Source organism: Nonomuraea sp. NPDC052265, assembly GCF_044547985.1.
GTDB lineage: Bacteria > Actinomycetota > Actinomycetes > Streptosporangiales > Streptosporangiaceae > Nonomuraea.
This window is the reverse complement of sequence record NZ_JBIUBJ010000002.1, coordinates 337,451-395,121: the sequence shown is the minus strand read 5'-3', so window position 1 is coordinate 395,121 and position 57,671 is coordinate 337,451. Positions and strand designations below refer to the sequence as shown.

48 protein-coding genes, 1 other RNA gene and 1 pseudogene (2 of these 50 running past the window's edge) are annotated in these 57,671 nt (G+C 72.3%); 32 read left to right on the top strand and 18 right to left on the bottom strand.

The features are described 5' to 3' along the window. Positions 1-1,007, top strand: the final stretch of a protein-coding gene (sepH, locus tag ACIHAD_RS06925) for a septation protein SepH (RefSeq protein ID WP_397353402.1). It extends 1,711 nt beyond the left edge of the window; 1,007 of the gene's 2,718 nt are visible here — the last part of the coding sequence; its start codon lies off the left edge, out of view; it ends in the stop codon at positions 1,005-1,007. A 221-nt stretch (positions 1,008-1,228) separates the two neighbouring features. On the opposite strand, the gene ACIHAD_RS06920 is transcribed toward sepH, so the two are convergent. After that, positions 1,229-2,734, bottom strand: a complete 1,506-nt coding sequence (locus ACIHAD_RS06920) for a PH domain-containing protein (protein WP_397353400.1) — start codon at positions 2,732-2,734, stop codon at positions 1,229-1,231. A 44-nt stretch (positions 2,735-2,778) separates the two neighbouring features. Continuing rightward, positions 2,779-3,300: a PH domain-containing protein gene (locus ACIHAD_RS06915; protein WP_397353399.1), complete on the bottom strand. Its 522-nt coding sequence runs from the start codon at positions 3,298-3,300 to the stop codon at positions 2,779-2,781. A gap of 607 nt (positions 3,301-3,907) precedes the next feature. Between ACIHAD_RS06915 and ACIHAD_RS06910 the strand changes: the two genes are divergently transcribed. The 4 genes from ACIHAD_RS06910 (at position 3,908) to ACIHAD_RS06895 (ending at position 9,427) form a co-directional block, all read left to right on the top strand. Further along, the gene (locus tag ACIHAD_RS06910; RefSeq protein WP_397353398.1) at positions 3,908-4,477 is read left to right on the top strand and encodes a YbhB/YbcL family Raf kinase inhibitor-like protein; all 570 of its coding nucleotides are present in this window, start codon (positions 3,908-3,910) and stop codon (positions 4,475-4,477) included. 199 nt (positions 4,478-4,676) lie between these two features. Beyond that, a complete protein-coding gene (locus ACIHAD_RS06905; RefSeq protein ID WP_397353396.1) occupies positions 4,677-6,110 on the top strand; it encodes a hypothetical protein in 1,434 nt (477 codons plus the stop codon). A gap of 80 nt (positions 6,111-6,190) precedes the next feature. Next, the gene (locus ACIHAD_RS06900; protein WP_397353395.1) at positions 6,191-8,377 is read left to right on the top strand and encodes a SulP family inorganic anion transporter; all 2,187 of its coding nucleotides are present in this window, start codon (positions 6,191-6,193) and stop codon (positions 8,375-8,377) included. A gap of 33 nt (positions 8,378-8,410) precedes the next feature. Next, a complete protein-coding gene (locus ACIHAD_RS06895; RefSeq protein WP_397353394.1) occupies positions 8,411-9,427 on the top strand; it encodes an NAD-dependent epimerase/dehydratase family protein in 1,017 nt (338 codons plus the stop codon). A 285-nt stretch (positions 9,428-9,712) separates the two neighbouring features. On the opposite strand, the gene ACIHAD_RS06890 is transcribed toward ACIHAD_RS06895, so the two are convergent. The 5 genes from ACIHAD_RS06890 to ACIHAD_RS06870 form a co-directional block, all read right to left on the bottom strand. Further along, positions 9,713-9,949, bottom strand: a complete 237-nt coding sequence (locus ACIHAD_RS06890; RefSeq protein WP_397353393.1) for a hypothetical protein — start codon at positions 9,947-9,949, stop codon at positions 9,713-9,715. Between the two features lie 69 nt (positions 9,950-10,018). Then, positions 10,019-10,409, bottom strand: an RNA gene (rnpB, locus tag ACIHAD_RS06885) — RNase P RNA component class A. Positions 10,410-10,553: 144 nt separating this feature from the next. Continuing rightward, on the bottom strand, positions 10,554-11,792 hold the full coding sequence (locus ACIHAD_RS06880; RefSeq protein ID WP_397353392.1) for a bifunctional RNase H/acid phosphatase: 1,239 nt from the start codon (positions 11,790-11,792) through the stop codon (positions 10,554-10,556). Beyond that, positions 11,789-12,529: a zinc ribbon domain-containing protein gene (locus tag ACIHAD_RS06875; RefSeq protein WP_397353391.1), complete on the bottom strand. Its 741-nt coding sequence runs from the start codon at positions 12,527-12,529 to the stop codon at positions 11,789-11,791. Before ACIHAD_RS06875 ends, ACIHAD_RS06880 begins: the two co-directional genes overlap by 4 nt. Before the next feature lie 2 nt (positions 12,530-12,531). Beyond that, positions 12,532-13,332 carry a Nif3-like dinuclear metal center hexameric protein gene (locus ACIHAD_RS06870; protein ID WP_397353390.1) on the bottom strand — a complete coding sequence of 267 codons (801 nt, stop codon included), beginning with the start codon at positions 13,330-13,332 and terminating at the stop codon, positions 12,532-12,534. Positions 13,333-13,460: 128 nt separating this feature from the next. Here ACIHAD_RS06870 and ACIHAD_RS06865 point away from each other — a divergent pair, with 128 nt between their 5' ends. The 10 genes and pseudogenes from ACIHAD_RS06865 (at position 13,461) to ACIHAD_RS06820 (ending at position 24,063) form a co-directional block, all read left to right on the top strand. Next, complete coding sequence (locus ACIHAD_RS06865; RefSeq protein WP_397353389.1) at positions 13,461-14,924, top strand: flavin-containing monooxygenase; 1,464 nt, start codon at positions 13,461-13,463, stop codon at positions 14,922-14,924. Positions 14,925-14,998: 74 nt separating this feature from the next. Further along, positions 14,999-16,027, top strand: a complete 1,029-nt coding sequence (locus ACIHAD_RS06860) for a dipeptidase (protein WP_397353388.1) — start codon at positions 14,999-15,001, stop codon at positions 16,025-16,027. Next, on the top strand, positions 16,024-17,085 hold the full coding sequence (locus ACIHAD_RS06855; RefSeq protein ID WP_397353387.1) for a M20 family metallopeptidase: 1,062 nt from the start codon (positions 16,024-16,026) through the stop codon (positions 17,083-17,085). Before ACIHAD_RS06860 ends, ACIHAD_RS06855 begins: the two co-directional genes overlap by 4 nt. 178 nt (positions 17,086-17,263) lie before the next feature. Then, complete coding sequence (locus ACIHAD_RS06850; protein WP_397353386.1) at positions 17,264-17,677, top strand: SSI family serine proteinase inhibitor; 414 nt, start codon at positions 17,264-17,266, stop codon at positions 17,675-17,677. A 75-nt stretch (positions 17,678-17,752) separates the two neighbouring features. Next, positions 17,753-18,541 (top strand): GNAT family N-acetyltransferase, encoded by a 789-nt coding sequence (locus tag ACIHAD_RS06845; RefSeq protein WP_397353385.1) that lies wholly within the window; start codon positions 17,753-17,755, stop codon positions 18,539-18,541. A gap of 61 nt (positions 18,542-18,602) precedes the next feature. Continuing rightward, entirely contained in the window at positions 18,603-20,039 is a 1,437-nt protein-coding gene (locus tag ACIHAD_RS06840) for an Nramp family divalent metal transporter (protein WP_397353384.1), read from the top strand. Between the two features lie 47 nt (positions 20,040-20,086). Beyond that, positions 20,087-21,025 (top strand): annotated as a pseudogene (locus tag ACIHAD_RS06835) (zinc-binding dehydrogenase); the annotation flags it as partial. Positions 21,026-21,037: 12 nt separating this feature from the next. Further along, the gene (locus ACIHAD_RS06830) at positions 21,038-21,931 is read left to right on the top strand and encodes an NADP-dependent oxidoreductase (RefSeq protein WP_397353867.1); all 894 of its coding nucleotides are present in this window, start codon (positions 21,038-21,040) and stop codon (positions 21,929-21,931) included. Positions 21,932-21,947: 16 nt separating this feature from the next. Beyond that, positions 21,948-22,907, top strand: coding sequence for a helix-turn-helix transcriptional regulator (locus ACIHAD_RS06825; RefSeq protein ID WP_397353383.1), 960 nt, complete (start codon positions 21,948-21,950; stop codon positions 22,905-22,907). A 34-nt stretch (positions 22,908-22,941) separates the two neighbouring features. Next, a complete protein-coding gene (locus ACIHAD_RS06820) occupies positions 22,942-24,063 on the top strand; it encodes a C45 family autoproteolytic acyltransferase/hydolase (protein WP_397353382.1) in 1,122 nt (373 codons plus the stop codon). Here the strand turns inward: ACIHAD_RS06820 and ACIHAD_RS06815 are convergent. From ACIHAD_RS06815 to ACIHAD_RS06805, 3 genes are read right to left on the bottom strand one after another with little or no spacing between them, the layout of a single operon-like run. Then, a complete protein-coding gene (locus ACIHAD_RS06815) occupies positions 24,024-25,532 on the bottom strand; it encodes an AMP-binding protein (protein ID WP_397353380.1) in 1,509 nt (502 codons plus the stop codon). The two genes, ACIHAD_RS06820 and ACIHAD_RS06815, sit on opposite strands and share 40 nt — an antisense overlap. After that, positions 25,533-26,564, bottom strand: a complete 1,032-nt coding sequence (locus ACIHAD_RS06810; RefSeq protein WP_397353379.1) for an acyl-CoA dehydrogenase family protein — start codon at positions 26,562-26,564, stop codon at positions 25,533-25,535. It lies immediately after the preceding gene. Next, positions 26,561-27,727, bottom strand: a complete 1,167-nt coding sequence (locus ACIHAD_RS06805) for an acyl-CoA dehydrogenase family protein (RefSeq protein ID WP_397353378.1) — start codon at positions 27,725-27,727, stop codon at positions 26,561-26,563. Before ACIHAD_RS06805 ends, ACIHAD_RS06810 begins: the two co-directional genes overlap by 4 nt. Before the next feature lie 131 nt (positions 27,728-27,858). Here ACIHAD_RS06805 and ACIHAD_RS06800 point away from each other — a divergent pair, with 131 nt between their 5' ends. From ACIHAD_RS06800 to ACIHAD_RS06785, 4 genes are all read left to right on the top strand, one after another. After that, positions 27,859-29,241 carry a sensor histidine kinase gene (locus ACIHAD_RS06800; RefSeq protein ID WP_397353377.1) on the top strand — a complete coding sequence of 461 codons (1,383 nt, stop codon included), beginning with the start codon at positions 27,859-27,861 and terminating at the stop codon, positions 29,239-29,241. Between the two features lie 11 nt (positions 29,242-29,252). Beyond that, complete coding sequence (locus ACIHAD_RS06795; protein WP_397353376.1) at positions 29,253-29,852, top strand: TetR/AcrR family transcriptional regulator; 600 nt, start codon at positions 29,253-29,255, stop codon at positions 29,850-29,852. Between the two features lie 69 nt (positions 29,853-29,921). Continuing rightward, complete coding sequence (locus ACIHAD_RS06790; RefSeq protein ID WP_397353375.1) at positions 29,922-30,920, top strand: diiron oxygenase; 999 nt, start codon at positions 29,922-29,924, stop codon at positions 30,918-30,920. Then, positions 30,917-31,714, top strand: a complete 798-nt coding sequence (locus ACIHAD_RS06785) for an SDR family NAD(P)-dependent oxidoreductase (RefSeq protein WP_397353866.1) — start codon at positions 30,917-30,919, stop codon at positions 31,712-31,714. The genes ACIHAD_RS06790 and ACIHAD_RS06785 overlap by 4 nt, the downstream gene beginning before the upstream one ends. A gap of 62 nt (positions 31,715-31,776) precedes the next feature. Here ACIHAD_RS06785 and ACIHAD_RS06780 read toward each other — a convergent pair whose 3' ends face one another. Beyond that, entirely contained in the window at positions 31,777-31,956 is a 180-nt protein-coding gene (locus ACIHAD_RS06780; protein WP_397353374.1) for a hypothetical protein, read from the bottom strand. A gap of 51 nt (positions 31,957-32,007) precedes the next feature. Between ACIHAD_RS06780 and ACIHAD_RS06775 the strand changes: the two genes are divergently transcribed. Both ACIHAD_RS06775 and ACIHAD_RS06770 read left to right on the top strand, forming a co-directional pair. Next, entirely contained in the window at positions 32,008-32,595 is a 588-nt protein-coding gene (locus ACIHAD_RS06775; protein ID WP_397353373.1) for a copper resistance protein CopC, read from the top strand. Beyond that, a complete protein-coding gene (locus tag ACIHAD_RS06770) occupies positions 32,592-33,626 on the top strand; it encodes a CopD family protein (RefSeq protein ID WP_397353372.1) in 1,035 nt (344 codons plus the stop codon). Before ACIHAD_RS06775 ends, ACIHAD_RS06770 begins: the two co-directional genes overlap by 4 nt. Here ACIHAD_RS06770 and ACIHAD_RS06765 read toward each other — a convergent pair. Both ACIHAD_RS06765 and ACIHAD_RS06760 read right to left on the bottom strand, forming a co-directional pair. Continuing rightward, a complete protein-coding gene (locus ACIHAD_RS06765) occupies positions 33,584-34,768 on the bottom strand; it encodes a hypothetical protein (protein ID WP_397353371.1) in 1,185 nt (394 codons plus the stop codon). The two genes, ACIHAD_RS06770 and ACIHAD_RS06765, sit on opposite strands and share 43 nt — an antisense overlap. A 43-nt stretch (positions 34,769-34,811) precedes the next feature. Continuing rightward, positions 34,812-36,167 carry a cytochrome P450 gene (locus ACIHAD_RS06760; protein ID WP_397353370.1) on the bottom strand — a complete coding sequence of 452 codons (1,356 nt, stop codon included), beginning with the start codon at positions 36,165-36,167 and terminating at the stop codon, positions 34,812-34,814. A gap of 52 nt (positions 36,168-36,219) precedes the next feature. Between ACIHAD_RS06760 and ACIHAD_RS06755 the strand changes: the two genes are divergently transcribed. The 3 genes from ACIHAD_RS06755 to ACIHAD_RS06745 all read left to right on the top strand — a co-directional run bounded on the left by ACIHAD_RS06755 (position 36,220) and on the right by ACIHAD_RS06745 (position 40,190). After that, positions 36,220-36,627, top strand: a complete 408-nt coding sequence (locus ACIHAD_RS06755) for a PaaI family thioesterase (RefSeq protein ID WP_397353369.1) — start codon at positions 36,220-36,222, stop codon at positions 36,625-36,627. Between the two features lie 87 nt (positions 36,628-36,714). Beyond that, complete coding sequence (locus ACIHAD_RS06750) at positions 36,715-39,345, top strand: CocE/NonD family hydrolase (protein ID WP_397353368.1); 2,631 nt, start codon at positions 36,715-36,717, stop codon at positions 39,343-39,345. Beyond that, on the top strand, positions 39,342-40,190 hold the full coding sequence (locus tag ACIHAD_RS06745; protein WP_397353367.1) for an ABC transporter permease: 849 nt from the start codon (positions 39,342-39,344) through the stop codon (positions 40,188-40,190). The genes ACIHAD_RS06750 and ACIHAD_RS06745 overlap by 4 nt, the downstream gene beginning before the upstream one ends. On the opposite strand, the gene ACIHAD_RS06740 is transcribed toward ACIHAD_RS06745, so the two are convergent. After that, positions 40,183-40,659: a VOC family protein gene (locus tag ACIHAD_RS06740; protein WP_397353366.1), complete on the bottom strand. Its 477-nt coding sequence runs from the start codon at positions 40,657-40,659 to the stop codon at positions 40,183-40,185. The two genes, ACIHAD_RS06745 and ACIHAD_RS06740, sit on opposite strands and share 8 nt — an antisense overlap. Positions 40,660-41,332: 673 nt before the next feature. On the opposite strand from ACIHAD_RS06740, the gene ACIHAD_RS06735 reads away from it, so the two are divergent. Next, complete coding sequence (locus tag ACIHAD_RS06735) at positions 41,333-43,453, top strand: ATP-binding protein (protein WP_397353365.1); 2,121 nt, start codon at positions 41,333-41,335, stop codon at positions 43,451-43,453. A 10-nt stretch (positions 43,454-43,463) separates the two neighbouring features. On the opposite strand, the gene ACIHAD_RS06730 is transcribed toward ACIHAD_RS06735, so the two are convergent. Then, positions 43,464-44,384, bottom strand: a complete 921-nt coding sequence (locus tag ACIHAD_RS06730; protein WP_397353364.1) for a hypothetical protein — start codon at positions 44,382-44,384, stop codon at positions 43,464-43,466. Positions 44,385-44,994: 610 nt separating this feature from the next. Here ACIHAD_RS06730 and ACIHAD_RS06725 point away from each other — a divergent pair. Beyond that, positions 44,995-45,894, top strand: coding sequence for a proteasome assembly chaperone family protein (locus ACIHAD_RS06725; protein ID WP_397353363.1), 900 nt, complete (start codon positions 44,995-44,997; stop codon positions 45,892-45,894). A gap of 35 nt (positions 45,895-45,929) precedes the next feature. After that, complete coding sequence (locus ACIHAD_RS06720) at positions 45,930-46,970, top strand: Gfo/Idh/MocA family oxidoreductase (RefSeq protein WP_397353362.1); 1,041 nt, start codon at positions 45,930-45,932, stop codon at positions 46,968-46,970. A 9-nt stretch (positions 46,971-46,979) separates the two neighbouring features. On the opposite strand, the gene ACIHAD_RS06715 is transcribed toward ACIHAD_RS06720, so the two are convergent. Next, a complete protein-coding gene (locus tag ACIHAD_RS06715) occupies positions 46,980-47,762 on the bottom strand; it encodes a tyrosine-protein phosphatase (RefSeq protein WP_397353361.1) in 783 nt (260 codons plus the stop codon). Between the two features lie 73 nt (positions 47,763-47,835). Between ACIHAD_RS06715 and ACIHAD_RS06710 the strand changes: the two genes are divergently transcribed. Continuing rightward, entirely contained in the window at positions 47,836-48,876 is a 1,041-nt protein-coding gene (locus ACIHAD_RS06710; protein WP_397353360.1) for a hypothetical protein, read from the top strand. 231 nt (positions 48,877-49,107) lie between these two features. Here ACIHAD_RS06710 and ACIHAD_RS06705 read toward each other — a convergent pair whose 3' ends face one another. Next, complete coding sequence (locus ACIHAD_RS06705) at positions 49,108-51,219, bottom strand: M6 family metalloprotease domain-containing protein (RefSeq protein ID WP_397353359.1); 2,112 nt, start codon at positions 51,217-51,219, stop codon at positions 49,108-49,110. 110 nt (positions 51,220-51,329) lie between these two features. On the opposite strand from ACIHAD_RS06705, the gene ACIHAD_RS06700 reads away from it, so the two are divergent. After that, complete coding sequence (locus ACIHAD_RS06700) at positions 51,330-52,484, top strand: PucR family transcriptional regulator (protein WP_397353358.1); 1,155 nt, start codon at positions 51,330-51,332, stop codon at positions 52,482-52,484. A 125-nt stretch (positions 52,485-52,609) separates the two neighbouring features. Here the strand turns inward: ACIHAD_RS06700 and ACIHAD_RS06695 are convergent, their stop codons facing one another. Beyond that, complete coding sequence (locus ACIHAD_RS06695) at positions 52,610-53,029, bottom strand: MarR family winged helix-turn-helix transcriptional regulator (protein ID WP_397353357.1); 420 nt, start codon at positions 53,027-53,029, stop codon at positions 52,610-52,612. A 71-nt stretch (positions 53,030-53,100) separates the two neighbouring features. Here ACIHAD_RS06695 and ACIHAD_RS06690 point away from each other — a divergent pair, with 71 nt between their 5' ends. The 3 genes from ACIHAD_RS06690 to ACIHAD_RS06680 all read left to right on the top strand — a co-directional run. Then, positions 53,101-54,834 (top strand): ABC transporter ATP-binding protein, encoded by a 1,734-nt coding sequence (locus ACIHAD_RS06690; RefSeq protein WP_397353356.1) that lies wholly within the window; start codon positions 53,101-53,103, stop codon positions 54,832-54,834. A 119-nt stretch (positions 54,835-54,953) separates the two neighbouring features. After that, the gene (locus tag ACIHAD_RS06685) at positions 54,954-56,204 is read left to right on the top strand and encodes an MFS transporter (protein WP_397353355.1); all 1,251 of its coding nucleotides are present in this window, start codon (positions 54,954-54,956) and stop codon (positions 56,202-56,204) included. A 26-nt stretch (positions 56,205-56,230) separates the two neighbouring features. Continuing rightward, positions 56,231-57,671: the 5' portion of a gamma-glutamyltransferase family protein gene (locus ACIHAD_RS06680; protein ID WP_397353354.1), read on the top strand. The gene runs 98 nt beyond the window's last position; only the first 1,441 of its 1,539 coding nucleotides appear in the window; it begins with the start codon at positions 56,231-56,233; its stop codon lies off the right edge, out of view.

Here is a 57,671-nt window from a genome sequence, read left to right as displayed (position 1 = left end):
CCTCCACCGCCACGGAAGTCCCGAAGCCCGACACCGCGCCGGCCGGCTCCGAGAGCGGCAGTGCGCAGACCGTCGAGCCCGAGGCAAGCGACTCCACCGCGCCCGCGACGCCCGAGGCCACCAGCACCGCCACCGCTGACGACACGAAGCCCGCCACGACCGACGCCGCAGCCACCACGACCGAGAAGCCCGCCACCACGCAGGCGGCCCGGCAGGCGACCACGCCGGACGCGACGTCAAGCGCCCCGACCACCTCGGAGGCCGCGACCACGACGCCCGCGTCCCCTGCGCCCGCAACCGCCGGGCCGCAGGACGTCCCGCCCGCAACCGCCGGGCCGGACAACGCGGCGACCGTGACCGCCGGGCCGGAGGATGCGGCAACCGCAGCGCAGCCCACCGCTGACACGGCCCCGGCCACCGCACCGCCCGCCACCACGGCAACCGCCCAGGACGCGTCGACCGCCGAGATGCCCGCCACCACCTCACAGGACGCACCGGCCGACGAAACGCCGACAGCGGCCACCCCGGACACATCGGCCGACGAGACGCCCACGGCCACCTCGCAGGACACGTCACACGACGAGGCGCCCACGGCCGCCTCGCAGCAGTCCTCGGCCGCGCCGTCGCCGGCCGAACAGGGCGCGGCGGAGTCCGAGGACGCGGAGCAGGAGAGCCCGGCCACGGCACCGGAGGCTCCGGACGCCGAGGGTGCCGCCGTGGCGGAGGCGTCCGAAGAGGTGGCAGAGAAGGCAGAGGTGGCCGAGAGGAAGGCGCCCGCGCCCAAGCCCAAGCCCGGCCCGCCCAAGGGCATTCCGCCGGTCCCGGCCGCGCGTCCCGGCAAGGACGACGCCAAGGACGGCAGCAAGGGACCGGGCAAGGAGGACGTCCCGGTGCCCTCTCCGCCGCCCGCTCCGGCCGCGCGTCAGGCGCGCAAGGGTGCGCGAGGCCGCCGCGCCTCCGTGCCGACGTGGGACGAGATCATGTTCGGCGCCCGCCGCCAGGACTGACCCTCGCCCGATCAGGGGCACCATCCGCGATCATCGACAAAGGCCGCGCCCACCTCAGCCGGAGGGCGCGGCCTCGGTCGTTCAGGGACGCGGTGCCGGCCGGGCCGAGCTCGTGAACGACGCCCTTCAAGGAGCCGCCGCGGAGAGATCGGCCGCCGGAACCCGGCGCGGGTGTCGCCGCCTTGCGCGGAACCGGCTGCCCGGGGGCCGGGCGGAGGCGTTCAGTGTTGTGGCGGGAAGGTGCGGGCCGGCGCCTGGGGCTGCATGAACGGGGCCAGCCACTCCGGCGTCACCTCGGCAGGGAACGCGGCCCCCTGAGCCTCCGAGACGTCCAGCGCGTGGTAGCCGCCCTTCCCCGCCCCGACCCCGGCGATCAGCGTCAGCACGCCGGCCCGTCGCTGGAACCAGGTCTGGCGCAGCCGCCAGCCCACCACGGCCCGGCGTTCGACCACCGCCTCGGCGCGGCGCAGCGAGCCCGACCGGACCACCAGCCGGGCCCCGTCGTAGCCGTGGCCCAGGGAGGCGTACCGGTCGAGGCCCAGGAACACCCCAGCGCCCGCCAGGAGCAACGCCAGGACCGTCAGGACCCACCAGAGCATCATTCCTGTGGCCCACGCCCCGGCGGCGCTCAGCGCGGCCAGGAGGAGCCAGGGGAAGACCGCCCGGAACAGACGGCGGTTGCGGGCGACGGGCGGATGGGGGCGCAGGGTGGAGCGGAAGGGGCCGACCGCGTCGGCGGTGACGTTGACGGCCACCTGGCGCGGCACGTCGGGCAGGAGTTGCCCGCGCGTCTCGGAGTCGCCGAGCCCGGTCACGATCGCCCAGACGCGGACGACCCCGGCCAGGCGTTCGGCCAGACCGTCGACGATCTCGTAGCCGCGCACCCGGCGGGACTCCAGCGACACGCTGCGCCGGTTGATCAGCCCGCGCTCGGCCACGAGGTAGCCGTCGCGGCGGGTGAGCCTGAAGTCCCAGTTGAACACCGCGTACATGACGCCGCCGACGAACGGCATGGCCACGACCAGCAGCAACGCCACGACGAGCAGCAGGTAGGGGTGCCCCCACAGCCACTCGCCCGCGCTCCAGGCGGCGTCCTGGCCGAAGCCCAGGTCGTCGCCCCACTGGAAGGCCAGCCCCACCGCGCCGCCGGCGAGCGCGAACGGCGTGAGCAGGTACGCCCCGGACAAAGGCCCGTACAGGAGCCACCGGCGCGGGACGGCGATGATCGGCCGGTCGACGCGGGCCGGACCGGGCCCGGGGATGTGCTCGGCGGCCCTGACCTGGACGGCACGGCGCAGCAGCACCGCCTTGAGGCGTTCGGCCTCGCCCAGGGTGACGCCGTCGAGCGCGGCCTCCTCGTCGTCGCCGCTCGCGCCCGTGTCGACCTTGAGCACGGCGAGGCCGAGTATGCGGTGCATGGGCGGCGTGGACACGTCCACGCCGCGCACCCGCTCCAGCGGGATGGTCCGGATCGAGCGGCTGATCAGCGAGCGCTTGGTCTCCAGGCGGTCGCCGACGATCTCGTACGTGAAGGTGGCCCAGCGGATGACCGCGAACACGACGGTGCCGATGACCCCGAACGCCGCCCACGCATAGGACCTGGCCGAGAAACCGCCCACGAACAGCACGCCGACCAGGGGCAGCAGCAGCGAGGGCAGCATGCGTACCGGATCGATGAGCAGCACCTTGGTGCTCAGCCGCCGCGGCGCGGAGGGCGGAGGCGGCATCGGTGGGGGCGGGGACGGCAGTGACGGCGGTGGCGGCGGCTGGGTCACGTGGCGTCGTCCCTGAGCTCTTCGGCGCGGTGGGCGAGCCGTTCGGCGAGGCCGGCCGCCACCTCGAAGTCGAGACCCTTGATCGTGGAGGAGCCGGCGTGGGAGGCGGTGCGGATCTCCAGCGTGGCCAGGCCCAGCAGCCGTTCCATCCAGCCCTGGCCCTTGTCGACCGTCTGGATGCGGCTCACCGGCACGAACACCCACTCCCTGGTCAGGAACCCCGACCTGGCGTAGACGACGTCGCCCGACAGCTCCCAACGGTGCACGGCGTACCGGATGAACGGCTCCGCCGCGAGGAACGGCGTCAGCACCACCCCGACGACCAGCGGCAGCAGCCAGGAGTGCGCGGCGAACCAGGACGGCACCCACGACCACCCGCTGCCGCCCACCCACCCGGCCACCACGACCGAACCGCCCACGAAGAACACGAACGCGATCGCCGCCTGCAGCAACCACAGGCGGCGGGCTTTGGGCGAGACGCGGTGCGCGGGGTCACGCAGTGGGGCTTTTGACGTCACAACACCAGCTTAGGGCGCGCAACCCGAAAGCCGATCTGACTACGCCCCCCGGCGGGTGAAGGCGCACCTCGCCCAGCGGCCGGGGGGGTGAAGGCGGAGCGCGTTCACTCGACGGTGGGTAAAGATCCGGCGGCTGTGGCGGCGTGTCGGGCGGACGGCCGGGCGCCGGAGGTGCATGCTCGGTGGCGGCCGGCCGCAGGCTGTCGAGCTTGGCCACGTCGGCGGCGCCACGTTCGTGCCATCCAGGCCCGGCGGCGCGTTACCGCACCACGCGCGAAACGCCCTCACGAAGCGTGGCAGCCGCCGTTCCCCCGCATGGCACACCCGCCTCTTCCGGCGCACCTGAATTTTGCCTGCCGGACGCCGACCGAAACCATGCCCGTTTTGTCCTTCCCGCTCGCCCGCCGGGCCTCCGCCGCGCGCCGCGGGGAACGGGCAGGCCAGGAAGGTCATGGGAACACCGGCCCCGCATCCCGGCCGACGACGTCGCTGTGGCCAACTTCACCCCCAAGATCCCCGCATTCTGACCGGTTTCGGCTCCTTTACCGACGACCGACCATCGGGAAACGGTCTGCGCACCGCCGAGAGCCGCGTAGCATCATCCGGCATGGGGCTGTGTAACACGGCATCACGTGTGAGGCGGGCCGCTGTCAGTGTGACAGTGGTGGTTTTCGCGCTCACCCTGTCAGGTTGCGCCGCCCTGGGCATCGGAAGATCGCAAGCCAAGGAGATCGCGGAGATCAACGTCTCGAGCCCGGAGTTGCACGACGGCATGCCGCTGCCGAGCGAGTTCTCCTGCCGGGGCCGCCAGGGCAGCCCGCCGCTGCGCTGGTCCAGCGAACCCTTGCCGAAGGCCAAGTCGATCGCGATCGTGGTCGATTCCCATACTCCCTCCGAATCGGCCGTGCACTGGGTGCTCTACAACATCCCGGCGACCACGACCGAGCTGGGGCCGGGTGCCGCCGAGAGTCCGCCTGAGGGCTCCGGCCAGGCCAAGGTCACCAGTGGTAAGGCGGGCTACGAACCGCCCTGCAACACCCCGGGCAGCTACCGGTTCACCGTCTACACCCTGAGCGACAAGGTCGTGGCCAAAGAGGGCGGGCTCCCCGAAATTCTGAAGGAGATCGCCGACCACACGATCGCCCGGGGCCGGCTGACGGCGGTGAACATCCAGTGACAGATCGATCACCGCAGGTAGACCGGATGGACCAATTCTTTACGTAGGGTGTGACAACTCTCATAGTGGTCCGACAGAATCAGATCCAATTGTTAGGCATTGGTGATCAAAGGGGGCAGATCGTGTCGATGGCCGCGCGATCTCACCGATGCCAAAGGGAGGCCATGGCTTTGAGGGTGGTGCAATGATCGCGGTCGTCGTGAGCTTGGTCGCTGTCGTGCTCCTCGTGCTCGTCGTCGTGGCACTGGGCATGCGTTCCATGAACCGCCGGGAGAGCTCTCTCCCTCCGGAACGGCTGAAGGAGATGGCCGAGAAGGAGGAGATGACGCACGCCCGGTCCACCGACGAGTTCGCCGCGCACGAACCACGGATGGCCAATTTCAGCCCTGACTTCTCCCCCATCGACGAGGTGAAGCAGAAACCCGTCCGCACCGGCCAGCGTGGCAGGCGTGGCGTCGACGAGTGGGGCAACCCCACCACCGACAACGAGGACGAGGAGTTCTGGGCGAACATCCGCAGCGACGCCGAGGAGGGCGGCTTCGGCGCCGGTGGCACCGTGGCGGCCAGGAAGGGCGCCGCGCGTCCCGTCGAGCGTGAGCAGCCCGCCGAGCGCCGTGAACGTCCGGCCGAGCGCCGTGAGCGTCCCGCGAAGCCTCAGCCCGTGGCCGCCGCCGCCGACCCCAACGCCGCGACCGTCCAGGCCCCTCTCCCCCAGCGCCAGCCCGCCGCCGCGGCCAACCTCGCCGACCTGGTGGAGCCCGCCAGGCGACCGGTTCCCTCCGCGTCCGACATGGCCGACCAGCGCACGGTGACGTTCGCGGCGCCGACGCCCGACGTGCTGAGCCTTCTCGGCGGGGGCGCCCAGCCGGTCGTGCCGGCCTCGCGTCCCGAGGCGCTGCCCGCGAGCGGCGCTCACCCGGCCGTCCCTGCCGCGGGCGGCAGCGGCTCGTACCCCGCCTCCCCCTCCTACCCGGCGACAGCCGGCGGGGGCTACTCCGGCGTCACCTCCAGCGGGTCCTTCCCTGTCGCCCCGGTCACGCCCATCCACGGCGCGCCGACCAGCGACCCGTTCCCCGCCTACACCAACGCGGCCGGCAACGTGGCCGACCCTCTTGAGACGACCTGGACGGGCACGCCCGCCGCGGCCACCTCCGGCTCCTGGCCCGCCGCCTCGCCCGACATCCTCGACGACCCCTCCCCCACCTCCTACGGCGGCCCGGCGAGCTCCTGGCCCGCCTTCGTCGAGCAGCCCGCGGCCACCGGTTCCCCGGCCGCCGCCTTCCCGGCGTCGTACGAGGTGCGCCCCGGCTGGGCCGTGGCCGACGACGCCGGCGCGCCGATCACGGGCCCCTCTCCGGCCACCGGCACCCCGACCATCCCCGCCCGCGCGGTCTCGGCCTACGACGACGTCCTGTCGGCTCCTCCGGCGACGCCCCAGCCCTCCTCGGCCGCGTACGAGACCGGCGACTTCGCCGCCGGGCCCGGCCCCGCCTGGCCCGAGCCGCCCTCCGGCACGGCGAACTGGCCGACGTACGGCGGGCAGTCGCAGGGCTCGGCCGCTCCCGCCCAGGGCGACAAGGGCGGCGGTCGCCGCCGGGCTCCCGAGCAGGACTACAACGACTACTACCGCTGATCTCCGGCCTCTTACCGAATGAGTAAAACCCCCGCGACGACCCCCTGAAGCGGGGGTGGCGCACCACTAGGGTTTCCGGCATGATCGGCGATACCCTCAGTAGCTGGTTGCGTACGCTACGGCATGATCTACCCGCTTCGCTCGTGGTCTTCCTCGTCGCAGTCCCGTTCTCCCTGGGCATCGCGACGGCCTCGGGCGCCCCGCCGGCCGCCGGGCTCATCGCCGCCGTCGTGGGCGGGCTCGTGGCCGGCTCGCTGGGCGGGTCGGCCGTCCAGGTGAGCGGGCCCGCGGCCGGGTTGTCCGTGGTGGTCGTGGAGCTGGTGCGGATCCACGGCTGGCGGGCCACGTGCATGATCACGTTGCTGGCGGGGGTCGTGCAGCTCGTGCTCGGCGTGGTCAAGGCCGCCAGGGCGGTGCCGGCTCTCTCCCCCGCGGTCGTCCGCGGTCTGCTGGCCGCCGTCGGCGTGATCCTCGCGCTCTCCCAGCTGCACGTGCTCCTCGGCGGGCAGCCTCAGCTCTCGGTTTTGGCCAACCTGGCCGACCTGCCCGGGCAGATCGCCGGTCTCCACGGGCACAAGGTCGCGCTGGGCCTGTTCACGATCGTGGTGCTCGCGTTGTGGACGCGGCTGCCCGGGCGGGTCAGGGCGGTGCCGGCGCCGCTGGTCGCGCTGCCGGCCGCGGCGGGCGTCGCCTGGCTGTCCGGCTGGGACGTCACCCGCGTCGACCTGGCCGGCAGCTTCTCCGGGTGGGGCTTCCCCGTGCTGCCGTCCGCCGACTGGCACACGATCGTGGGCGCGGTGCTGCTCGTGGCGATGCTGGGCAGCGTCGAGTCGCTGCTGGGCTCGGCCGCCGCCGACGGGACGCACCCCGGCCGCCGCGCCGACCTCGACCAGGAGCTGACCGGACAGGGCGTGGCCAACATGGTGTCGGGCGCGCTGGGCGGCCTGCCGGTCGCCGGCGGAATCGTGCGTACGGAGGCGAACGTGCGGGCGGGCGGGCGCACCCGGTCGGCGTCGATCCTGCACGGGGTGTGGGTGCTGGTGTTCGCGGTGGGGTTCGGCTGGATGGTCCGGCTGATCCCGCTGGAGGCGCTGGCCGCGCTGCTGGTGTTCACCGGCGTGCGGATGGTGGGCCTCGCGCGCGTCAGGAAGGACCGGGGGCACGGCGCGGTGCCGGTCTACGTGGTGACGGTGGTGTCCGTGCTCGTGCTGGGCCTGGCCGAGGGGGTGCTGGCCGGGCTGGCGCTGGCCGCGCTGCTCGCGCTGCGCCGGCTGACCTGGGTGAACGTACGCAGGCGCGAGGAGCAGGACGGCCGGCTGCACGTGACGGTCAGCGGCTCGCTGACGTTCCTCGGCGTGCCCAGGCTCACGCACGAGCTGCGGTCGATCGCCGCTGGTACGCCGGTCGACCTCGATCTGACCATCGACTTCATGGACAACGCGGCTTTCGAGGCCGTCCACTCCTGGCGGCTGGACCACGAGCGGACGGGCGGCACGGTCGACATCGACGAGCCGTACGACGAGTGGTACGCGCTGGCGGCCCGCGGCACCCGTACCGGAAGGTCGCCCGACCGGCGGTGGGTGCCATGGACGCAGCGGACGCGTCCGGAACGTCGTACCATCCCGGACGACGGCGGCTCGACCCCCGCGACCTGCACCGGCGCGTCGCACGACCTCCACCGCCGGACGGTTCCGCCGGTGCGGCCGATCTTCACCGAGCTGGCGCGCAAGCAACAGCCGACCCACCTGTTCATCACGTGCGCCGACTCCAGGATCGTGCCCGGTCTGATCACGGCGAGCGGCCCCGGCGACCTGTTCACCGTGCGCAACATCGGCAACCTGGTGCCGCGCCGCGGCTCCGAGCCGCACGACGACTCGGTCGTGGCCGCGATCGAGTACGCCACGCAGGTGCTCGGCGTACGCACGATCACCGTGTGCGGGCATTCGGGGTGCGGGGCGATGGCCGGGGTGCTCAGCGCGGGGGTGCAGGCGGGCAGCCTGCCGGGGCTGCGGCGGTGGCTGCGGCACGGGAACCACAGCCTGGCCAGGTTCATCGAGACCGAGGGCGACCGGCTGCACAAGGGGGCCCTCGACGTGCTGTGCCGGGTGAACGTGCAGCAGCAGCTGGAGAACCTGCGAACCTACCGGAAGGTGGACGAGCAGGTCAGGGCGGGCAAGCTGGAGCTGGTGGGCCTGTACTTCGACATCGGGTCGGCGCGGGTGCACCTGGTGCCGCCGCTGCGGTCTTCGCTCTCCGTGAAGTTGTGAGCCCGCGCCCCGGCGGGCGCCGAAGATGGGTTCATGAATATTTTGCTCATCGGCGGCACGGGGTTCCTGGGGCGCGCCATCGCGGAGGAGGCGTTGGCGCGTGGCCATGAGGTCACGACGTTCAACAGAGGGCTGAGCGGCGACGACGTGCCGGGCGTCGAGACCGTGCGTGGCGACCGCGAGTCCGTCGCCGACCTGGAGCGGCTGACCGACGGGCGGTCGTGGGACTTCGTGGTGGACACGTCCGGATATGTGCCGCGGGTGGTGGGCGAGTCGGTGCGGGCGCTGTCGGGCCGGGCGGCGACGTACGCGTTCATCTCCAGCGTCTCGGCCCTCGACGGGTTCCCGGCCAAGGCCGCGACCGAGGACACCCCCGGATGGCCGTGCGAGCCCGACGCCGGTCCCGACGACGGTGACTACGGCGTGCTGAAGGCCGGGTGCGAGCGGGCGGTCGAGCAGGGCTTCGACGGCAACGCGCTGATCATCCAGCCGGGGCTGATCCTCGGGCCGTACGAGAACGTGGCCCGACTGCCCTGGTGGCTGACCCGCATCTCGCGGGGCGGCCGGGTGCTGGCGCCGGGCGATCCCGGCACGCCGATGCAGCTCGTCGATGCCCGCGATGTGGCGATCTTCACCCTCGACCAGGCCGAGCGGGGCGTCGCCGACCGGTTCGCGGTGACCGGCCCGGCGGGCAACACCACCTACGGCGAGTGGCTGGAGCTGTGCAGGCAGGTCACCGGGTCCGACGCCGAGTTCGTGTGGATGGACGCGGAGTTCCTGGTGGCGCAGGGGGCCGGGACGTTCGTGGAGCTGCCGCTGTGGGGCGGGCCGGCGTCGGAGGAGATCGACCACTTCTGGAGCGTGCCGACGGGCAAGGCCGAGGCTGCGGGGCTGCGGGCGCGTCCGGTCGCGGAGACCGTACGTGACACGTGGGCGTGGCTGCGCGAGATCCCGGAGGAGCAGCGTTCGTACGGCCGCAGGACGGCCCACGGGATGGCCCCGGAAAAGGAAGCCACCATCCTCGCCGCCTGGGACACCCGCTCTTCCTGACCCGCGACCAACTGCCCGGCCCCTCCGCGTCCCCCGGGGGCACCGCCCCAGACGCGGAGGGAGCCGAACGCAGACGGGCCGAGTACAGGCGGGCCGAAAGGTGGTGGCCCGGGAGACGCATACAGCGCAACCCGTCGGGCAGGTGACTGCCGGTATACGTGAACTCACGGGGGAGGGTTCGACGATGACGTACCAGAGCAGGCCCGTCACGGGCTGGGTGGGCTGGGTATGGTTCGCCGGCATGCTCATGATCATGGCCGGGGTGTTCAACATCATCACCGGCCTCTACGCGGTGATCAACAGCGGGCTGTTCGTCCGCACACCATCGCGCCTGCTGTTCTTCAACATCGGCACCTGGGGCTGGATCCACCTGTTGTTCGGGATCGTCCTGCTCCTGACCGGTATCGCGGTGACCGTGGGGCAGACCTGGGCGCGCATCGTGGCGGTGGTCCTCGTCATGATCAACGCGATGACGCAACTCACCTGGATCGCGGTCAACCCGTGGTGGTCGCTCGCGGTCATCGCGGTGGACGTGCTGGTCCTGTACGCCCTGATCGTGCACGGCCGGGAGGCCCAGGAACTGGGAGGTGAGAGACGAGCCGGCCTGTAGGCCGGGTTCTGTCCTTCGCGAACGAAGGGGCGACCATCCATCTAGGGCCGCCGTTGCCGGCGGCCTCAAGCGGTCTACCCGCGCGGCTCGGGCGGGCAGCCCTCGAACGTCGCGCGCGGAACGCTCCGGAGAGCGTCCCTTCTTGACCTTGCTCCGGGTGGGGTTTACCTAGCCGCCCACGTCACCGTGGGCGCTGGTGGTCTCTTACACCACCCTTTCACCCTCACCCCCCACCGAGGCGGGAGGCGGTCTGCTTTCTGTGGCACTGTCCCGCGGGTCACCCCGGGTCGGCGTTACCGACCACCCTGCCCTGTGGAGCCCGGACCTTCCTCGGCGGGCCCGAAGGCCCGACGCGGCCGCCCGGCCGACTCGTCTTCAGGGAGGTTATCAAACCTCAAGCCGTTCCCAACCGAGTCGCAAGATCGATTGGGTGGAATGGGCACGTCACCGCCCGAGGGGGGCGGAGGCAGCAGTGGCCGCGCCGGGATGTTCTGGCGGCTCCCGGCGCGGCCGCGCTCAACGCAGGTGGGCCGTGTCGTTGAACGACTTCACCACGGCCGGGCCGTCGGCGTAGTACTCGATCAGCGACAGGCAGGCGAGGTCGAGGTGCATCCGGTAGAGCGCGCTCAGGGGCGCGGTCAGGGCTTCGCGCAGCAGCATCTTGATCGGCGTCACGTGGGAGACGACGAGCACGGTCTTGCCCTCGTAGCGCTCCACCAGCCGCTCCCCCGCCGCCTGGACGCGGTGGGCCGCCGTGGCGAAGCTCTCGCCGCCGGGCGGCGCGGCCTCGGGGCCGGCGAGCCAGGCGGTCAGCTCGGCGGGCCACTGGCGCTGAACCTCGGTGAACGTGTGCCCCTCCCAGGCGCCGAAATCGGCTTCCCTGAGATCTTCGTCCACCCCCACGTCGAGCCCGGTACGCCGCGCCACGGCCTCGGCCGTCTGCCTGGCCCGCTTGAGCGGCGAGGAGACGATCACATCCGGCCGGTACGGCTCCCGCGACAACCGTTCGGCGGCGGCCGCGGCCTGGGCCAGCCCGTTGGCGGTGAGCTCGGCGTCGCCGAGGCCGGAGAACCTGCGTTCGATCGACAGCGGCGTCTCGCCGTGCCTGAGCAGCAGCAACGAGGTGGCCACGCGGGTGGGCGGGGCCCAGCCGGTGCCCTTGGAGCGCTGCTGGGCGGCGGCCACGGAGGCCGTGGGGGCCGACAGAGCGGAGATGTCGCCCCCGTCGAGGAGGTCGGTCTGCTCGGCGACCGCCGGCGGCGGCGTACGGGGCGCCGTGCCGGGCACCGGTACCTCAGGCGCGCCGGCGTCGTGGGTGCCGCCCGCCTTCCAGGTCAGGCCCTTGGCCGCGGCGTCCATGGCCTCGTTGGCCAGCCGGTCGGCGTGCTTGTTGTGCTCGCGCGGGATCCAGGTCCACTCGACCACCCGCAGCCGCCTGGCCAGCGCGCCGGCCTCAAGGGCGAGCGGGCGCAGGCCCTCGTTCTTGATCTTCCAGCGGCCGGCCATCTGCTCGATGACCAGCTTGGAGTCCATCCGCACGGCCACCTCGGCGCCCTCGCCGCCCACCCCGAGCACGGCGGTCAGCCCGGCGATCAGCCCCCGGTACTCGGCCACGTTGTTGGTCGCGACGCCGATCGCCTCGGCGGCCTCGGCCAGCACCTGGCCGTCGGCGGCGTCCCGGACGACCGCGCCGTAGCCGGCCGGGCCCGGGTTGCCGCGCGAGCCGCCGTCGGCCTCGATGACGTACGACGTCACAGGCCGGACTCCGGGGTGCGGACCAGGATCCGCCGGCACTCCTCGCAGCGCAGCACCTCGTCGTGGGGGGCGGCCTTGATGGAGTTCATCTCGGCGATGGACAGGGCCACCTTGCACCCCTGGCAGCGGCCGCCGCGCAACATGGCGGCGCCCACGACGTACTGCTCCTTGAGCTTGTCGTAGAGCTTCAGCAGGTCGGCGGGGATCTCGCCGGCGACGGCGGTGCGGCGGCCCTGGACCTCGCCCGCCTCCTTGTCGATCTCCTGCAGCGCGGCGTCGCGGCGGTCTTCGGCGGCGGCGCGGGTGGCGGCCACCTCGTCGCGCTGGGCGACCAGGTCGGTGACCTTGCTGTCGGCCGCCTCCCTGCGCTCCATGATCTCCAGCACGATCTCCTCCAGGTCGCCCTGGCGCTTCTGCAACGAGACGATCTCGGACTGCAGGCTCGCCAGGTCGCGCGGGGAGGTCACGGCGCCGGAGTCGAGGCGCTTCTGGTCGCGGTCGGAGCGGGTGCGTACGGCGTCGACGTCGTTCTCCGCCTTGGACTGGTCGCGCGCGAGGTCGCCGGCCTCGGTCTCGGCCTCGATGACCTGGGTGACGAGCCTGGCCAGGCGCTTGGACTGCTCGTCGATCTCGGCCAGCTCGGGCAGGGTGCGCCGGCGGTGCGCCAGCCGGTCGATCACGGAGTCGAGCTCTGCCAGGTCGAGCAGTCGCTTCTGGGCCTCAGGGGCTGCTTTCATGATCAATATCCTCTTGTCCAAGCATCGGTGACCGTGGCGGAGACGCGCGTTTCAACGGTAATGCCACTGGAGTGCAGGATGGACGCCGCGCTGTCGAGCCAGGGCCACTCGGTGGCCCAGTGGGCGGCGTCGATCAGGGCGGGGCCACCCGACTCGACGAACTCGCTGGCCGGATGGTGCCGCAGGTCGGCCGTGAGGAACACGTCGACGCCCGCGGCCCTGGCCGTGCCGAGCAGCGAGTCGCCCGCGCCGCCGCTGACCGCGACGCGCGTGACCGGGCGGGCCAGGTCGCCCGCCACCCGCAGGCCGCCGGAGGTGCGCGGCAGGCCCTTGGCGGCCCGCGCGGCGAACTCCCCCAGCGTCGAGGGCTCGGGCAGTTCGCCTATGCGGCCCAGGCCGCGCCAGGGGTCGTCGGGGAAGGGCTGGAGCGGTACGAGGTCGCCGGTCAGGCCCACGGCCCTGGCCAGGGCGTCGGAAACGCCGGGATTGGCGGTGTCGGCGTTGGTGTGGGCGGTGTAGAGGGCGACGTCGTGCTTGATCAGCCGGTGGATCAGGCGGCCCTTGGGCGTCGTCGCGGCCACGCTCGTGGTGCCGCGCAGGTAGAGCGGGTGGTGGGTGACGATCAGGTCGGCGCCCCATTCAAGGGCCTCCTCGGCCACGACGGCGACCGGATCGACGGCGAACAGCACCTTGTGCACCCGCCGGGCGGGGTCGCCGCAGACCAGCCCCACCGCGTCCCACGACTCGGCCCGGGCGGGCGGGTAGGCCGCCTCGAGCACCTCGATCACCTCAGTCAGCGTCACAGCAGCCACCTGCGCAGACTACCGGCCCGCGAGAGGCCTGCGAGAGGCCCGCGCGGGGCGTGGCGGAGGGTGTCGCCAGAACGCGGTTCGGCGTACTGTAAGTGGATCCTGACTTCGCGGAGGACGGCATGGCACCCAGCGTCGCGATCATCGGAGCGGGCTTCGGCGGCCTGTGCATGGCGATCCGGCTGCGGCGTGCCGGAATCGGCTCCTTCACGGTCTTCGAGAAGGCCGCGGACCTCGGCGGCACGTGGCGGGACAACAGCTATCCGGGAGCGGGCTGCGACATCCCGTCGCACCTGTACTCCTACTCGTTCGAGAAGTACGCGAGCTGGACCCGCCGCTACCCAGCCCAACCCGAAATCCTCGGCTATCTAGAGCATTGCGCGGATAAATACGACGTCAGGCGAAAAATCCGCTTCGGGGCAGAAGTGCGGCGGGCGGTCTTCGACGGCCGCCGCTGGCAGGTGACCAGCGCCCACGACGGCGTCGAACACACCGAGGCGTTCGACGTGGTCGTCATGAGCGTGGGCCAGCTCAACCGCCCCCACCTGCCCGAGATCCCCGGCATGTCCGACTTCGAGGGCGTCTCCTTCCACTCGGCCCGCTGGAACCACGACCACGACCTCACCGGCCGCCGCGTCGCCGTGATCGGCAGCGGCTCGTCGGCGGCCCAGCTCATCCCGCCCGTCGCCGAGCGGGCCGCGCACCTCGACGTCTTCCAGCGCACGCCCAACTGGGTGATCCCCAAGCCGGACGCCACGTTCGGCCCGCTCGCCCGGTTGGCCTTCCACTACGTCCCCGGCCTCCAGCGGGCCTACCGCGAGTGGATCTACCGGTACGCCGAGGCCACGCTGTACCCGGCCCTGGCCGAGGGCTGGAGCGCCGGCCTGCTGAGGAAGCGCGCCCTGGCCCACCTGCACGCCCAGGTGCCCGACCCCGTCCTGCGGGCGAAGCTGACGCCCGACTACCCGCCCGGCTGCAAGCGCGTCGTCATCGACAGCGCCTTCTACCCGGCGCTGACCAGACCGGACGTCGAGGTCGTCACCGACCCGATCGTCCGCATCGGGCCGAAGGGCGTGGAGACCACCGAGGGCCTGCGCGAGGCCGACACGATCGTGTACGCGACCGGCTTCAGGAGCACGGAGTTCCTGGCCCCGATGGAGGTCGTCGGGCTCGGCGGACGGTCGCTGGCCGCGCGGTGGCACGACGGCGCGTACGCCTACCTGGGCATCTCGGTGCCCGACTTCCCCAGCATGTTCCTGCTCTACGGCCCGAACACGAACCTGGGGCACAACTCGATCATCTACATGATCGAGTGCCAGGTGGACCACGTCATGGCATGCCTGCCGCGGGTGGCCGAGCAGGGGCCGATCGAGGTACGGCCCGAGGCGATGGCCGCCTGGACCCGGCAGCTCGACGCGGCCATGGCCCGCATGGTGTGGGGCGAGGGGTGCCGGAGCTGGTACAAGACGGCCGAGGGGCGGGTCACGAACAACTGGCCCGGCCCGACGACGCTCTACCGGCGGCTCACCGCCAAGCCGCCGCGCGGGGCGTACCGGACGGTCGAGGAGGCCGCGTCTTCGGCGTAGCGGACAAGATGACGGCGGAAAATCGGACTTGGGGTGCATTGGAGCAGGTCGGCGCGCGCGGTAACGTCCTTCGCATGACGCTTCCCCTGCATCGGCGTGCCGTCGTGGCCGACACCCACAATGATCTTCTCATGGCGGTCTCCGCCCGGCCGCCCCAGCAGTGGGCCTCCTTCTTCCGCGAGCGTTGGCTGCCCCAGCTCGTCGAGGGCGGGGTCGACCTGCAGATCCTGCCGGTCTTCATCGACGACCAGTACCGTCCCGAGGGCTCGCTGCGGCAGACGCTGCGCATGATCGAGTGCGCCCACGTGATCGCGGAGGGCAACCCCGGCTCCGTACGGCTCTGCCTGGACGCCGCGGCGATCGACGCGGCGCTGGACGAGGGCAAGATCGCCCTGGTGCTGGCGCTGGAGAGCATGCCGGGGCTGGACGAGAGCGTGGAGCTGATCTCGACCGTCCACCGGCTGGGCGTGCGGGTGGCCTCGATCGCCCACTTCGGGCGTACGCCGCTGGCCGACGGCAGCGGCGAGGACGCCACCGGCAGCGGTCTGACCAGCCGCGGCGTCGAGGCCCTGCGCGAGATGGAGCGCCTGGGCATGGTGTTCGACGTCTCGCACCTCGGCGCGTCGGGCGTGGCCCACGTGCTGGAGCTGGCGACCAAGCCGGTGATGGCGACCCACTCCGCGGCCCGCGCGCTGCGCGACCACCACCGCAACCTCACCGACGACCAGCTCCGCGCGGTCGCCGCCACGGGCGGCGTGATCTGCGTGAACTTCTTCGCGCCCTTCCTGGCCGAGCACACGGAGGACATGACGCTCGACCGCCTGCTCGACCACATCGAGCACATCGCGGGGGTGGCCGGCATCGACCACGTCGGCCTCGGCCCCGACTTCATCCGCGAGGTCATGGACGACCTGACGCCCCCGTGCTGCGAGGACCTGCACCCCCGCGACCTCGACCCCAAGGCGTCGGTCCCCGGCCTGGAGGGGCCCGCCGGGCTGCCCATGGTGACCGAGGGGCTGCTCGCCCGCGGCCTGCCGGAGAAGGACGTCACCAAGATCATCGGAGGGAACGTCCACCGGTTCCTCGGAGAGCGGCTGGCATGATCGAGGACCTGGAGGAGCTCGTCCTGTGCGAGTCGTTCTCGCGCGACCTGGAGGCCGTGGCCCGCAGCGCCAAGGTCGTGGCCGCGATGGGGGCCCGCCACCTGGGGGCGCAGCCGGAGTTCCTGGTGATCGACGGCGTCACCCATCTGCGCTGGACGTTCGGCACGCCGCGGGTGCTGCTGCTCGGCCACCACGACACCGTCTGGCCGATCGGCACGCTGGCGACCCACCCGTGGTCGGTCGTCGACGGGGTGGCGCGCGGGCCGGGCGTGTTCGACATGAAGGCCGGGCTGGTGCAGACGTTCCACGCGCTCGCCGGGCTCGACTCGCTCGACGGCGTCACGCTGCTGGTCACCGGTGACGAGGAGCTGGGCTCGATCACGTCCGCGCCGCTGATCACGGACACCGCGCGCGGGCTGGCCGCCACGTTCGTCATGGAGGCCGGCGCGGACGGCGGCGCGCTGAAGACGTCCCGCAAGGGCACGTCGATGTACACGCTGCGGGTGCGCGGCAAGGCGGCGCACGCCGGGCTGGAGCCGGAGAAGGGCGCGAACGCGGGCGTCGAGCTGGCGCACCAGATCCTGGCCATCGCCGCCCTCGGGGCCGGTGACACCACGGTCACCCCCACCGTGCTGCGCGGCGGGACCACGCTCAACACCGTCCCGGCCGAGGCGTCGGTGGGGGTCGACGTGCGGGCGAGCACGGTGGCCGAGCAGCAACGGGTGGACGCCGCCATGCGGGCACTGGCCCCGGCGGTGCCCGGCACGCGGCTGGAGGTCGAAGGAGGCCCCAACCGGCCGCCGCTCGAAGCCGCGATGTCCGCCTCGCTCTACGCCCTGGCGCAGGACCTGGCCGAGCGGCTGGACGTGGGCCCGCTGCCCGCGGCCGCGGTGGGCGGCGCCTCCGACGGGAACTTCACCGCGGGGGCCGGCTGCCCGACGCTCGACGGGCTGGGGGCGGTGGGCGGCGGCGCGCACGCCGACCACGAGCACGTGGTGGTGGCCGAGATGCCGCGCCGCACGGCCCTCCTGCGCGCCCTCGTCGAAGCGGTGCGCTGAGCCGGCCGGGCCCGCGTCCCGGCCTCGCGCCGGACGGCCGGGCCCGGCCCGGCAACACGATGGTCATCGGAGACAGCATTCCGTCACTCCTTCACCAGTGGTACCGATACAGTGACTCCCTGTAGTCATCTGACGTGCGCCGCCACTCTCGGGGCGCACGTTGACCAGGGAGGTTCCCATGACATCCGTGCTGACCGCCGCTCGCAGGACGGCCGCCCTAGCCCTTTGCGCGGCCGCCGCGCTCGCCGTCCCGTTCGGGGCGACCCCGGCCGGCGCCGCCACCGACGACGAGCCGGGCGCGCTGCTGTTCATCACCGTCACGCCGAGCAACGGCGGCGGCGCGTACTCGATGCGGCTCACCTGCGACCCCGACGGCGGCACCCACCCGCGCCCCCGGACGGCCTGCGCCGAGCTGCACGAGGTCGACGGCGTGATCAAGGACCTCGACGTCGACCCGGGCGCGTGCCCGCGCAACTACGCGCCGGTCACCGTCCGCGTCAGGGGCCACTGGTACGGGCGCACGACGTCCTACGACAGGAAGTTCGAGAACGACTGCGTCATGGAGCGCACGCTCGGGCCGCTCGTGAAGTGAGCCCCTGCCGTCCCTGACATGCCCGTCCGCGCACCGCGGGCGGGCATGTCGCCGTCCGGCGTGCATAGTGGGGGCATGACGAGCCGGGAGGAGGCCGCCGCGGCGGCGGCCAAGAGTGGCGTGGCGATCCGCGAGTTGCACGAGATCGGCGAGTTCTCGCAGGCCTTCCGGCTCTTCGACGAGATCTGGCGGCCCGATCCGGGCAACGCGCCGGTCAGCGTCGAGATGATGATCGGGTTCGCCCACTCGGGGAACTACGTGGCCGGGGCCTACGAGGACGACGTGCTGGTGGGGGCGTCGGTGGGCTTCCGCGCGGCGGGCGGCGCGCTGCACTCCCACGTGACGGGCGCGTCGATCGGGCGGGGCATCGGCTACGCGCTCAAGCTGCACCAACGGGCGTGGTGCCTGGAGCGGGGGCTGGAGCGCGTCACCTGGACGTTCGACCCGCTCGTCCGCCGCAACGCCCGCTTCAACCTGGTCAAGCTGGGCGCCCGCCCCGAGGAGTACCTGCGCGACTTCTACGGCGTGATGGCCGACGCGATCAACGAGGGCGACTCCTCCGACCGCCTGCTGGCGGTGTGGCCGCTGGACGAGCAGCCGATCGGGCCACGGGTCGAACCCGCCGAAGGCCGCCCCCGGGTGCTGGCGGAGGACGGCGGCGGCCCGGTCGTCCGGGCGGCGGACGCGGACGTCGTGCTGGTGGGCACGCCGCGCGACGTCGAACGGCTGCGCGGGCAGGACCCGGCGGCGGCCAGGGCCTGGCGGGCGGCGATGCGCGAGGTGCTCGGCGCTCTCATGGACTCCGGCGGACGGGTGGAGGGGCTCACCGACCACGGGGACTACGTGGTGACCCTGACCGGCTAGTTCACCGGCGTCAGGGATCTGCGTAATGTGACGGTACGGGAAGCCGAACAAGGAGATCCGCATGACGGACTTCACCCCCACCGTCCCCGCGCGAGTCCTGCCCTCCGTCACCGTCCGCGACCTGCCCGAACCTCCTCGCTCGACCTGGCGCGTCATCGGCCCCGGGCTGGTCGGGGCCGGGGTGGGGCTGGCGTCGGGCGAGTTCATCATCTGGCCCTACATCGCCTCCCAGGTGGGGCTGGTGTTCATCTGGGGCGCCGCGGTCGGCATCGTCACCCAGTGGTTCCTGAACATGGAGATCGAGCGGTACACGCTGGCCACCGGCGAGACCGCGCTGACCGGGTTCAGCCGGATGTGGAAGCACTGGGGCCTGGTCTTCGTCGTGATGACGCTGGCCTCGAACCTGTGGCCGGGCTGGGTGACCACGTCCGCCACGATGGTGACGTACCTGACCGGGGCCGGCGCGGGCGGCGTGCGCTGGATCGCGATCGGCATGCTCGTGGTGATCGCGCTGGGCCTGACGCTGGCGCCGGTGATCTACACGGCCCTCGAACGGGTGATCTTCGTGAAGATCGCCCTGGTGGCCACGCTGGCCGTGGTGGCGATCCTGTTCGCCGTCAACGCCGAGAGCTGGGCCGAGCTGGGCAAGGGGCTCACCGTCGGCGCCCGCTTCCCGGCCGGGGAGCTCGGGATCGCCGTGCTCATGGGCGCCGTCGCCTACGCCGGCGCGGGCGGCGGCCAGAACCTGTGCCAGAGCAACTGGATCCGCGACAAGGGCTTCGGCATGGGTTCGTACGTCCCGCGCCTGGTCAGCCCGGTCACCGGCGAGGAGGAGGCGGCGGCCTCGACCGGTTTCCAGTTCCCGCCGACCGACGGCAACCTGGCGCGCTGGCGCCGGTGGTGGCGCTTCGCCAACGCCGAGCAGGGTGCCACGTTCGCGCTGGTGTCGTTCCTGACGATCGCGCTGATGTCGATGCTGGCCTACTCGACCGTCTTCGGACGGCCGGAGGTGGCGGGCAAGGACAACATCGGCTTCCTGAGGATCGAGGGCGAGGTGCTCCAGGGCGTGGTCGGCCCGTGGTTCGGGATCCTGTTCTGGGTGATCGGCGCGCTGGCCCTGTTCGCCTCGGCCATGGGCATCGTCGACTACACCTCGCGGCTGGCCTCCGACACGATCAAGACGGTCTACCTGCGCGACCGGCCCGTCTCGGTGAACCGGGTCTACTTCGTCACCGTCTGGGCGATGACGCTGGTCGGGATCGCGATCCTGCTGCTGGGGTTCGACCAGCCGCTGATCCTGCTGGTGTTCTCGGCGTGCTTCGCGGCGGTGATGATGTTCGTGTACTCGATCCTGCTGATCGTGCTGAACCGGCGGTCGCTGCCGGAGGCGATCAGGGTGAGGTCGTACCGGCTGGCGGCGCTGGTCTGGTCGGTGGCGTTCTTCGGGACGCTGACCGTCCTGGTGGTCGTCCAGCAGGTGCGGAAGTTGACCGGGTGAGCGCCGGGATTGACCTCAAGTTCGCTTGAGGTAGCACACTCGGCGGCATGGATGTTGTCGAGGTGACGAAGTTCGGTGGTCCCGACGTGCTCCGGGTGCGGCGGGTGGACGATCCCGTCGCGGGGCCGGGGCAGGTGGTCGTCGGCGTCTCGGTGGCCGACGTGATGTCGCTGGACGCGCAGTTGCGGGCCGGGTGGGGGCGGGAGTGGTTCCCGAACCGGCCGCCGTTCGTGCCGGGGACCGGGGTGGCCGGGCGGGTGCTGTCGGTGGGCGAGGGGGTGGATCCCGGCTGGACGGGGCGGCGGGTCGCGGCCCTGGTGTCCGGCGGGTACGCCGAGCGGGTCGTGACCGGGGTGGACACGCTCGTGCCGGTGCCCGAGGAGGTGAGCTCGTGGCTGGCGGCGGCGTTGCTCCAGGTCGGCCCGGCGGCGATCAGTCTGGTGGCGGCGGCGGAGCTGAAGCCGGGGGCGCGGGTGCTGGTCACGGGGGCCGGTGGGGCGCTCGGCCTGCCGATCGTCCGGCTCGCGCGGGCCGCGGGCGCCCGGGTGACGGCCGCCGCCCACGGCCCGGCCAAACGGGCGGCGGCGCTGGCGGCGGGCGCGGCCGAGGCGGTCGACTACCCCGCCCTGGACCCCCGTGAGACCGGAGGGGGCGCGGTGGGGGCCTTCGATGTGGTCTTCGACGGGGTCGGGGGGCGGGTGGGGGCCGGGGCGTTCGCGTCGCTCGGGCCCGGCGGGGTGTTCTTCGCGTACGGGGTGCCGAGCGGTTCGACGGCGCTGGTGGACCCGGCCGAGGCCGCGCGCCGGGGGGTGCGGCTGGTCGGCATGGAACAGGTGCAGTTCGCCCCCGAGGAGTTCCGGCGCCTGGCCGGGCAGGCGCTGCGCATGGCGGCCACCGGCGAGCTGACGACCGTCGTCGGCCTGGCCGTGCCGCTCGACCGCGCCCACGAGGCGCACGCCGCCCTGGAGACCCGCGAGCTGGTCGGCAAGGCGGTCCTGCTGGTCACCGCCCAGGCCGTGCGCTACCACGAGCACGGCGGCCCCGAGGTGCTGACGCTGGAGGAGGTGCCGCTGCCCCGGCCGGGGGCCGGGCAGGTACGCGTGGCGGTCCGGGCGGCCGGGGTGAACGCCCTGGACTGGAAGGTGCGCACCGGCTTCCGCGGCACGCCTCCCGACGGCCCGCAGGGCACCGGGATCGAGCTGGCCGGGACGGTCGACGCGCTCGGCCCGGGGGTGACCGGCCTGGAGGTGGGCCAGGCGGTGTTCGGGCAGGTCGCGTCCGGGGCGGCGGCCACGTACGCGCTGGCCGAGGCCGCAGCGCTGCGTCCCAAGCCGGAGCACCTGTCGTACGTGGAGGCGGCCGCGCTGCCCGTCGCGCTGGAGACCGCCCACCGCACGCTGGAGGAGCTGGGCCTGCGCGCGGGTGAGACGCTGCTCGTCCACGCGGTCGCGGGCGGCGTCGGCCTGGCCGCCGCGCAGCTCGCGCTGGCCCGGGGCGCCCGCGTGATCGGCACCGCGAGCGAACGCCACCACGCCTTCCTGCGCGGCCTCGGCGTCGTCCCGGTCACCTACGGGGACGGGCTGGAGCAGCGCCTCCCCGGCCACGTGGACCGGGTGCTGGACGCCTCGGGACGCGGCGAGGTCGCGCTGTCGGTCAGGCTCACCGGCGATCCGGACAAGGTGCTCACCATCGCCGACCCCGCGGGCGCGGCCGAGCGCGGCGTGCGGTTCTCCACGGGCAAGGGCGGATCGTTGCCGGTGGACGTGCTGCCGCGCGTCCCGGTCGCGGAGGTGTTCCCGCTGGAGCGGGTGGCCGACGCCCATCGGCGCAGCCAGGACGGCCACTTCCTCGGCAAGCTCGTCCTCGACGCGGAATCGTCCTTGCCGCGATAGCGGGCAGACTGGGCGCATGCTGGAAACCTCCGCCCGCCTGCTCAAGCTGCTCTCCCTGCTCCAGGCGCATCGCGAATGGACGGGCCCGGAGCTGGCCACCCGGCTGCGGGTCTCGACCAGGACGATCCGCAACGACGTCGAGCGCCTGCGCACGCTCGGCTACCCCGTGCACGCCACGCCCGGGGTGGCCGGCGGGTACCGGCTCGGCGCGGGGGCGGCGCTGCCGCCGCTGCTGCTCGACGACGAGGAGGCCGTGGCGGTCGCGGTCGGGCTCGGCCGGGCGGCGGGCGGCGGCGTGGAGGGCATCGAGGAGACCTCGGTGCGCGCGCTGGCCAAGCTGGAACAGGTCCTGCCCGCCCGGCTGCGGCGCAGGGTGAACACGCTGAACGCCTACACCGTGCAGATCCCGGGCTCGGGTGCGGCGCACGTCCGGCCGGAGGTGCTGACCGCGATCGCGAACGCCGCCCGCGACCACGAGCGCCTGCGCTTCGACTACACCGGGCACGACGGCTCGTCGGGGGTCCGGGACGTGGAACCGTACCGGCTGGTCCACCGGCACGGGCGGTGGTATCTGATGGGCTACGACGTCGAGCGGGACGACTGGCGCACGTTCCGGGTCGACCGCCTGCTCCCCCGGACGCCGACCGGCCCCCGGTTCACGCCCCGCGAACTGCCGGGCGACGGCGACGTGGCCGCGTACGTCGAGAAGGGTGTCAGCACGGCGATGTGGCGCCACCGAGCGACGGTGCTGCTGCACGCGCCCGCCGAGCGGATCGCCGCGCTGCCGTTCGGCCTGGAGGTCGAGCCGGCCGGCGAGAACGCCTGCCTGCTGCGCCTGGGCGGCGACGACTTCAACGGGATGGCGGTGTGGATCGGCTACCTCGGTGTCGACTTCGAGGTGCTCGACCCGCCGGAGCTGGCCGAGACGGTGCTCGGCCTGTCGGAACGCTACCGGCGGGCGGTCAGCGGACGGTAGGAGGCCGGTCAGCGGACGGCGGCACCCTCGCGGCATGACGAACATGACCTGCGTCGCGGGCGGCAATGACGACTTCCAGCTCGTCACGCATCTCACTGTCACCGGCAGCCAGTTCGAGATCGGCCGGGTGCTCACCGAGGAGGCCCGCCGGCTCGGCTGGTCGCCCAGGGCCGCCGACCCGGCGGTGAACAGAGCAAGGATGTCCTGGTTCGAGCAGAACTGGCCGCAACATCACGCCCGTCTGGACGGCGCGGCCGCGGCGCTCGGCCTCGACCCCGACCAGGACGACCTGGCTCTCGACGGCTGGAACCACGTGCCGGAGGGCTCGGCCTGCTCGGGCCTGTGGTGCCCGCCGTCCGCCTCGGCCGACGGCCACGGCAGGGTGGGCCGCAACTACGACTTCTTCGTCGGTACCGCCAGTGAGATCAGGGGCAGGCCGCCCCGCCCGGACGAGCTGCCCATGGGCGCCCGCCCCTACGTGATCACCACCGTCCCCGACGACGGGCTCGCCTCGACCGTCATCACCATGGCCGACCTCGACGGCTGCATGGACGGCATGAACGAGGCCGGCCTGACCGTCATGCTGCTGCTCGCCGACATCGAGAACGCCGCGCCGCCGGCGCACACCGCCCCGCAGGTCGGGCTCGGCGGAACCCAGCTGCCCAGGTTCCTCCTGGACACCTGCGAGAACGCGGCCCAGGCCAAGCAGGCGCTGCTGGCCGCCAAGCAGTACGACCACGGCCTGCTCCTGCACTACCTGGTCGCCGACGCGCACGGCCAGGCGTTCGTCTGGGAACGCGGCAGGGACGGCGGCGAGCACGCCGTCGAGTTCGGCGACGGCCCGCTGTGCGTCACCAACCACCTGCTGCACCGCCACCCGGACCCCACGGACCTGCCCGCCGACACCATGCCGAGCCTGGGCACCTACGGCCGGCTGCGCACCCTGTACGAGCGCAGCAAGGACGTCACCCTGTCCGGCCGGGACCTGCGCGACCTGCTGCGCGCGGTCCGGCCGGACGAGGACCCGGGCATGCCGTACCGGACGTTGTGGACCACGGTCTTCGACACCGCCGACCGCACCCTCGCCACCCGCTTCTACCTCGGCGACGGCCGGGACTACAGCGAGGAGCTGGTGTTTCCCGCCTCGGCCAGGTAACCCTCGCGCACCTTCGAGCGCGACAGCTTGCCCGTGGGGGTGCGCGGCAGCCGGTCGCGGTACTCGACGACCTTCGGGTGCTTGAACCGGGCGAGCCGGGGCCCGCAGTGTTCGAGCAGCTCGGCGGTGAGCGCGGGGCCCGGCTCGACGCCCTCGGCGGGCTGGACGAGGGCGACCACGTTGTGGCCCCACTCCTCGTCCGGCACGCCGATCACGGCGACGTCGGCCACCGCGGGATGCTCCAGCAGCGCGGCCTCGATCTCGGCGGGGTAGATGTTCACCCCGCCGGAGACGATCAGGTCGGTGCGCCGGTCGCACAGGAACAGGAACCCGTCCTCGTCCAGGTAGCCGATGTCGCCGGGGGTGTACCACTCCCCCAGCATGCTGGCGGCCGTCTTGGCCGGGTCCTTGCGGTACTCGAAGGCGCCCATCGACGACTTGACGTAGATCATGCCGGGCTCGCCGGGCGGCAGCTCCTCGCCGTTCTCGTCGCAGATCCTGGCCTCGAACGTCGGCGCGGGGCGGCCCACCGTGCCGGGCCTGGCCAGCCAGTCGTGCGGCTTGACGGAGAAGGCGATCGTGGACTCGGTGGAGCCGTAGTACTCGTACAGCACCGGGCCCCACCAGTCCATGATCGCCTGCTTGACGGCGACCGGGCAGGCCGCGGCCGTGTGGATGACCTGGCGCAGGCTCGACACGTCGAACTTGGCCCTGACGTCCTCGGGCAGCTGCAGCATGCGGTGGAACATGGTCGGCACCATCATGGCGTTGGAGACGTGGTGGCGCTGGATCAGCTCCAGGATGTCGACCGGGTCGAACCTGGGCGTGATCACCACCGTGTGCCCGAGGTGCAGCGCGAACTGGGTGTGCGCGCACGGCGCCGAATGGTACATCGGCGAGGTCACCAGATGCACGGCGTCGCCCGGCGCGAGGTCGACGACCTCGCCGAGGAACCACGTGTACAGCGGCACGACGGCCTCCGGCTCGGCGTCGGGCAGCGCGCGCTGCACGCCCTTGGGGAAGCCGGTGGTGCCGGAGGTGTACCACATGACCGCCCCGGCGGTACGTCCGGCGGGCGCGTCCGCGGGCTGCCCCTCGGCCAGCCCGGACGTGCCGACCTCCCCGCCCGGCACGGCGTGCGCCGCGTCGGTGACCACGACCTTGGCGTCGCAGTCGGACAGGATGTAGGCCACCTCGGACTCGGTCAGGTGCCAGTTGACCGGCACGTAGTAGAGCCCGATCTGGCCGGTCGCCATGAGCATGACGACGGCGTCGAGGCCGTTGGTCAGCACGCCGGCGACCACGTCGCCCTTGCCGAGCCCGCGGGCCCGCAGGCCGTGGGAGACCTGGTTGACCCTGGCGAGCAGGTCGCCGTACGTGGTCTCGGCGCCGTCGGTGTCGATCACGGCCAGGCGGCCGGGGTCGGCGGCGGCGATGGCGTAGAAGCCGGGAAGGCCGCTGATGTCCATCTACAACTCCAGGAGTTCCGCGAGACGGGCCCGGTGGATGCGGGGCGGCCCGAGCAGCACCTCGTCGGCCTTGGCCCGCTTGTAGAACAGGTGCGCGTCGTGCTCCCAGGTGAAACCTACGCCGCCGTGCAGGAGCAGGTGGTCGCGGGCGACCTCGAAGCAGGCGCGGCCCACGTACGCCTGGGCCAGGGCGGCGGCGCCGGGCAGCTCGTCGGGGGACTCGTCGGCGGCCCAGGCGGCGTACCTGACGATCGACTCGGCCTGTTCGAGCTTGCCGTGCATGTCGGCGAGCTTGTGCTTGACGCCCTGGTAGGAGCCGATGTACCGGCCGAAGGCGACGCGGATCTTGGCGTAGGCGACGATGGCGTCGAGCGCGGCGCGCAGCACGCCCAGTTGCTCGGCGGCCAGCGCCACGCACAGCCGGTCGCCGATGCCGCTGCCGGCGGGCGGCCGGCCGAGGACGCGGGCGGGGGCGCGCTCCAGGGTGACCAGCGCCTGGCCGCGCGTGAGGTCGAGGGTCTCCAGCGGGGTCCGCGTGACGCCGGGGCCGGCCAGGTCGACGGCCACCAGCAGCACGCCGCCGTCGCCGGGCGCGGGCGCGAGCAGCACGTCCGCCTCCATGCCGGACAACACCCGGGGCAGGGCGCCGGTGACGGCCGTGCCGTCGAAGGCGAGGTCCTGCTCGGGCTGGACGAGCGTGGCGGCGACGCGGCCCTCGGCGATGCCGCCCAGCAGCTCCTTGTCGGGCACCTGGGTGAGCGCGAGCGCGGCGAACTGGGTGGCGAGGAAGGGGCCGGGCAGCAGCGCGGCGCCGGTCTCCTCCAGGGCCACCGCGAGGTCGGCGAGCCCGGCCCCTGCGCCGCCGTGCTCCTCGGGGACGACCAGGCCGGACAGTCCGAGCTCGCCGTTGAGCCGGGCGTACACCTGGGGGTCGTAGCCCTCGCGGGCCTTGCGCAGCGGCGAGGCGGCACGCAGGAAGTCGCGCACGGCCTCGCGGAGCTGCTGCTGTTCCTGGCCGAGTACGAGCTTCACCCCTGCGTCCCCACCTTCAGGTCCTTGAACGGCACGGTCTTGTCCACCCTGGGCTCCGGCGGCAGGCCGAGCACCCGGTCGCCGACGATGTTGCGCATGATCTCGTTGGTGCCGCCGCCCAGCGCCATGCCGGGGGCCAGCGAGATCGACCGGGACAGCGGATGGTCACCGACCACGGACTCGGGGCCGGCGAGCTGGGTCGCGAGGTCGGCCTGGAACAGGGTCAGCTCTGCCAGCAGCAGCTTGGCGGCGCTGCCGCGGGCGCCGGGGAAGATCCCGGCCCTCGTCTCCTGGGCGAGCCGCTGGTTGAACAGCGCCAGGGCGCGGCTGCGGATGTGCAGCTCGACGAGCTGGTCGCGGACCAGCGGGTCGCCGGTGTCGAGCGTCTCGCGCAGCGCCTCGAAGGTGGCCGGGTTGTCCCTCTGGCCGCCCATGCCGACGCCGGCGGAGATCGACAGCCGCTCGTGCAGCAGGGTGGTGACGGCCACGCTCCAGCCGTCGTCGACCTCGCCGATCCGGTGCTCGTCGGGGATCGTCACGTCGTCGAAGAAGATCTCGTTGAAGTTGGCCCTGCCGGACATGTCCTTGAGCGGCCTGACCGTCACGCCGGGGTGGTGCATGTCCACCACGAACATGGTCAGGCCGCGGTGCTTGGGCACCTCGACGTCGGTGCGGGCCAGCAGCAGGCCCCAGTCGGCGTGGTGGGCGACCGAGGTCCAGACCTTCTGGCCGTTGACGACCCAGGTGTCGCCGTCACGTACGGCGCGGGTCTGGAGGCCGGCCACGTCGCTGCCGGCGCCCGGCTCGGAGAACAGCTGGCACCAGACCTCCTCGCCGCGCAGCAACGGCCGGACGAAGCGCTCCCGCTGCGCGTCGGTGCCCCGGTCCACCAGCGTCGGCCCGGTCATGCCGAGGCCGATGGAGAAGACGTACGTGGGGAGGGTGTGGTCGCGGGCCTCGGCGGCGAAGGCGCGCTCCTCGGCCTGCGTCAGCCCCTGGCCGCCCCACTGCCGCGGCCAGGTGATGCCGGAGTAGCCGGCGTCGTAGAGCCTGGCCATGAACTCCTTGGCGCGGGCGAGGGCGTCGGCCCCCGACTGATCGTCGGCCGGGACGTTGTCCCGCAGCCACTCCGCGGCGGCACGCCGATACTCTGCAAGGTCCACATCGACTCCTTGGCATCAGTGTTCACTTACTCTAGTCAGGTCGCGGCGGCACGCATAGAGCAATGCTCTGGAGGGCTTTTCGACCGCATTTGCGACTGAAACTCCCTTAATTAGGACCACCATCGCCTCCTGTGATCACCTGGTCACCGGAGGGATGCGTGATCGTGTTCAGGCGCTGGTCCGTGCAACGGCGGCTGACGCTGGCCGCCCTGCTGTGCGCGCTGGCGGGTTACGGCGCCACCGCGCTGCTCCTCACGCCGATCCTGCACACGTTGGCCACCGGCTTCCTCACCGAGCAGACCGCCGGTGCCGCGCGCCGCATCGCCTTCGTCGTCGAGCGCGACGCCCCCGCCCGCCTGCGGCCCGTGGCCGTCACCGAGGGCACCGACCTCATCCAGGTCGTCGACGACGAGGGCCGCATCCGGCAGGCCAGCCCGCGCCTGACGGGACAGCCGCCGCTCAGCACCGCCACCGCCGGCGGCACCGACGCCCGCCTGGACACCACGTCCTGCACGAACCGGGTACCGGGCGTCCGCTGCCTGATCACCGTCGGCTTCCGGGCGCACGTCGGCGGCCGACCTTGGATGATCTACGCCTACACGCCCGAGCTCCCCTGGTACATCAGCCCTCTGTACCCGCCGGCGACCGCGCTGGGCGTGCTGCCGCTGGCCGCCGTCACGGCCTGCGTGGCCTGGCTGACCGCGCGCAAGGCGCTGACCCCGGTCTCGGCGATCAGGAACGAGCTGGCCGAGATCACCGCCACCGACCTCGGCCGCCGGGTGCCCAGGGGGCGGCACCGGGACGAGCTCGACGAGCTGGCCCGTACCGTGAACGAGACCCTCGACCGGCTCGAACACGCGGTGGAGCAGCAGCGCAGGTTCGCCTCCGACGCCTCCCACGACCTGCGCAGCCCCATCACGGCCATGCGCGCGCAGGTCGAGGAGGCGATGCTCGCCCCCGCGGAGGCCGACTGGCACGAGACCGGCCGGCGCATGATCGAGGGCCTCGACCGCCTCCAGAACATCGTCGCCGACCTGCTGACCCTGGCCAGACTGGAGGCCGGCACCCCCGGCCGCCGCGAGCCGGTCAACCTGGCCAGGCTGGTGAGCGACGAGTTGCGCCGCCGTCCGGCGGGCAAGCGGGTGGAGGCCCGGCTGCGCTCCGGCGTGGTGGTCGAGGGCGACGCGCTGCGCCTGTCCCGCCTGCTGGCGAACCTGCTCGACAACGCCGAGAGGCACGCCGATACCATGATCACTGTGACTGTGGGTGAACAGAAGGGGCAGGCGGTGCTGGAGGTGCTCGACGACGGCGCCGGCATCGCCCCCGACCAGCGCGAGGCCGTCTTCCGGCGGTTCACCCGGCTGGCCGCCTCCCGCCGCCGCGACGCCGGTGGCACCGGGCTCGGCCTGTCCATCGCCCGCGAGATCGCCGAGGCCCACGGGGGAACGCTCACCATCGAGCCCTCCGAACGCGGTGCCCGGTTTGTCCTACAAATACCGTTGATCAGTAGTTAGAGTTACTCGCTGTGACACGGAGTTTCAGCCGATTAAGGCGCGAAGACCTCCTCAAGACGGCCTGCGAGGTGATCGCCGAGCAGGGGTTCGGCCACACCCGGACTCTCGACATCGCCCGCGCGGCGGGCGTCAGCCAGGCGTTGCTCTTCTACCACTTCGACACCAAGGACCGGCTGTTCGCGCAGGCGTTCGGCTATGCGGCCAGGCTGCACCTGGAGGCGCTGTCGGACATCGAGGACTCCCCCGCCGGCCCGCTCGAACGACTGCGCGCCCTGCTCAGGCGCTGCTCGCCGGCGATCCCCTCGGACGAGCGGCGGTTGTGGATCGACGCCTGGGCCGAGGCGATGCGCAGCTCGGAGCTGGAGGAGATCTCCCGCGGGATCGACACGCGCAACCGCTCGCTGCTGCGGTCGATCATCGAGGACGGCGTGCGCTCGGGCGCGTTCGCCTGCGCCGATCCGGAGGAGGCGGTCTGGCGCATCTTCGCGCTCATCGACGGCCTGGCGGTCCAGACGCACGTGCACCCCAAGGTGCTCCCGCGCCGCCGGGCCGCCGTCCTGCTGCGTACGGCGGTCGCCGGGGAACTGGGGCTGCCGGTCGAGAACCTGTGACCCGGGCCGCTCTTCCGCACCTATTGGATGCTTCGTACAATTGGTGCTGCGAGGAGAGGAGCACCCGCGATGACCACCGCACCGAGCTCTGCCGCCGCCGGGGAGAACGACGAGAGGGCCGCCGGCCGCGGCACCTGCGAAGCCGGCCGCGGCGCCTACGAAGCGGTCGTCGAACGCCTCTCGAAGGCGTCGGTCGACAAGCACTGGGAGCCCTACCGCGACATCCCGTGGGACGACCCGGAGTTCCTCGTGGACCAGGCCGACCCGCGCTGGGAACTGCCCGGGGACGACAAGCTGGGCGGCCACCCCTGGTACCGCAGCCGCTCCCCCGAGGTCCGCGCCAGGATCGGCCTGTGGCGGGTCGCCACCGCCATGAAGATCGGCCTGCAGTTCGAGAACCTGCTCAAGCGCGGCCTGCTCAACTACGCCTACCGCCTGCCGAACGGCGCCCCCGAGTTCCGGTACGTCTACCACGAGACCATCGAAGAGGGACATCACGGGATGATGTTCCAGGAGTTCGTGAACCGCACGAAGCTCCCCATACGCGGCATGCCGCGGCCGCTCTCCCTGATCGCCCAGGTCGTGCCGTGGATCCCGCTGGTCTCCACCGAGCTGTTCTTCGTCTTCGTCCTGGGCGGCGAGGACCCGATCGACCACGTGCAGCGTAAGGTGCTGAAGGCCGGCCAGGTCCACCATCCGCTGGAAGAGACGATCATGCGCATCCACATCGCGGAGGAGGCCAGGCACATCTCCTTCGCCCGCCACTACCTCCGCCACCGGGTGCCGCGCATGCCCCGCCACCGGCGGATGACGCTGAGCGTGATCTCGCCGGTCGTGCTCGGCGTGATGGCCCGCATCATGCTCGCGCCGCCCGGCCCGATGATCAGGCACTTCCGCATCCCGGGCGACGTCGTGGCCGAGATCTACCGCGACAACCCGGCCGCCCGGCAGGAGGTCCGCGACTCGGTCGGCAGGACGCGTGAGCTGTGCGCCGAGATCGGGCTGGTCAACGTCGTCAGCAGGAAGGTGTGGCAGGCCATGGGGATATGGGCGGAGCCGTGCCGGTGAAGGTCGCGGTGGTGACCGGGGGCGCCTCCGGGATCGGCCGCGCGGTGGCGCGGGAGCTGCGGCGCAGGGGCGCGGCGGTGGTGATCGCCGACGTCGACGAGAGGGCGGGCGAGCGGGCCGCCTCCGACTTCGGCCTGGAGTTCGCCCGCCTCGACGTCACCGACGCCGAGGCCGTGGCCGCGCTGGTCACGCGGGTGAAGGCCGAGCGCGGGCGGCTCGACTTCATGTTCAACAACGCCGGCATCGCGGTCGGTGGCGCCACCGGCGAGCTGTCGCTCGACCACTGGAACCGGACGATCGACGTGAACCTGCGTGGCGTCGTCCACGGCGTGCACGCCGCCTATCCGGTCATGGTGGACCAGGGGTTCGGGTACATCGTCAACACCGCCTCGCTGGCCGGGCTGGTGCCGGCGCCGCTGATGCTGCCGTACACGGCGAGCAAGCACGCCGTGGTCGGGCTCTCGCTGGCGCTGCGGGCCGAGGCGGCCCTGTACGGGGTGCGGGTCAGCGTGGTGTGCCCGGGGTTCATCGACACGCCGCTGCTCGACCACACCAACCCGGGGCTGCCGCAGACCGAGCTGGCCGCCCGTGCCAGGAGCGCGGCGGTGCGGGCGCAGGGGCGGCTCTATCCCGTGGACGCGCTGGCCGCGGACATCCTGCGCGGGGTGGCCAGGAACAAGGCGCTGATCGTGGCGCCCGCCTCGGGGCGGGCCGCCTGGCGCGCCGCCCGGCTGTCACCGTCGGCGGCCGTACGGGTGGCGGGCCTGGCGGTCAGACGCCTCACCAAGCACTGAGACGGGCCGACCGCACCCGTCAAGGCGGGACGGCGGGCACTGAGACGGGCCGACCGCACCCGTCAGGCGGGGCGGCGGGCGATGAGGACCTCGGTCGTCGTCGTCAGCTCCCAGCGGCCCGACGGCTCGGCGGCCAGCAGGGCGGCCCTGGCCGCCTCAACGAACGCGGGCAGGCGGTCGCCGAGCCTGGCCGGGGCCGTGTAGGAGTAGTAGGGCGCCGCACCGCCGAAGAGGTCCGTCATGGGTGGGACCATATACGGGTTCGAGACTCGTTCGATGGAAGGTTTTGATCGGTGAGGCGGCTACTCACGGTCCTGTTGCTCGCGTGCGCCGCGGTCGGGTTCGCCCTTCCCGCGCAGGCGCACAACGTGCTGGTCGGCAGCGATCCGAAGGACGGCGCCACGCTGTCCGCCTCGCCCGCGGGGGTGACGCTGGTGTTCGACCAGGCGGTGCGCCAGGGGTACGCGCAGGTGGGCGTGACGGGGGCGGACGGCTCCTCGTGGGCCGACGGCGCGGCGGAGGTGTCGGCCGAACGCGTCTCCGTCAAGGTCAAACCGCTGCCCGCGGGCGGCTCGTACGTGGTGGGCTACCGGATCCTGTCCTCCGACGGGCATCCGGTGACCGGGAAGATCAGCTTCAGCCTGGCCGCGTCCGCCACCGGCGTCTCGGCCGGGCAGGTCCGGCAGGGCGACAGCGCGGAGGCGGCCGAGGCGGCGGCCAACGGCGGAGCCGGCATGGCGGTCGTGTGGATCGTGGCCGCGCTGCTGCTCCTGGCCGCGGGCACCGCCGTCGCCCTCCGCCGCGCCGCCCCCGCTCCCGCCCCCTCATCGGAGGCCGAAGGGGACGCCGAGGCGCGGCCCGCGGAGGGGACTCGGGCGTGACCGTGACCGTTTCCTCCCGTTCCGCGCAGCAGGCCGTAGGCGGGCGGCTCGTCGCCGGGGCGTTCGTCGTGTGCGGGATCGTGGCCGCCGTGGCGGCCTCCACGTTCACCGCCCAGGAGTCCGTACCGGGCATCCCCATGCCGGGGCCGATCGTGGCCTACGGCCTGCCCGTCGTCCGGGTGCTGCTCGACCTGGCCGCGGTCGCCGTGGTCGGCCTGAGCCTGGTGCCCAAGCTGCTCGGCTTCGACGACCCCGACGCCACCGAGCCGGTCCTGCGCCGGGTGCGCCCGCTCGCCGTGCTGGCGGCCTGGGCGTGGGCGATCTGCGCGCTGCTCACCATCGTGTTCCAGACGGCCGAGCTCAACCCGGGCCGGGTGCCCACGTTCGGCCTGATCGCCTCCTACGTCGAGGAGGTGGGCACCGGGCAGGGGCTGCTGTTCAGCGCGGCGTGCGCGCTGGCGGCGGCCGGCATCGGGCTGATGGCGGTGCGGTTCGGCGAGAAGGTGCCCGCGGAACTGCGGATCATCGTGGCGCTGTTCGGGCTGCTGCCCATCCCGGTCACCGGGCACGCGGTCAACTCCGTCTGGCACGACCCCATCATGATCTCGATGGAGATCCACGTGATGGGCGCGGCGGCCTGGGCGGGCGGCCTGGCCGCCACGGCCGTGTTCGTCGCCCCCCACCGGGGGCTGCTGGCCGTGGCGCTGCCGAAGTTCTCCAGGATGGCCACCGTCTGCCTGCTCCTGGTCTCGCTCTCCGGGCTGGTCACCGGGCTCGGCACGATGGCCCTCACGCCCGGCGTCGAGCTGCCGGACGCGATCGTGACCAGCCACTACGGCGTGCTCGTCGTGATCAAGACGACACTGGTGGCGTCGCTGGTGCCGCTGGCCGCCCACATCCGCTTCCGGCTGCTGCCGGTGATCCGCCGCGGCGGGGCCACCGCCCTGGTGAGCTGGACGGCGGCCGAGGTGGGCGTGATGGGGCTGGCCTACGGGGTGGCGGTGGCGATCACGCGGGCCTCGATCGGCTGAGCCCGGCGGTCGCGCCGCCCGGCCAGCCACTCGGCGGCCAGCCAGGCGGCCAGCAGCCCGAGCCCGGCCCAGACGGCCGACGACGTGACCAGGGGCGGCGCTCCGTACAGGCCGGTCTGGCCCTTGATCGCGCCGTAGACCGGGCCCATGAGCGCGCTCTGCGCGACCAGCGCGCCGTAGGCGCCGGCGGTCACCGCGACCGCCCCGACGACCGCGCGCACGGCCGGGACGCGCACCAGGAACGCCAGGTCGACCAGCAGCCCGGCCACCACGAAGAAGAACGGCAGCGCCGACGGCGGAAAGCCGCCGAAGGTGAGCAGCGGCCAGATCAGCGTGCGGAACCCCACGTACGCGCCGGCCACCAGCGTCGCCGCGCCGAACCTGCCGATCAGCAGCCTGGCCGCGACCAGCACCGACAGCCCCGCGACCACGGCGTAGACGGGGTAGAGGTAGTCGGGCACGGGCAGGGTGAACCCGCTCATCATGATCCGGTCGACCGGGCGGCCCATCTGGTCGGCGGCGAAGCGCAGCAGGATCTGCTCGGCGTAGGTCGCGTGGTTGTCCCAGGCGCCGAGGGAGAGGATGCCGTACTCCTGGTGCTGCTCGGGGAAGTGCACGTTCTCCAGGAAGAACGCGAGGAACGCGCCCAGCACGACCGTGCGCTCCCGTCCGGGGGGCGCGCCCATGAACCAGCCCCTGATCACGCCCATGATCATGAAGAACGTTCCAACGTAGAGCATGATGTGGGACGGGCTCCACGAGGTGATGTCGAGCCCGTTGACGCGGTGGTTGATCAGGTCGAGCGGCACCGCGATGAGGAAGATCCCGGTCCCCCACTGGATGAGCCGCAGCGCCGCCTTGTCCACGCCGTAGCCGGTGTAGCCGTGGACGACGGTCAGGACGACGACCAGCGCGGTGCCGGCGGAGTTGAGCAGGTGGGGCGGGGCGAGGTCGTCGCGCAGCCACTTGAAGTGCCACGACACGTCCCATGCCGAGCCGAGCAGCTTGAGCGTGAGCGCCACCAGCCATCCGAGGTAGAGCACCCGGAACAGGTCTTGCGGCGTCTCGCGCCCCGCCTGGCCTCTGGTCCAGTACGGCAAGGCCCACGCTGCGGCCTTCTTGAACGATGCTGGTGACTTCACGGCGCAAATCTTACGGTCATCCGGCGCGTCGGTCTCAGATGTCTCATTTGTCTAATTGTGGGCCGCTTCGGGGAGGCTTGCGGGTCAGACGTACCGGGAGGTGCTTGAGCCCGTTCTGGAAGTTGGACGTCAGCCGTACCGGGGGGCCGGCCGGTTCGACGTCCCAGGCGAGCAGCTCGGTGAAGACCGCGCGGAGCTGGACGCGGGCCAGGTGGGCGCCGAGGCAGAAGTGCGGGCCGAACCCGAAGCTGACGTGGTCGTTGGGGGTGCGGGCGACGTCGAAGCGGTCGGGGTCGGTGAAGACGGCCGGGTCGCGGTTGGCCGAGGCGTGGTAGACGACCACCTTCTGCCCCGCCTGGATGCGGCGGCCGCCGAGTGTGAGGTCGCGGGTGGCCGTCCGGCGGAAGTCCATCACCGGTGGCCAGTGGCGCAGCATCTCCTCGACCGCGGACTCCAGCAGCGACGGGTCGGCGCGCAGCCGGGCCAGCTCGGCGGGGTGGCCGAGCAGGGTGAGCAGGCCGCCGGGGATGCCGTTGCGCAGGGTCTCGTTCCCGGCGACGGCGAACAGGAAGAACATGTTCTCGAACTCGGCCTCGGTCAGCCCGCCCTTCCTCATGGCGGACATGACCGACTCGTGCGGGGTGTCGGCCAGGGCGTGGGCGTAGGCGAACATGTCGGCGAGCGCGGCCCTGGACCTGGGGTTCGTGCCGGGCCCGAGCTCGGGGCGGGCGGCGACCGCCAGGCGGCCCACGGGGGTCAGGGACTCGACCTCGGCCGTGGACAGGCCGGCGTAGTCGTCGTCCTGGTAGCCGATGACGCGGGAGGCCCAGTCGTACAGCAGCCGTCTGTCCTGCTCGGGCACGCCCATGATGTGGGCCAGCGTCCAGACGGGCAGGTCGGCGGCCACCTCGACGAAGTCGCACTCGCCGGGCGCGAGCAACGCCGTCACCCGGTCCTTGATCGTGCGTTCCAGGGCGCGGACGGCGCGCGGCGTGAAGGCGGCCGCCACGATCCGGCGCAGCCTGGAGTGGTCGGGCGGGTCCATGTTGAGCATCATCGACCGGACGAACTCCAGGTCGGCAGGGGTGTCGGGGTCGCGGATCTGGGTGGCGCCGAGGTGGGAGGAGAAGTCGTCGGGGCTGCGCAGCACCCGTTTGACGTCGGCGTGCCGGAACACCCCCCAGTAGCCCGGCCCCTCACGCCAGGGGCCCACGGCCGGCTCCGGGATCCAGCAGACCGGGCTGTCACGGCGGAGCCGGGCGTACAGGTCATAGGGGACGCCCGCCGCGTAGGTGGACGGCAGGAACACCTCCGCCAGGTCGTCCGCCGGACGCCCACCCGGTTCCCGGGCCGGGTCGTGCGCCGCACGCCCGCTTCGTGCTTCGGCAGGGTTATCCACAGGACGCTCGCTCCGCTCCTCCGCCATGCCCTACAGCGTGCATGATGAGCGCGTGACTCCAGAAGACGCAGAGGCGATTCTCCGGCAATACTTCGCTCCCTGGATCCAGGAACTAGGGCTGCGGGTGGAGGAGGTGGGCGAGCGCCATGCCCTCGTCCGGCTTCCCTGGTCCGACGCTCTGGCGCGGGAAGGCGGCGGGCTGTGCGGCCAGGCGATGATGGCCGCCGCCGACACCGCCACCGTCATCGCGATCTCCTCCGCCAGGGGCGGGTTCGTGCCGATGACGACCGTGCAGCAGTCCACCACGTTCCAGCGGCCGGTGGTGGGGCGCGACGTGCTGCTCGACGCACGCGTCACCAAGCTGGGGCGTTCGCTGGCCTTCTCGGAGGTCACGCTGACCCCCGACGGCGACGGCGACCCGGCCGCGCACGCCTCGACCGTCTACGCGATCCTCGGCTGACGGCCGACGTCCGGTGACCGGTGACCGCCGCCTCCCCCGGCGGTCCGTCTCAGGGATCTCTCAGGTGCGGAAAGTAGGCTCACCGCCATGAAACGTGTGGCCGCGCTGGTCGCGGTGCTCGCCGTCATCGGGGTGACGACGTGGGTGGTGTGGCCGTCCTCCGCGGAGGCGCGCGGTCAGGACCAGCGGATCACGGTCGTCGACGGGCCCGCCGACGACCAGCGGGTGGAGCTCGACGCCACGTTCTTCCCACCCGCGGGCGGTGGGAAGGCGCCCGCCGTGCTGGTCGCCCACGGGTTCGGCGGCAGCAAGCAGAGCGTCCGCCTGCAGGCGGCCCGCCTGGCCCAGGACGGCTACGCCGTGCTGACCTGGTCCGCGCGCGGTTTCGGCCGTTCCACGGGCGAGATCGCGCTCAACTCCCCCGACTACGAGGTCAAAGACGTCAAGCAGCTCGTCGACTGGCTGGCCAGGCGGCCCGAGGTCCAGCTCGACGCCGCCGGCGACCCTCGTGTGGGCATCACGGGCGGCTCGTACGGCGGTGCCATCGCCCTGATGACCGCCGCCTTCGACCAGCGCATCGACGCCATCGTCCCGCAGATCACCTGGGCCGACCTGGCCGACGCCCTCTTCCCCGACGCCGCCGCCGGCGGGTCCGCCGCGGGGTCGGGCGCCCAGGCCGCGATCGGTCAGGGCGCGGGCGACGGCGTCTTCAAGCGCATGTGGGCGGGCATCTTCTTCGGCCAGGGCGTCTCCCTCGACACCTTCGCCGCCCAGTCCCGCCGTGAGGCCGCCGCCCCGCTGACCGCCGAACAGGCCAGGTGCGGCCGCTTCCTGCCGGCGATCTGCGACGTCTACCAGCAGGTCGCCGCAGACGGCCGGGCGACGCCCGAGGCGATCGCGCTGCTGCGCAGATCCAGCCCGGTCACCGTGGCCGGCCGGATCAAGGCGCCCACCCTGCTTCTCCAGGGCCAGCGCGACTCCCTGTTCCCGCTCTCCCATGCCGACGCCAACGCCAGGGCCATCGCCGCCGCCGGCACGCCGGTGAACCTGGCCTGGTTCGACGGCGGGCACGACGGCGGCAACGGCGAGGCCGACTGGCTCTACGACCAGTCCTCCGCCTGGTTCGCCCGCCACCTCAAGCGCGAGGCCGCGCCCGCGGTCAGCGCGTTCACCGTCACCCGTGACGGCGGCCGCGACCCCGGCACCCGCCAGCGCATCAGGCTCCACCCCGAGGCCGGCTCCTACCCCGGCCTGGCCGGCACCGACACCACCACGGTGCAGCTCGCCGGCCCCGAGCAGAACGTCATCAACCCGCCCGGTGGCGCCCCCGCCTCGATCTCGACCGTTCCCGGCGTCGGGGGGCTGCTGAGCGGCCAGGGCGGCGCGGGCGTGTCCATCGACATGCCCGGCCAGAGCGCGGCGTTCGAGTCGCCGCCGCTCACCGCTCCGCTCCAGCTCACCGGCAGCCCCACGGTCAAGATCAAGGTATCGGGCAAGGGCCAGGCGACGCTGTTCGCCAAGCTCTACGACGTGGCCGACGCCGTGCAGCCGCCGACGCTGCCGGCGGGGCTGGTGGCGCCGTTCCGGGTCACCATCCCCGAGGGGGCCGGCTCCGCCGAGGCGACGGTCACCCTGCCGGCGGTCGATCACCGGTTCGCCGTGGGCCACCGGCTGCGGCTGGTGGTGACCACGACGGACATGGGGTTCGCGACCCCGGCCGAGCCCGCCGCGTTCGGGGTCTCCCTGGCCTCGCGCGCGCTGGCCGTCCCCACGGTCCGCACGCTCGCCGCGCCGCCGACCGGGGTGGCCTGGTGGGTGTGGGCGATGCCGCTGGCCGCCGTGCTCCTCGCCGCCCTCCTGCTGACCACCGGCCGCACCTCGGGCCGCGGCGCCCTGTCGCGCCGCACCCCCGCACCCCCCGTCCCGGCAACGGAACCGGCCGAAACCCCCACCGGCACACCGTCCGCGGCAGAGGGGCGGGAGGTGCCGTTGGAGATCGTCGGGCTGACGAAGGCGTACCGCAACGGCGAGCGGGCCGTCGACGGGCTGTCGTTCCGGGTCGAGCAGGGCCAGGTCCTCGGCCTCCTCGGCCCCAACGGCGCCGGCAAGACGACCACGATGCGGATGATGATGGGCCTCATCCGCCCCGACGCCGGCGAGATCCGGATCTTCGGCGACCCCGTCACCCCGGGCGCGCCCGTGTTGTCCAGGCTCGGGTCGTTCGTGGAGGGGCCCGGTTTCCTGCCGCACCTGTCCGGCCGCGACAACATCGAGCTCTACTGGGCCGCCACCGGCCGCCCGGCCGCCGACGCGCACTTCGAGGAGGCGCTGGAGATCGCGGGCCTGAGCAAGGCGCTCGAACGCGCCGTGCGCACCTACTCCCAGGGCATGCGCCAGCGCCTGGCCATCGCCCAGGCCATGCTCGGCCTGCCCGACCTCCTGGTGCTCGACGAGCCCACCAACGGCCTCGACCCGCCCCAGATCAGGGAGATGCGCGAGGTGCTCAAGCGCTACGCGCGCGAGGGCCGTACCGTGATCGTCTCCAGCCACATGCTGGCCGAGGTGGAGCAGACCTGCAGCCACGTGGTCGTCATGCACCGCGGGCGGCTGGTCTCCACCGGACCGGTGTCGCGGCTGCTGAGCTCGGCGGCCGGCAACGGGCACGGCGGTCCGCGCCTGGAAGACGTGTTCCTCGACCTCATCGGAGACAGATCATGACCGCCGCGCCGGGCTACGCGCCGCGCCGCACGCTGCCGCTGCGCGTGGAGATCGTCAGGCAGTTCAAGCGGCGGCGGACGCTGGTCATGTTCGGGCTGCTGCTGGCGTTGCCGTGGGTGCTGGTGATCGCGTTCCAGTTCGGGCCGCAGTCCGGCAACCAGGGGCAGTCCTCGGTGCGGATCAGCGACCTGGCCACCGCGAGCGGCCTGAACTTCGCCGCCTTCGCCCTGTCGGTGTCGGCGAGCTTCCTGCTGGTGGTGGCGGTCGCGCTGTTCTGCGGCGACACGGTGGCCGCCGAGGCCAACTGGTCGTCGTTGCGTTACCTGCTGGCCGCGCCGGTCCCCCGTGACCGCCTGCTGCGGCAGAAGCTGATCGTGGCGGTGGGCTTCTCGGCGGCGGCGGTGATCTGCCTGCCGCTGATGGCGCTGCTGGCCGGCACGGTCGCGTTCGGCTGGCACGACATCCAGGTGCCCGGCACCGGCGAGACGATCCCGGCGCTCGACGTGCTGCCCCGGTTCGGCATCGTGATCGGTTACGCCCTGGTCAGCCAGCTCGTGGTGGCGGCCCTGGCGTTCCTCGTCTCCACGGTGACCGACTCGCCGCTCGGCGCGGTGGGCGGGGCGGTGGGCCTGTGGATCGTGTGCACCATCCTGCAGGCGGTCGAGGCGCTGGGGACGCTGCGCGAGTTCCTGCCGACGTTCTGGAACAACGCGTGGCTGGACGCCCTGGCCCCCGAGCTCGACTGGAGCGGGATGGCCAAGGGCGCCTCGGTGTCGATCACCTATGCCGCGATCCTCATCGCCGTGGCCTTCCGCAGGTTCCGGCGCAAGGACGTGGTCAGCTGACGCCCTTGGCGGCGTCCTCCAGGCCCTTGACGTCGATCTTCCGCATGCCCAGCATGGCCTGCACGACCCGCTGGGCGGCGGCCGGGTCCGGCACGCTCATCAGCTCCTGCAGGGCCCTGGGGACGATCTGCCACGACAGGCCGTACCGGTCCTTCAGCCAGCCGCACTGCGACTCCTCGCCCCCGTCGGTGAGCTTGGCCCACAGCTCGTCGACCTCCTCCTGGGAGGTGCAGTCGACGTAGAGGGAGATCGCCTCGGTGAAGGTGTACCGCGGGCCGCCGTTCAGGGCCATGAAGCGCTGTCCGGCCAGCTCGAAGGTGACCATCATGGCCTGCCCGGCGGGCCCGGGGGCGCCCTCGGCGTAGCGCTGGACGTCCAGGATGCGGGAGTCGGCGAAGAGCGCGGTGTAGAACTCGGCCGCCTCCTCGGCCTGGTTGTCGAACCACAGGTAGGTGGTGATCTTCTGCATGTCGCCGGTCGTCCTTTCGAGACGGGTCGCGGGGGCCGGGTCCGTGCCCGTCCCCCTCTTTCATCGACGCGTCGAACGGGATCGGGCGGGATCGACACCCGTCCCGGAGAATTTTCAGAAAGGTCTGAGGCGGGCGGAGACGTCCGGCCAGGCGGTCACGTCTGAGGCGCCGAAGTGGCGGATCGCCCAGTGGACCATGCGCAGGCTCATGTGCGCCCAGCACACCGCCGCCGTGTCCCCTTCATGCCCTCTGGCCGGGTACGGGACGTCGCCCGCCAGGAGCAGAGCCGGACGTCGCGGGGCCGGACGTCGCGGGGCCGGAGGGTGGCGTACTTAAGAGTGGTGGGGTGGGGGGCCGGAAAGGGGGTTCGGGAGGGCCGGTTCGGGGGTGCGCGCGGGGGCGGCGGGAAAGTTGCACCGGGCCGGGTGAGGGCCCGGGTGGTGTGGTCAGCCCCAGTGAGGAGGCTTGTTGTCGAGGTAGAAGGCGTCGGGGTCGGCTTCGCGCCAGTCGCCCCAACCGAGGTCGGTGTCGTCCGAAGTCTGCTCCGGGAGAAATTCGTCCACGGGAAACATGCTACCGAGACGTACAAACCAACACCGGTCGTATTCCCGGCTCCACGGACAGCCCTCGCGCCCGGCGGTACGATGCCAGAGCAGGTGTCGCCGATCCCCCGTGAGGCTGCGCATGGCCACCCCTACAGGCTGGCGGAGAGAAGGCAATCTACCGGCGGAGCTCACCAGCTTCGTGGGGCGGACCCGGTTACTCGCCAACCTCAAGCGGCATCTCGCCGAGTCCCGGCTGGTGACCGTCACCGGCATCGGCGGTGTGGGCAAGTCGCGCACGGTGCTGCGGCTGGCGCACCAGGTCCGCACCCAGTACCCCGACGGCGTGTGGTTCGCCGACCTGGCCCGGTTGCAGGACGCGGGCATGGTCAGGCACACGATCGCCTCGGCGCTCGGCATCGCCGACCAGTCCTCGCGGGCGGAGTCGGAGTCGCTGTCGGAGTGGGTCGGCGACCGCGACATGCTGCTCATCATCGACACCTGCGAACACCTGGTGCAGGGCTGCGCCGAGCTGGTCCACGAGCTGCTGGAGGCCGCGCCCAACCTGAAGGTGCTGGCCACGAGCAGGCAGTCGCTCCACCTGCCGTACGAGCAGGTGGTGCCGGTCCCGCCGCTGCTGGTGCCCGGCGACGACCCGGCGGAGAACCTGTTCACCAACGAGTCGGTCCAGCTGTTCGCGCTGCGGGCGGGGGCGGTCGTGCCCGACTTCCAGCTCGACGAGGCCAACCTCGGCGCGGTGGCCGAGCTGTGCCGCAGGCTCGACGGCATCCCGCTGGCGATCGAGCTGGCGGCGGTGCGGCTGCGCGCCCTGTCGGTGGAGCAGATCCTCGGGCTGCTGGCCGACCGGTTCAGCCTGCTGGCCGGCGCGAGCCGTACGGCGCTGCCGCGTCACGCGACGCTTCGGGCGGCGATCGGCTGGAGCCATGAGCTGTGCGAGCCCGCCGAGCGGTTGCTGTGGGCGCGGCTGTCGGTGTTCGCCGGAGACTTCGAGCTCGACGCGGCCAGGTTCGTCTGCTCCGACGGGCGCCTGCCCTCGGAGGACGTCACCGACCTGGTCACCGGGCTGGTGGAGAAGTCGATCCTGCTGATCAGGAGCCACCACTCCGGCGTCCGCTACAAGCTGATCGACACGCTGGCCGAGTACGGCGAGGAGTGGCTGGACAAGCTCGGCCAGTCCGAGCAGATGCGGCAGCGCCATCTGGAGTACTACCTGAGCCTGGCCCAGCGCAGCGAGGACGCGTGGTCGGGCCCGCGCCAGATCTACTGGTTCGTGCGCATGCGGCAGGAACACGACAACGTGCGGGTCGCGCTGGAGCACGCGCTGTCGTCACCGCTGCGCAGCGCCTCGGCGCTCACGTTGCTGGCGTCGTTGTGGTTCATGTGGGTGTGCTGTGGTTTCGTGCGGGAGGGGCGTCTCTACCTCGAACGCGCGCTTGAGGCCAATCCCGCGCCGAGCAAGGAGCGCTGCAAGGCGCTGTGGGTGTTGTCCTACGTGCGCAGCGCCCAGGGTGACAGCGTCGGCGCGCTGACGGCGGCCGAGCAGTGCAGCACGGAGGCCGTCCGGGTCGGCGACTCCAGGGCGGTGATCCTGGCCTCGAAGATGCAGGGCACGGCCGCGCTGCTGCAGGGCGACCTGCAGAAGGCCAGCGCGCTGCTGGGCGTGGCGATCGAGTTCAACACCGACAACAAGGAGCTCAACCCGGGCCTGCTGCCCGCGATCGTCGAGCTGTCGCTGGTGCTGTCGGCGCAGGGCGAGCTGTTCGAGGCCGAGTCGCTGCTCCAGGACTGCCTCCAGGTGTGCCGGGAGCGCGGCGAGCTGTGGGTCAGCTCGTACGCGCAGTGGGCGATGTCGCGCACGCGGCTGGCCACCGCCAGGCCGGCAGAGGCGCTGCACAACGCCCGCGAGGGCCTGCGGATCAAGCGGCACTTCCACGACACGCTCGGCACGCTGCTGGTCCTGGAGACGACCGCGCGCATCCTCATCGCGCTCAAGCAGGCGCCGCCGGCGGCCAAGCTGCTGGGCGCGTTGCAGCAGAACTGGCGGACGGCGGGCCTGCCGCAGATGGGCGCGCCGTTCCTGACCGACGACCACGACGCGTGCGTCGAGGACTGCAAGTCGATGATGGGGGACCTGGCCTACAAGAACGCCTTCGAGAACGGCGCCCGCCTCGACCTCGACGAGGCGTCCGCGCTCGCGCTCGGCGACCTGGACGCCCCGGCCGAGGACTGACCTCGGGGCCTCAGACGGCCTGGGGCCAGCGAGTGCCCGCCGGCCACGCGTGCACGTAACGCGCGCTGCCCAGCGAGAACTCGATGTGCCCGCGTACCCAGTGCTCAAGGCCGCGGACGTACGTGCGGACCGGCGGCGGGGCCCACTCCTCCAGCGCCTTGCGCCGGTCGAGGAAGGCGGCGATCGCCTGGTTGTGCATGTCGGAGACCTCCAGGAGGGCTTCCTGGAGGGTGAGGTTCTTGTGGGTGGCCAGCACGGTGACGAGGTTGTGCCTGGCCTTGTCGTTGCCCCGCTCCTTGGCGTAGGAGAGGAGGTCGTTGTCCCAGCCGATGAGGTCGCAGGCCAGGTCGGACAGCATGCGTACGTCAGGATGGTGCCACTCCTCGGCTTCGAGGCGGTAGCCGCCGCCCGCGTCGATGAGGGCGAAACAGGTGTAGGTGGCTCCGGTGATGCGGCGCATCAGGACGTAGTCCTGCGGGGTGGGGATGAGGTCGACCTCGCGGTTGGCCGCCTCCCATATCTGGGCGAACAGGTACTCCTTGACCGTGATGCGCCACCGGTCCACCTGTGCCGGGGTGGAGCTGCCGACAATGCGGTGGAGGAGTTCGTTGAGGGCGAGCCCGAAGGGGTCGGTGTCGTCGGGCTCTCTGCGGTCGTCCAGGATCTCCAGGAGCGGTGGCAGGGCGCGGGCGAGCGCGGAGGCCCGGTGCCCCATCAGCTCGCCCTCGCAGAACGCGTCGTCGAACGCGAACAGCCAGTTGTACCAGTCGTTGATCAGCCGGAGGCTGTCTCGCGGGACCTCGGGGTTGGTACGGGCCGCGAGCAGGCCGATCTTGGAGCGCCGGAAGTGCTCGATGGTGTCGGCGCCCTTGAGCATGTTGGAGGCGGCCAGCCACGCGTGGCTCTCCGCGTCGACCTCCGTGGCATGCACGTTGATCTCGTTCGGGAACGGGCACGGGAGCGGAGGGATGTGGAGCGGTCGCTTGCTGAAGGAATGCGCAGAAGTTGCCACGTCCTTCAGCATGACGATCGGCTGTTCAAAAGGCCACACTCGACAACTTGGAGCCCTTTAATGCCTTTTTCACACTATGGATCCCTCCAAGGGAGCCCGTGGATAAACTAGGCATTTGCCATCATTCAGACCGGGTCCTATGCCGACGGGGTGCCGTCCCGCGGATCGGCCTCCGTCTCCGGCAGCGCTCTGACCACGGCCGACTTCTGACGGAACACGGCCCCGGAGGGCGGCGTCGTTCGCGCGATCGGGGCCGGATCCGTACGTGAAAGGCATTCACCCGGCCCCACGCGACCGCGTCGATCCGCGATCATCAGCAAAGTGTCACCTTCAATGATGGCGAGATTGACCGGACCGCCAGCCTCCGGGCCGGCGGCGGCGGCGTCCTGGAGCCGCCCGCTCCGGCCGGCTCGGACATCCCGATCCCCGTCCAGGCGATGGATTGCCCCTCGATAGGGTGCCTTGCGCGGAATCGATCCGACTCACCATAGGTTCTGGGGAAGAGTACCTAGGGAAAGGCTGTCCAACCGTGTTCGACCCGAAGGATCTCTACAGGCTCGCAGACGACGCGCCCGAGCTGACCGATCCGGTGTTGCTGTACCACTTCGACGGTTTCGTCGACGCGGGCGGCGCCGGACGCCTCGCGCTGGGCCACCTGCTGGCCGAGCTGGAGCACCGGGTCGTGGCGACGTTCGACGTGGACCGGTTGCTCGACTACCGGTCCCGGCGGCCCATCATGACCTTCGACACCGACCGCTGGGTCGAGTGTGAGACCCCCGAACTGGCCGTCCATGTCGCCCATGACGCCACGGGCACGCCGTTCCTGTTGATGAGCGGCCCGGAGCCGGACCGGGAGTGGGAGCTGTTCACCCGCGCGGTGGGAGAGTTGCTGGAACGCCTGCGGGTGAGCAAGATCGTCACGCTGCACGGCATCCCCATGGCGGTGCCGCACACGCGCCCGCTGGGCATCACCATGCACGCCAGCCGCCCCGAGCTGATCAACTCGCAGACCAGCGCCTTCGGCCGGGTCCAAGTGCCGGGGAGCGCGGCCGCGCTGCTGGAGCTGCGGCTGGGCGCGCAGGGGCACGACGCGGTCGGGTACGCGGTGCACGTGCCGCACTACCTGTCGCAGGCGGAGTACCCGACGGCGGCGGTGACCGGGCTGGAGGCGGTGACGCGGGGCACCGGCCTGGTGTTCCCGATGGAGGCGCTGCGCGACGCGGCCGACCGTACGACGGCGGAGATCGAGGAGCAGATCCAGGCGTCCTCGGAGCTGTCGACCGCCATCAGCGGGCTGGAGCAGCAGTATGACGCGTTCGCGGGCGGCTCGGAGCGGCAGAACCTGATGGCCGAGACGACCCCGATGCCCACGGGCGACGAGCTGGCCGCCCAGTTCGAACGTTTCCTCGCCGAACGCGACGACGAGTAAGGGGGCTCCGGGGCCGTACCGGCTAACCTGGGCCGATGAGCGAGTTCCGGGTCGGCCTGATCGGATACGGCACCGCGGGCGCGTACTTCCACGCCCCGCTCGTCCATGCCACTCCGGGGCTGCGGCTGTCCGCGGTCGTGACGCGCAACCCGGAGCGGCAGGCCGAGGTGGCCCGCCGGTACGGCGCGGCCGGCGTGGCGGACGTAGGCGACCTGTGGGAGCACAGCGACCTCGTGGTGGTCGCCTCGCCCAACCGGACGCACGTGAGCATGGCCGCCGCCGCGCTCGCCGAGGGCCTGCCCGTCGTGGTGGACAAACCGGTGGCGCGCACCGCCGAGGAGGCCCGAGAGCTGGTCCGGCTGGCCGAGGAGGCCGGCGTCATGCTGACCGTGTTCCAGAACCGGCGCTGGGACGGCGACTTCCTCACCGTACGGCGGCTGGTCGCCGAGGGCCGGCTCGGCGACGTGCTGCGGTACGAGTCGAGGTTCGAACGCTGGCGGCCGGTGCCCAAGGGCGGCTGGCGGGAGACCGGCGGCGCGGAGGAGATCGGCGGCCTGCTCTACGACCTGGGCACCCACCTGGTCGACCAGGCGCTGCGGCTGTTCGGCCCGGCGCGCGAGGTCTACTGCGAGAGCGACGTCCGACGGGAGGGCGTGGCCTCCGACGACGACACGTTCATCGCGCTCCGGCACGCGGGCGGGGTGCGTTCCCACCTGTGGGCCAGCTCGGTGGCGGCGCGGCTCGGCCCCCGGCTGCGGGTGCTGGGCTCGGCGGGCGCGTACGTCAAGCACGGCATGGACGTGCAGGAGGAGCGCCTGCGGGCGGGCCTGACGCCGGACTCGCCCGGGTTCGGCGCGGACGAGGAGAGCCGCTGGGGCCTGCTCGGCACCGACGACGACGCCCGGCCGGTCCCCACCGAGCCGGGCGCGTACCTGGACTTCTACCGCGGGGTGGAGCGCGCCCTGCGCGAGGGCGCGCCACCGCCGGTCGACCCGCGCGGCGCGATCGACACGCTGGAGGTCATCGAGGCCGCCCATCTGTCGGCCGCCCAGCGCATGGTCGTCCACCTGGGCTGATCGCCGGGATCAGTCGCGCAGGCGGGCTCGCAGGGCGGCGTTGTCGGCCTCGGTCCAGCCGTGGCCGCGCAGCCAGCCCGACGGGCCGTCGAAGCGGTCGTCCAGCACCTTGAGGAACTGCTCGATGTAGCGGGCCCGGGGCATGTGGTCGTCCGTCGGGCGGGAGTCGAGGTCGTCCCGGTAGGTGTCGCTGGCGCGCAGGCGCTTGAGGATCAGCTCCAGGCGCTCGCCCGTGGCGACGTAGTCGTGCACGATGGCCTCGCGGGTGGCCCCGGCCACCTCCAGCGCCAGGGCCGACAGCACCCCGGTGCGGTCCTTGCCCGCCGCGCAGTGCACCAGCGCGGCGCCGTCGTCGAGGGACATGGCGCGCAGGGCCGCCACGACGGCGTCCGGGCGGTCGCGCAGGTAGCCGAAGTAGAAGCCGGTGACGCGCAGTTCCTCGTCGACGACCCGTTCCTGCCAGGGCAGCACGCGGTCGCCGTCGATGGAGTCGGCCTCGACGTCGGTGTGCCTGCCGCCCTCGGCGAACAGCGTCAGGTGGTGGTGGGTCACCTCCGGCGTCCGGCTCAGCGGGCCGGGGCCCTCCAGGGAGACCTCGGCGGTCGAGCGCAGGTCCACGACGTGGCGCAGGTTCAGCTCGCCCACCAGGAGCGAGACGTCCGCCGGGGTGAGGCTCTGCAGGTTGTCGGCCCGCAGGATCCGGCCGCGGCGGGTGAACCCGCCGTCACGGGTGGGAAGTTCGCCCAGGTCACGTACGTTGACGGCGCCTTCCAGATCGATCCATCTTGTCATCTCATTCATTATCTCGACCCTATATGTCGGCCAATTATGAGCGGATTCCGTGTTCATAACGCAGCATGAACGTATGGATCCACGCGCGCTGCCTCCCCGGCTGGTGATCGATCCATCGCTGCCCCCGGAGATCTCGGTCGAGTTGCGGTCGAGCCCGCACATCCTTCATATGGCCCGTTCCGGCAGGCGGATGGACCCCAGCTTCAGCCCCGCCCTGCTCTTCGCGCTTCCGGCCCTGCTGGTGATGATCTTGATAGTGACTCGCAGCAGCGAGGTCGTCTTCGTGGCCGGGCTCGGCATGGGGCTGATCGCCCTGATCCGGTGGATGGCGTTGGACAGTTCCCACCGCATCGTCAAGCGAAGACTGCGTCTCGCCTCCACCCACGCCGACCGCTACGTCCTCCCCGAGGACCTCGACCATCCCTGCCAGGTGCTGCTGCGCCGAGCGCAGGACGCGGCCTCGGCCGTGCTGAACTCCAAGGTGCACAAGGCCGGGCTGATCGACTCGGTGGAGAACCAGGTGTCGCTGCCAGAGGAGGTCTGGCAGATCGCCCACCGGCTGCGGCGGCTGTCGTCGATGCACGCCGAGCACGGCCGGATCATCCCCCACGAGCTGCCGCCGGGCATGGAGGACGCGTTCAAGCCGTACACCAGCGCCCTCGACGCCGCCTGGACCTCGCTCTCGCACCGCGTACGCCACCTGGAGAAGTACGCCAAGCAGGTGCTCAAGGCGGACAAGGTCTACCACGCGCACAGACGGCTGGAGGCGCTGGCCGCCAAGACCCCCGAGTACCAGCAGCTCCTGGCCGACACCGTACGGGACGAGCTGGCGCACGAGCGCATCAGGGAGCTGTCCGACCAGGCGGCCCACGTGCGCAAGCTGTTCGAGGAGAGCGTCATGCAGGCCAGGCAGGCGGCGGGCGAGCTGCTGAGGAGCCCCTTCAGCGACGCGTACGGCACCGGCGCGATCGGCCCCCGCACCGGCGCCCACGACCGGAACGAGCGCGGCACGACCGGACCACGTGACCAGAACGAGCGCGGCGCGACCGGACCACGTGACCGGGGCGAGTGGGGCGCGACCGGCCCGCAGCGGCACTCCTCGCGCGACTCCTGACCTCCCGCGGGCGGTCAGGGCCGGGCCTGGCGCAGGAGCTCCAGGGTGCGGCGCGTGCCCGCCTCGTTGCCCAGGCTCCGGTAGATCTCCCTGGCCTGCTCCAGCGGCCCGACCGCCGCGCCGGCCTACGTGGTGGTTTGTCCGGAAAGTTGCCCGGCACCGAATCCCCCCTTCCGGAGGTGATTCAAGCCGATGGGGCACGGCGGGCGCCAGCCGTGCCCCATCGTCGCGCTACAGGCCGATCACGTGGCAGGTGGCCGTGGCGGTCTTGCTCGGGTCGCTCTCCGAGGTGGCGGTGAGCTTGACCCGGGCCAGGCGGTCGCCGCCGGGCGCGCGCACCGCGTTGACCGTCACCGGCGCCTGCTTGCCGAAGGCGACGGAGGCCAGGGCGTTGGGCACCTGGGCGGTCCAGCCCTTGCCCTGCACCTCGGCCTTGACCCGGTAGACGTCGGAGTTGAGGTAGGCGCTGACGTCCTCGGGGTGCTGCCCCTGGGCGGGGGCCGCCCTGCCGGTGTTGAACAGCGGGAACGTGCAGGTGGAGACGTTCTTGCCGGCGGGGACGCCGGCCGCGGGCAGCACCCGCACGCCGCGCTTCTGCGGGCCCGAGCCGTCCAGCGAGCGGACGGCGACGGTGTAGGACAGCTCGCCGTTCCGGTTGCGCTTGAGGTCGGTGACGTAGAAGTGCAGGCGGTTGGCCTGGTCCTGGTACTCGTACTGGCTGCCGGAGTCGGTGCCGGCGTGGAAGAGGGCGTCGGAGAGCTGGCGGTAGTCGCCGACCGTGATCGGCACCTTGGTCCCGTCGGGCATCACGTAGTCGGTCATGCCGATGTCCTGCGGGTTGGCGTCGATCACCCACTCGAACGGCGCCCGGTCCTCGTTCTTGGTCTTGGCCAGCAGCACGCCGGAGTCGGGGGTGAAGGAGTCGGAGCCCATCCGGTCCACGACCTCGACCGTGTAGTTCTGGTAGCCGCCGCGGTCGCACAGCGGGTCGGTCGCCGAGCAGGAGCTCTTGTCGCCGGGGGCGTCGAAGGAGATGTTGACGCCCGCCAGGTCGTCCTGCCCCGGCCGCACGGCGCGGGCCAGGATCTTGGCCGTGACCAGGCCGGACTCGTCGAGCGCCTCACGCGACAGGCGCAGCACGTTCTGCTCGTCCACCATGCCGAGCTTGAGCTTGTTGCGCAGCATGTGCTGGGCGCCCATGGACGCGCCCGCCGTGGGCGGGATCAGCCAGCGGGAGTGCGGGCCGCCGGGGCCGTTGAAGCTGCCGCGGCTGAGCATCTCCCACACGCCGGTGTAGGCCCGGACCGGCGGCACCCCGTACGGGTTGTTGTAGTTGTCCAGCACGCCGAGGATGTGGCTGAACTCGTGGGCGTAGACCGCCATGCCGGAGCTCTCGGCCTGGACGGAGTCCACGCCGATGTTGGCGTTGGGCCAGAAGTTGGAGGCCGCCTGCCAGGAGGACCAGTCGACGTAGCGGGTCTTCAGCCAGTTGGGCAGGGCCGGGTCGGGCGGGCCCCACTCGTCGGGCACGTCCTCCTTGGTCGGGAACTTCATCATCCCGAACTCCTGCCAGGTGGACGACTCGTCCTGGCCGGCGCTGAGGTAGAAGACGAAGTCGTACTGCTTGGCGACGTCCTCGCCGACGGCGTTGATCCAGGCGTTGTGGCCGTCGATGCGCAGGTTCTTGTTGCAGGTGTCGCCCGCCGGGCAGCCGGAGGTGCCGTTGAAGCCGGGCTCCAGGGCGTACTCGTGGTCCTTGCCCGGCATCGTGTACGGGCCGAACCCGGTCAGCTCGACGCCGTACCGGCCGCCGGAGTCCTCCATCCAGTACTCGTGGATGGTGTGCCCCTTGTTGAGGGTGTTCGGGGTGTTGAGGAAGTCCTGGTAGAACGTGGCCACCTGGTCACGCGGGACGTCGTGGGCCTCGGCGCTCGGGTTCGCGTAGATCGTCGAGCCCTTGGGCTGGGTGACGACGAACGCCTGGTTGGGGTAGTCGAGCAGCACCAGCGCGCCCTTGAAGGTGCGCTTGGAGCCCTTGACGGCCGGGTCGTTCCAGTTCGTGCCCGGAGGCTTCTTGTAGTCCGCCCACGTCATGTGGTCGGGGTTCTCCCAGTTCTGCGGGTCGAGAGGCGTGAGGCCGCCGGGAGGACGGGCGCGCAGCGTCTGGGCGTCGGCCCCTTCGTCCTGCTGCCAGGGCTGGGTCTGCGGCCAGTGGTTCTGCCGCCAGGGGTACTCGGGATCAGCGGTGGGGGGTGCTGCGGAAGCAGGGGTCGCCATCAGGCTCACCGGGATCAGCACGATGGCTGCCAGCAAACCCTTGAGCAGCTTCTTCGGGGCATTCACGGATTGACGGTATAGACGATATTGACGGAGATCACCGATCAGCTGTAGGGAAGACGTGTAGCAACCCTTCCGACATTTGTCGAAATAGCCAGCGTGACCTAGGTGGAGCTGTGGCGGATCTCCAGCGGATCGTGGACGACCTCGCCGTCCGTCTCGGGCGTCCTCTGCTGCTGGAGGACCGCGTGCAGCGCGTGATCGCCTACAGCGAGCAGAACGGCGCCATGGACGACATCCGCCGCGACTCCATCCTGCGCCGGCACACCACGTCCGAGGTGCGCGAGTGGCTGCGGGCGGCGGGCGTGCACGAGGCGCAGGCCCCCCTGCGCACGGCCGGCGCGCCGCATCTGGGCCTGCTGCCGCGCGTGTGCGTCCCGTTGCGGCACACCGACGGCCTGCTCGGCTTCCTGTGGTTCATCGACGCCGGGCCGTCCATGTCCGACGAGCAGGTGGCCGAGGCCGTGGCGGCCGTCCCCGGGCTGGCGCTGGCGCTGTTCCACGAGAGCCTGGCGACCGGGCTGGCCTCGCACCGGGAGCTGGAGGCGGTCACCGGGCTGCTGCGCGGCGAGCGGGACGCGGCCAGGCAGCTCATCGAGGCCGGCGCGTTCCCGCAGGGCCAGCCGGTGACCGTGCTGGTGGCGCGGCCCCGCTCGGCCGAGCCCGACGAAGGGCTGCGTCTGGCGCTCGAACAGGGGCTGCTGGCGCTGCGACGGCGGCTGAGCGGCCACCATCCGCTGCACCTGGTGCGCTACGACCACGCGGTGCTGCTCACCTCCGGGCCGCCGGTCCCGCCCGACGAGCTGCACGCGGCCATGCCGGTGCCCGTGGTCGTGGGGGTGGGGCGTACCCGGCACGAACTGGCGCTGGCGGCGGGCGCGTACGCGGAGGCCAGGCATGCCGCCGAGGTGACCGCGCGGGTGCCGGGGCTCGGGCGGTCGGCCGAGTGGGCCCGGCTCGGCGTCTACCGGATGCTCACCCAGCTCCCGGACCAGGAGGTGCATCCCGGGCTCGACGGGCTGCTGGCCGACGAGCAGTACCTGCCGCTGCTGGAGACGCTGGAGACGTACCTGGACCTGGCGGGCAGCGCGGTGGCGACGTCCCGGGCGCTGCGGCTGCACCGGACCTCGCTGTACTACCGGCTGCAACGGGTGGAGGAGCTGGCCCGTACGGACCTCAAGGACGGCGGCGAGCGGCTGGCCCTGCACCTCGGCCTGAAACTGGCCCGTCTGTCCGGGCGCTACCAGCCCCGGGACGCCCGCGGCGACTGATTGCCTTCCCCCTGGTGGACGGCCGCGACACTGGGCGGAGCGCGATCCCTGGGCCTGGACGCCGGACCGAACCGGATCGGCTCGCTCGGGCCGGGCAGCCCTCCACGAACAGTGATCGGCCGGGCTCATCGGAACTGGCCGTCCACCAGGCCCAGGAGGTCCCTGAGCTGGTCCCGCTGCTCCTCCGACAACACCGCGAACAGGCCCTCGCCGGCCTCCCTGCGCGCGTCCCTGGCCCGTTCGGCCACGGCCCGCCCCGCGTCCGTGATCACGACGAGCGTCGAGCGGCGGTTGGCCGGATCGACCTCCCTGCGCACCAGCCCCGCCTCCTCCAGCGCGTCCACGACGGGGGTCAGCGAGCGCGGCACGATCCGCAGCTCGTCGGCCAGTTGCACCATGCGCAGCGGCCGGTCGGCGTCGCCGAGCGCCCGCAACGCCCGCGCCTGCCCCGGATTGAGCCCGAGCGGCACCAGCCGATGCACGTATCCGTGCCGCAGACGCCTGCTGACCAGGTGCAAGAGCTCCGCGAGCTCCTTCTCTCCCATGCCGACGATTTTAGCCGGAACAATTATGAGTTAACCTCTGTTTGAGTGGACATCCGAAAGGAGGCCCCATATTGGCCGACGAACCACGCGCGCCGCTGCGGCGCATCATCGGACTCTTCACCCCCTATCGCGGCCGGCTGGCCCTGGTGGGCGCGTTCATCCTGCTGTCGTCCCTGGTCGGACTGGCCTCGCCGTTCCTGCTGCGCGAGGTGCTGGACGTGGCGATCCCGTCCCGCGACGCGCTGCTGCTCACGCTGCTGGCGCTCGGCATGATCGCGGTCGCGGTCACCACGAGCGTGTTCGACGTGCTGCAGACGCTGATCTCCACCACGGTGGGCCAGCGGGTGATGCATGACCTGCGCATCTCGGTCTACTCCCACCTGCAACGCATGTCGCTGGCCTTCTTCACCCGTACGAAGACGGGTGAGGTGCAGTCGCGCATCGCCAACGACATCGGCGGCATGCAGTCGGTGGTCACCTCGACCGCCACCTCGATCATCTCCAACCTCACCACCGTGATCGCCACGATCGTGGCCATGCTCGCCCTCGACTGGCGGCTGACGGTGGTCTCGCTCCTGCTGCTGCCGGTGTTCGTGTGGATCAGCAGGAAGGTCGGGAGCGAGCGCAAGCGCATCACCGACCAACGGCAGCGCAAGCTCGCCGTGATCTCCTCGATGGTCCAGGAGTCGCTGTCGATCAGCGGCGTCCTGCTGGGCCGGACCATGGGCCGCTCCGCCGAGCTGACCGAACGCTTCGGCCGCGCCTCCGACGACCTGGCCGAGCTGGGCGTACGGACGAGCATGGCCGGACGGTGGCGGCAGTCGTCCATCCAGATCATCATGGCCGCGATGCCCGCGCTGATCTACTGGGCCGTCGGCTACACCGGCATCATCTCCGTCGGCACCCTCGTGGCCTTCACCACGCTGCAGTCGAGCCTGTTCCGGCCGACGGTGTCGCTGCTGCGGCTGGGCGTCGAGGTGCAGAGCTCGCTGGCGCTGTTCGGCCGCATCTTCGAGTACCTGGACCTGTCGGTGGACCTCCACCCCGGCACCCGCACCCTGGACGGCGTACGCGGCGAGGTGCGCTTCGAGCGGGTCGACTTCGCCTACGAGGACGAGCGCACCCTCGACGCCGTCGACGTCACCGTCCCCGCGGGCACGACGCTGGCCATCGTGGGCGAGACCGGCTCGGGCAAGACCACCCTGAGCTACCTGCTCCCCCGCCTGTACGACGTGACCGGCGGCCGGGTCACCATCGACGGCGTGGACGTGCGCGACCTGACGTTCGAGACGCTGAGCGAGGTGGTCGGGGTGGTCTCGCAGGAGACGTACCTGTTCCACGCCTCGATCGCGGACAACCTGCGCTTCGCCCGCCCGGCGGCCACCGACGAGGAACTGGAGGAGGCGGCGCGGGCCGCGCGCATCCACGACCACATCGCCTCGCTGCCCGACGGCTACGACACGATGGTGGGCGAGCGCGGCTACCGGTTCTCCGGCGGCGAGAAGCAGCGCCTGGCCATCGCCCGCACGCTGCTGCGCAACCCGCCGGTGCTGATCCTCGACGAGGCCACCAGCGCCCTCGACACCCAGACCGAGCGGGCCGTGCAGGAAGCCCTGGACACGCTCGCGCGGGGGCGTACGACGATCACGATCGCCCACCGCCTGTCGACCGTCCGCGACGCGGACCAGATCGTCGTGCTCGACCGCGGGAAGGTCGTCGAGCGCGGCACCCACGACGAGCTGATGGCCCTCGGCGGCCACTACGCGGCCCTGGTGGATCGGGACCGCCCCCTCGAACTGGTCTGAAATTTCACCCCAAACCAGTTTTAAACGTGTCTTGCCTCACATTTCGGATAAATCGGAATCGTCGCGATCGAGCCGCGCGTTGACTCCCCCGTTTGCCCCTTCCGAGGCTAGGACCAGTCTTGCCACCGCGCTCCTCCACCTTCCGCGCCCTGCGCCACCACAACTACCGGCTCTGGGCCGGAGCCGACATCGTCTCCGTCACCGGCACCTGGATGCAGGTCCTGGGCGTGAACTGGCTCATCCTCACCATGACGGGGTCGGCCACCAGCGTGGGGCTGAGCCTGGTGATGCAGGCGCTGCCGACGCTGCTGCTGGGCATGTGGGGCGGCGCGCTGGCCGACCGGCTGCCGACCCGGCCCGTCGTCGTCGCCGCGCAGCTCGCGCAGGCCGCGCTGGCCGCCGTACTGGCGCTGATCGCCTTCTCCGGCGTCGACTCCGTCGCGCCGATCTACGCGGTGGCGCTGGCGGGCGGCGTGGTCTCCGCGCTCGGCGGCCCGGCGCTCGGGCGGTTCGGGGCCGAGGTGGTGCCACCGGCCGACCTGCCCAACGCCATGGCGCTCGGCTCGATCCTGAACTCGGCCGGGCGCATCCTCGGCATGAGCCTGGCCGGCGTGCTGCTGCCGCTGACCGGGAACGGCGGGCTCTTCCTGCTCAACGCGGCCACCTTCTTCGTCGTGATCGGGGCCGTCGCGCTCATGCGGAGCGCGGAGTTCCACCGGCTCGCCGCCTCCGAGCGGCAGCCCGGCGCGGTCGCCGCCGGCCTGCGGTACGTGCTGCGCACCCCCTGGCTGCTCGTGGTGCTGGCGCTCTCGCTCGTGCTGGGCAGCCTCGGCCGCAACTACCAGGTCACCATGGCCGCCATGAGCGCGGGCCCGCTGGCGGCCGGCGCCGGCGGGTACGGCCTGCTGTCCACCGTGTTCGCCGTCGGCACCGTCGTGGGCGGCTTCCTGGCCGCCACCCGGCCGCACCTGACGATCCGGCTGCTGCTGATCACCGCGTTCCTGACCGGGGTCGCGCAGGCGCTCAGCGGCCTGATGCCCGCTCTGGGGACGTTCGCCACGATGATGCTGCCGATCGCGGCGGGCGCGGTGATCATCGACACCACGGTCTCGGCGCGGGCGCAGCTCGACAGCCCCGACGAGATGCGCGGGCGGGTCATCGCCGCGCTCGGCATGGTGAGCGCGGGAGCGGGCGCGATCGGCGGCCCGCTGCTCGGGTGGCTGAGCGACGCGTTCGGGCCGCGCCTGTCGCTGGGCATCGGCGGCGTGGCCTGCGTGGCCGCGACGCTGCTCGCGGCGCTCGCGCTGGCCCGCCTGTCCGGCCGGACCGTCCGCCAGGCGGCCTTCCGGCCGCGCCTGGAGAACGCCTGACCCTGGGACGGGCTTAGTCTCTTCACGTGCACAACACCCGATACGCCCCGAACGGCATGGTGTCCAGCGTCGATCATCTGGCCTCGGCCGCCGGGGTGGGCGCGCTCGACCGCGGCGGTTCGGCGGCCGACGCGGCGATCGCGGCCAACGCCGTGCTCGCCGTGGTCGCGCCCCACATGTGCGGCCTCGGCGGCGACCTGTTCGCGCTCGTCCACGACGGCACGGTCACCGCGCTGAACGCCTCCGGCCGGGCCGGGTCCGGCGCCGATCCCGCCCGGCTGCGCGCCGAGGGGCACACGCGCATGCCGCACCTGCACGACGTCAGGTCGGTGCCGGTGCCCGGCTGCGTCGACGGGTGGCTCGCCCTGCACGCCAGGCACGGCCGCCTGCCCATGGCCGACCTGCTGCGGCCCGCGATCGCGCTGGCCCGCGCCGGCTTCCCCGCCTCCCCGCTGCTGGTCCCCGGCGCCCGTACGGCGGGCGAGCGGCCGGGCGGCGGCGACTTCGCCCACGTCCGCCGGGCCGGCGACCGGATCACCCGCCCCGGCGTGGCCCGCGCGCTCCAGGCCGTGGCCGACGGCGGTCGCGACGGCTTCTACCTCGGCGAGTTCGGGCAGGGCCTGATCGAGCTCGGCGCGGGCGAGTACACCGAATCCGACCTGGCCGCCCCCGGCGCCGACTGGGTCGAGCCGCTGCGGGTGCGCGCCTTCGGCCACGAGGTCTGGTCGATGCCGCCCAACTCCCAGGGCTACCTGCTGCTGATGTCCCTGGCCGTCCTCGACGGGCTCGATCTGCCCGGCTCGCCCCGCCATCCGGCCTGGGCGCACCTGCTGGCCGAGGCCGCCAGGGCCGCCGGGCACGACCGGCTCACCCTGCTGCACGAGGACGCCAAGGACCTGCTCGACCCCGGCGAGATCGCCCGCCGCCGGGCGCTGGTCGACCCGGTCAGGCGCAGCCGCCTGCGGGCGCCGTCCGCCGACGGTGACACGACGTACCTGTGCGCGGTGGACGGCGACGGCATGGGCGTGTCGCTGATCCAGTCGAACGCGTCCGGGTTCGGCGGCATGCTGTTCGAGCCGCGTACCGGGATCAACCTCCACAATCGCGGCATCGGCTTCTCGCTGCGCCCCGGCCACCCCGCCGAGTACGGCCCCGGCCGCCGCCCGCCGCACACCCTGACCCCCGCGCTGATCACCCGTCCCGGCGGCGGGCTGCGCACGGTCGTGGGCACGATGGGCGGCGACGCGCAGCCGCAGATCCTGGCCCAGATCATCACCCGCCTGCTGCATCACGGCGAGGAGCCCGGCCAGGCGCTCGCCGCGCCGCGCTGGCGGCTGGGCGGCGGCAACGGCTTCGACACCTGGGACGCCCCCGACGACGCCGTGCTCGACCTGGAGGAGGGCACCACCTGGGCCGACGGCCTGGCCGTGCTCGGCCACCCGGTGCGCACGCTGCCGTACGGAAGCT

What these genes read in the sequence shown, in the direction of transcription:
- ACIHAD_RS06920 (WP_397353400.1), bottom strand. Translation starts at nt 2,734, where the DNA reads ATGCCGCCTCCGCCCTCCGCGCCGCGGCGGCTGAGCACCAAGGTGCTG.
- ACIHAD_RS06910 (WP_397353398.1), top strand. Translation starts at nt 3,908, where the DNA reads ATGGGGCTGTGTAACACGGCATCACGTGTGAGGCGGGCCGCTGTCAGT.
- ACIHAD_RS06900 (WP_397353395.1), top strand. Translation starts at nt 6,191, where the DNA reads ATGATCGGCGATACCCTCAGTAGCTGGTTGCGTACGCTACGGCATGAT.
- ACIHAD_RS06895 (WP_397353394.1), top strand. Translation starts at nt 8,411, where the DNA reads ATGAATATTTTGCTCATCGGCGGCACGGGGTTCCTGGGGCGCGCCATC.
- ACIHAD_RS06890 (WP_397353393.1), bottom strand. Translation starts at nt 9,949, where the DNA reads ATGACCGCGAGCGACCACCACGGGTTGACCGCGATCCAGGTGAGTTGC.
- ACIHAD_RS06875 (WP_397353391.1), bottom strand. Translation starts at nt 12,529, where the DNA reads ATGAAAGCAGCCCCTGAGGCCCAGAAGCGACTGCTCGACCTGGCAGAG.
- ACIHAD_RS06865 (WP_397353389.1), top strand. Translation starts at nt 13,461, where the DNA reads ATGGCACCCAGCGTCGCGATCATCGGAGCGGGCTTCGGCGGCCTGTGC.
- ACIHAD_RS06860 (WP_397353388.1), top strand. Translation starts at nt 14,999, where the DNA reads ATGACGCTTCCCCTGCATCGGCGTGCCGTCGTGGCCGACACCCACAAT.
- ACIHAD_RS06855 (WP_397353387.1), top strand. Translation starts at nt 16,024, where the DNA reads ATGATCGAGGACCTGGAGGAGCTCGTCCTGTGCGAGTCGTTCTCGCGC.
- ACIHAD_RS06850 (WP_397353386.1), top strand. Translation starts at nt 17,264, where the DNA reads ATGACATCCGTGCTGACCGCCGCTCGCAGGACGGCCGCCCTAGCCCTT.
- ACIHAD_RS06845 (WP_397353385.1), top strand. Translation starts at nt 17,753, where the DNA reads ATGACGAGCCGGGAGGAGGCCGCCGCGGCGGCGGCCAAGAGTGGCGTG.
- ACIHAD_RS06840 (WP_397353384.1), top strand. Translation starts at nt 18,603, where the DNA reads ATGACGGACTTCACCCCCACCGTCCCCGCGCGAGTCCTGCCCTCCGTC.
- ACIHAD_RS06825 (WP_397353383.1), top strand. Translation starts at nt 21,948, where the DNA reads ATGCTGGAAACCTCCGCCCGCCTGCTCAAGCTGCTCTCCCTGCTCCAG.
- ACIHAD_RS06820 (WP_397353382.1), top strand. Translation starts at nt 22,942, where the DNA reads ATGACGAACATGACCTGCGTCGCGGGCGGCAATGACGACTTCCAGCTC.
- ACIHAD_RS06815 (WP_397353380.1), bottom strand. Translation starts at nt 25,532, where the DNA reads ATGGACATCAGCGGCCTTCCCGGCTTCTACGCCATCGCCGCCGCCGAC.
- ACIHAD_RS06790 (WP_397353375.1), top strand. Translation starts at nt 29,922, where the DNA reads ATGACCACCGCACCGAGCTCTGCCGCCGCCGGGGAGAACGACGAGAGG.
- ACIHAD_RS06780 (WP_397353374.1), bottom strand. Translation starts at nt 31,956, where the DNA reads ATGACGGACCTCTTCGGCGGTGCGGCGCCCTACTACTCCTACACGGCC.
- ACIHAD_RS06750 (WP_397353368.1), top strand. Translation starts at nt 36,715, where the DNA reads ATGAAACGTGTGGCCGCGCTGGTCGCGGTGCTCGCCGTCATCGGGGTG.
- ACIHAD_RS06745 (WP_397353367.1), top strand. Translation starts at nt 39,342, where the DNA reads ATGACCGCCGCGCCGGGCTACGCGCCGCGCCGCACGCTGCCGCTGCGC.
- ACIHAD_RS06740 (WP_397353366.1), bottom strand. Translation starts at nt 40,659, where the DNA reads ATGCAGAAGATCACCACCTACCTGTGGTTCGACAACCAGGCCGAGGAG.
- ACIHAD_RS06720 (WP_397353362.1), top strand. Translation starts at nt 45,930, where the DNA reads ATGAGCGAGTTCCGGGTCGGCCTGATCGGATACGGCACCGCGGGCGCG.
- ACIHAD_RS06715 (WP_397353361.1), bottom strand. Translation starts at nt 47,762, where the DNA reads ATGACAAGATGGATCGATCTGGAAGGCGCCGTCAACGTACGTGACCTG.
- ACIHAD_RS06710 (WP_397353360.1), top strand. Translation starts at nt 47,836, where the DNA reads ATGGATCCACGCGCGCTGCCTCCCCGGCTGGTGATCGATCCATCGCTG.
- ACIHAD_RS06695 (WP_397353357.1), bottom strand. Translation starts at nt 53,029, where the DNA reads ATGGGAGAGAAGGAGCTCGCGGAGCTCTTGCACCTGGTCAGCAGGCGT.